This window comes from Novosphingobium sp. FG90 (assembly GCF_057808725.1).
The window spans coordinates 1-53537 of sequence record NZ_JBMDIO010000003.1; the positions used below are offsets into that span (position 1 = coordinate 1).

The 53537-nt window shown below is 65.4% G+C and carries 65 protein-coding genes and 1 pseudogene (1 of these 66 running past the window's edge); 44 read left to right on the forward strand and 22 right to left on the reverse strand.

Going from position 1 to position 53537, the window contains the following annotated elements:
* Nucleotides 1-199: 199 nt before the first annotated feature.
* The 3 genes from ACODRZ_RS03135 (at nt 200) to ACODRZ_RS03145 (ending at nt 2962) form a co-directional block, all read left to right on the forward strand.
* Entirely contained in the window at nt 200-1579 is a 1380-nt protein-coding gene (locus tag ACODRZ_RS03135) for a tyrosine-type recombinase/integrase (protein ID WP_488969406.1), read from the forward strand.
* Entirely contained in the window at nt 1503-2345 is an 843-nt protein-coding gene (locus tag ACODRZ_RS03140; protein WP_488969407.1) for a helix-turn-helix domain-containing protein, read from the forward strand. The genes ACODRZ_RS03135 and ACODRZ_RS03140 overlap by 77 nt, the downstream gene beginning before the upstream one ends.
* A 182-nt stretch (nt 2346-2527) precedes the next feature.
* A complete protein-coding gene (locus ACODRZ_RS03145; RefSeq protein WP_488969408.1) occupies nt 2528-2962 on the forward strand; it encodes a hypothetical protein in 435 nt (144 codons plus the stop codon).
* A gap of 351 nt (nt 2963-3313) precedes the next feature.
* On the opposite strand, the gene ACODRZ_RS03150 is transcribed toward ACODRZ_RS03145, so the two are convergent.
* From ACODRZ_RS03150 to ACODRZ_RS03165, 4 genes are all read right to left on the reverse strand, one after another.
* Entirely contained in the window at nt 3314-3514 is a 201-nt protein-coding gene (locus ACODRZ_RS03150; protein WP_488969409.1) for a hypothetical protein, read from the reverse strand.
* Nucleotides 3515-3562: 48 nt separating this feature from the next.
* Nucleotides 3563-4396: a DNA adenine methylase gene (locus ACODRZ_RS03155; RefSeq protein WP_488969410.1), complete on the reverse strand. Its 834-nt coding sequence runs from the start codon at nt 4394-4396 to the stop codon at nt 3563-3565.
* Nucleotides 4397-4543: 147 nt separating this feature from the next.
* The gene (locus ACODRZ_RS03160; protein WP_488969411.1) at nt 4544-5572 is read right to left on the reverse strand and encodes a phage portal protein; all 1029 of its coding nucleotides are present in this window, start codon (nt 5570-5572) and stop codon (nt 4544-4546) included.
* Nucleotides 5569-7425: a terminase large subunit domain-containing protein gene (locus ACODRZ_RS03165; protein WP_488969412.1), complete on the reverse strand. Its 1857-nt coding sequence runs from the start codon at nt 7423-7425 to the stop codon at nt 5569-5571. The genes ACODRZ_RS03160 and ACODRZ_RS03165 overlap by 4 nt, the downstream gene beginning before the upstream one ends.
* A gap of 178 nt (nt 7426-7603) precedes the next feature.
* Between ACODRZ_RS03165 and ACODRZ_RS03170 the strand changes: the two genes are divergently transcribed.
* The 11 genes from ACODRZ_RS03170 to ACODRZ_RS03220 all read left to right on the forward strand — a co-directional run bounded on the left by ACODRZ_RS03170 (nt 7604) and on the right by ACODRZ_RS03220 (nt 13802).
* Entirely contained in the window at nt 7604-8470 is an 867-nt protein-coding gene (locus ACODRZ_RS03170) for a GPO family capsid scaffolding protein (RefSeq protein ID WP_488969413.1), read from the forward strand.
* Between the two features lie 52 nt (nt 8471-8522).
* On the forward strand, nt 8523-9554 hold the full coding sequence (locus ACODRZ_RS03175; protein WP_488969414.1) for a phage major capsid protein, P2 family: 1032 nt from the start codon (nt 8523-8525) through the stop codon (nt 9552-9554).
* A gap of 112 nt (nt 9555-9666) precedes the next feature.
* A complete protein-coding gene (gene gpM / locus ACODRZ_RS03180) occupies nt 9667-10425 on the forward strand; it encodes a phage terminase small subunit (RefSeq protein WP_488969415.1) in 759 nt (252 codons plus the stop codon).
* Between the two features lie 101 nt (nt 10426-10526).
* Nucleotides 10527-11003 (forward strand): head completion/stabilization protein, encoded by a 477-nt coding sequence (locus tag ACODRZ_RS03185; RefSeq protein WP_488969416.1) that lies wholly within the window; start codon nt 10527-10529, stop codon nt 11001-11003.
* Nucleotides 11003-11227 carry a hypothetical protein gene (locus ACODRZ_RS03190; RefSeq protein ID WP_488969417.1) on the forward strand — a complete coding sequence of 75 codons (225 nt, stop codon included), beginning with the start codon at nt 11003-11005 and terminating at the stop codon, nt 11225-11227. Before ACODRZ_RS03185 ends, ACODRZ_RS03190 begins: the two co-directional genes overlap by 1 nt.
* Nucleotides 11224-11442, forward strand: a complete 219-nt coding sequence (locus ACODRZ_RS03195; protein ID WP_488969418.1) for a tail protein X — start codon at nt 11224-11226, stop codon at nt 11440-11442. The genes ACODRZ_RS03190 and ACODRZ_RS03195 overlap by 4 nt, the downstream gene beginning before the upstream one ends.
* Nucleotides 11443-11446: 4 nt before the next feature.
* Complete coding sequence (locus tag ACODRZ_RS03200) at nt 11447-11932, forward strand: phage tail protein (RefSeq protein WP_488969419.1); 486 nt, start codon at nt 11447-11449, stop codon at nt 11930-11932.
* The gene (locus ACODRZ_RS03205) at nt 11932-12399 is read left to right on the forward strand and encodes a phage virion morphogenesis protein (RefSeq protein ID WP_488969420.1); all 468 of its coding nucleotides are present in this window, start codon (nt 11932-11934) and stop codon (nt 12397-12399) included. The genes ACODRZ_RS03200 and ACODRZ_RS03205 overlap by 1 nt, the downstream gene beginning before the upstream one ends.
* A gap of 84 nt (nt 12400-12483) precedes the next feature.
* Nucleotides 12484-13116 carry a nucleotide-binding protein gene (locus ACODRZ_RS03210; protein WP_488969421.1) on the forward strand — a complete coding sequence of 211 codons (633 nt, stop codon included), beginning with the start codon at nt 12484-12486 and terminating at the stop codon, nt 13114-13116.
* Between the two features lies 1 nt (nt 13117).
* Nucleotides 13118-13432 carry a ribbon-helix-helix domain-containing protein gene (locus tag ACODRZ_RS03215; RefSeq protein ID WP_488969422.1) on the forward strand — a complete coding sequence of 105 codons (315 nt, stop codon included), beginning with the start codon at nt 13118-13120 and terminating at the stop codon, nt 13430-13432.
* A gap of 1 nt (nt 13433) precedes the next feature.
* Nucleotides 13434-13802: a thermonuclease family protein gene (locus ACODRZ_RS03220; RefSeq protein ID WP_488969423.1), complete on the forward strand. Its 369-nt coding sequence runs from the start codon at nt 13434-13436 to the stop codon at nt 13800-13802.
* Here the strand turns inward: ACODRZ_RS03220 and ACODRZ_RS03225 are convergent.
* Nucleotides 13771-14412, reverse strand: a complete 642-nt coding sequence (locus ACODRZ_RS03225; protein ID WP_488969424.1) for an SOS response-associated peptidase — start codon at nt 14410-14412, stop codon at nt 13771-13773. The two genes, ACODRZ_RS03220 and ACODRZ_RS03225, sit on opposite strands and share 32 nt — an antisense overlap.
* A gap of 424 nt (nt 14413-14836) precedes the next feature.
* Here ACODRZ_RS03225 and ACODRZ_RS03230 point away from each other — a divergent pair, with 424 nt between their 5' ends.
* Nucleotides 14837-15208 (forward strand): hypothetical protein, encoded by a 372-nt coding sequence (locus tag ACODRZ_RS03230; RefSeq protein ID WP_488969425.1) that lies wholly within the window; start codon nt 14837-14839, stop codon nt 15206-15208.
* Between the two features lie 58 nt (nt 15209-15266).
* On the opposite strand, the gene ACODRZ_RS03235 is transcribed toward ACODRZ_RS03230, so the two are convergent.
* The 8 genes from ACODRZ_RS03235 to ACODRZ_RS03270 are packed head-to-tail and all read right to left on the reverse strand — an operon-like array spanning nt 15267 to nt 21778.
* The gene (locus ACODRZ_RS03235; protein ID WP_488969426.1) at nt 15267-15842 is read right to left on the reverse strand and encodes a hypothetical protein; all 576 of its coding nucleotides are present in this window, start codon (nt 15840-15842) and stop codon (nt 15267-15269) included.
* On the reverse strand, nt 15842-16426 hold the full coding sequence (locus tag ACODRZ_RS03240; RefSeq protein ID WP_488969427.1) for a lysozyme: 585 nt from the start codon (nt 16424-16426) through the stop codon (nt 15842-15844). Before ACODRZ_RS03240 ends, ACODRZ_RS03235 begins: the two co-directional genes overlap by 1 nt.
* Nucleotides 16416-16658, reverse strand: a complete 243-nt coding sequence (locus ACODRZ_RS03245; protein ID WP_488969428.1) for a DUF7940 domain-containing protein — start codon at nt 16656-16658, stop codon at nt 16416-16418. The genes ACODRZ_RS03240 and ACODRZ_RS03245 overlap by 11 nt, the downstream gene beginning before the upstream one ends.
* Nucleotides 16627-16848, reverse strand: a complete 222-nt coding sequence (locus tag ACODRZ_RS03250; protein ID WP_488969429.1) for a hypothetical protein — start codon at nt 16846-16848, stop codon at nt 16627-16629. The genes ACODRZ_RS03245 and ACODRZ_RS03250 overlap by 32 nt, the downstream gene beginning before the upstream one ends.
* A complete protein-coding gene (locus ACODRZ_RS03255; RefSeq protein WP_488969430.1) occupies nt 16845-19280 on the reverse strand; it encodes a hypothetical protein in 2436 nt (811 codons plus the stop codon). Before ACODRZ_RS03255 ends, ACODRZ_RS03250 begins: the two co-directional genes overlap by 4 nt.
* Nucleotides 19281-19282: 2 nt before the next feature.
* On the reverse strand, nt 19283-20320 hold the full coding sequence (locus ACODRZ_RS03260) for a gp53-like domain-containing protein (protein WP_488969431.1): 1038 nt from the start codon (nt 20318-20320) through the stop codon (nt 19283-19285).
* Between the two features lies 1 nt (nt 20321).
* Nucleotides 20322-20951 (reverse strand): phage tail protein I, encoded by a 630-nt coding sequence (locus ACODRZ_RS03265; RefSeq protein WP_488969432.1) that lies wholly within the window; start codon nt 20949-20951, stop codon nt 20322-20324.
* On the reverse strand, nt 20948-21778 hold the full coding sequence (locus ACODRZ_RS03270) for a baseplate assembly protein (RefSeq protein ID WP_488969433.1): 831 nt from the start codon (nt 21776-21778) through the stop codon (nt 20948-20950). The genes ACODRZ_RS03265 and ACODRZ_RS03270 overlap by 4 nt, the downstream gene beginning before the upstream one ends.
* A gap of 175 nt (nt 21779-21953) precedes the next feature.
* On the opposite strand from ACODRZ_RS03270, the gene ACODRZ_RS03275 reads away from it, so the two are divergent.
* From ACODRZ_RS03275 to ACODRZ_RS03315, 9 genes are all read left to right on the forward strand, one after another.
* On the forward strand, nt 21954-22493 hold the full coding sequence (locus ACODRZ_RS03275) for a phage baseplate assembly protein V (RefSeq protein ID WP_488969434.1): 540 nt from the start codon (nt 21954-21956) through the stop codon (nt 22491-22493).
* Complete coding sequence (locus ACODRZ_RS03280) at nt 22490-22846, forward strand: GPW/gp25 family protein (protein WP_488969435.1); 357 nt, start codon at nt 22490-22492, stop codon at nt 22844-22846. Before ACODRZ_RS03275 ends, ACODRZ_RS03280 begins: the two co-directional genes overlap by 4 nt.
* A 12-nt stretch (nt 22847-22858) precedes the next feature.
* Nucleotides 22859-24016, forward strand: coding sequence for a phage tail sheath subtilisin-like domain-containing protein (locus tag ACODRZ_RS03285; RefSeq protein WP_488969436.1), 1158 nt, complete (start codon nt 22859-22861; stop codon nt 24014-24016).
* 38 nt (nt 24017-24054) lie between these two features.
* Nucleotides 24055-24564 (forward strand): phage major tail tube protein, encoded by a 510-nt coding sequence (locus ACODRZ_RS03290; RefSeq protein WP_488969437.1) that lies wholly within the window; start codon nt 24055-24057, stop codon nt 24562-24564.
* Nucleotides 24565-24683: 119 nt separating this feature from the next.
* Nucleotides 24684-25025, forward strand: a complete 342-nt coding sequence (locus ACODRZ_RS03295) for a phage tail assembly protein (protein ID WP_488969438.1) — start codon at nt 24684-24686, stop codon at nt 25023-25025.
* An 8-nt stretch (nt 25026-25033) separates the two neighbouring features.
* On the forward strand, nt 25034-25165 hold the full coding sequence (locus ACODRZ_RS03300) for a GpE family phage tail protein (RefSeq protein WP_488969439.1): 132 nt from the start codon (nt 25034-25036) through the stop codon (nt 25163-25165).
* A 1-nt stretch (nt 25166) separates the two neighbouring features.
* Nucleotides 25167-26954, forward strand: coding sequence for a hypothetical protein (locus ACODRZ_RS03305; RefSeq protein WP_488986165.1), 1788 nt, complete (start codon nt 25167-25169; stop codon nt 26952-26954).
* On the forward strand, nt 26954-27328 hold the full coding sequence (locus ACODRZ_RS03310) for a phage tail protein (protein ID WP_488969441.1): 375 nt from the start codon (nt 26954-26956) through the stop codon (nt 27326-27328). The genes ACODRZ_RS03305 and ACODRZ_RS03310 overlap by 1 nt, the downstream gene beginning before the upstream one ends.
* On the forward strand, nt 27328-28359 hold the full coding sequence (locus ACODRZ_RS03315) for a contractile injection system protein, VgrG/Pvc8 family (protein ID WP_488969442.1): 1032 nt from the start codon (nt 27328-27330) through the stop codon (nt 28357-28359). The genes ACODRZ_RS03310 and ACODRZ_RS03315 overlap by 1 nt, the downstream gene beginning before the upstream one ends.
* A gap of 3 nt (nt 28360-28362) precedes the next feature.
* On the opposite strand, the gene ACODRZ_RS03320 is transcribed toward ACODRZ_RS03315, so the two are convergent.
* Together ACODRZ_RS03320 and ACODRZ_RS03325 are read right to left on the reverse strand one after the other, a co-directional pair.
* Entirely contained in the window at nt 28363-29136 is a 774-nt protein-coding gene (locus ACODRZ_RS03320) for a WYL domain-containing protein (RefSeq protein WP_488969443.1), read from the reverse strand.
* A gap of 285 nt (nt 29137-29421) precedes the next feature.
* On the reverse strand, nt 29422-29877 hold the full coding sequence (locus tag ACODRZ_RS03325) for a hypothetical protein (protein WP_488969444.1): 456 nt from the start codon (nt 29875-29877) through the stop codon (nt 29422-29424).
* 171 nt (nt 29878-30048) lie between these two features.
* On the opposite strand from ACODRZ_RS03325, the gene ACODRZ_RS03330 reads away from it, so the two are divergent.
* From ACODRZ_RS03330 to ACODRZ_RS03405, 16 genes and pseudogenes are all read left to right on the forward strand, one after another.
* The gene (locus ACODRZ_RS03330; RefSeq protein WP_488986166.1) at nt 30049-30414 is read left to right on the forward strand and encodes a carph-isopro domain-containing protein; all 366 of its coding nucleotides are present in this window, start codon (nt 30049-30051) and stop codon (nt 30412-30414) included.
* Nucleotides 30411-30866 (forward strand): hypothetical protein, encoded by a 456-nt coding sequence (locus tag ACODRZ_RS03335; RefSeq protein WP_488969445.1) that lies wholly within the window; start codon nt 30411-30413, stop codon nt 30864-30866. The genes ACODRZ_RS03330 and ACODRZ_RS03335 overlap by 4 nt, the downstream gene beginning before the upstream one ends.
* Before the next feature lie 3 nt (nt 30867-30869).
* Nucleotides 30870-31241, forward strand: coding sequence for an Ogr/Delta-like zinc finger protein (locus ACODRZ_RS03340; RefSeq protein ID WP_488969446.1), 372 nt, complete (start codon nt 30870-30872; stop codon nt 31239-31241).
* Nucleotides 31242-31254: 13 nt separating this feature from the next.
* Complete coding sequence (locus tag ACODRZ_RS03345) at nt 31255-31434, forward strand: hypothetical protein (RefSeq protein WP_488969447.1); 180 nt, start codon at nt 31255-31257, stop codon at nt 31432-31434.
* Between the two features lie 23 nt (nt 31435-31457).
* The gene (locus ACODRZ_RS03350) at nt 31458-31745 is read left to right on the forward strand and encodes a hypothetical protein (protein ID WP_488969448.1); all 288 of its coding nucleotides are present in this window, start codon (nt 31458-31460) and stop codon (nt 31743-31745) included.
* Nucleotides 31742-31921 carry a hypothetical protein gene (locus ACODRZ_RS03355; protein ID WP_488969449.1) on the forward strand — a complete coding sequence of 60 codons (180 nt, stop codon included), beginning with the start codon at nt 31742-31744 and terminating at the stop codon, nt 31919-31921. The genes ACODRZ_RS03350 and ACODRZ_RS03355 overlap by 4 nt, the downstream gene beginning before the upstream one ends.
* A gap of 1 nt (nt 31922) precedes the next feature.
* Nucleotides 31923-32159, forward strand: coding sequence for a DUF2312 domain-containing protein (locus ACODRZ_RS03360; RefSeq protein ID WP_488969450.1), 237 nt, complete (start codon nt 31923-31925; stop codon nt 32157-32159).
* Between the two features lie 2 nt (nt 32160-32161).
* The gene (locus ACODRZ_RS03365; RefSeq protein ID WP_488969451.1) at nt 32162-32362 is read left to right on the forward strand and encodes a hypothetical protein; all 201 of its coding nucleotides are present in this window, start codon (nt 32162-32164) and stop codon (nt 32360-32362) included.
* Nucleotides 32359-32613 carry a hypothetical protein gene (locus tag ACODRZ_RS03370; RefSeq protein WP_488969452.1) on the forward strand — a complete coding sequence of 85 codons (255 nt, stop codon included), beginning with the start codon at nt 32359-32361 and terminating at the stop codon, nt 32611-32613. Before ACODRZ_RS03365 ends, ACODRZ_RS03370 begins: the two co-directional genes overlap by 4 nt.
* A 1-nt stretch (nt 32614) precedes the next feature.
* Entirely contained in the window at nt 32615-33205 is a 591-nt protein-coding gene (locus ACODRZ_RS03375) for a hypothetical protein (RefSeq protein ID WP_488969453.1), read from the forward strand.
* On the forward strand, nt 33202-33486 hold the full coding sequence (locus ACODRZ_RS03380) for a hypothetical protein (RefSeq protein ID WP_488969454.1): 285 nt from the start codon (nt 33202-33204) through the stop codon (nt 33484-33486). Before ACODRZ_RS03375 ends, ACODRZ_RS03380 begins: the two co-directional genes overlap by 4 nt.
* Nucleotides 33483-33944: a hypothetical protein gene (locus ACODRZ_RS03385; RefSeq protein WP_488969455.1), complete on the forward strand. Its 462-nt coding sequence runs from the start codon at nt 33483-33485 to the stop codon at nt 33942-33944. The genes ACODRZ_RS03380 and ACODRZ_RS03385 overlap by 4 nt, the downstream gene beginning before the upstream one ends.
* Nucleotides 33945-33951: 7 nt before the next feature.
* Nucleotides 33952-34647 (forward strand): hypothetical protein, encoded by a 696-nt coding sequence (locus ACODRZ_RS03390; protein WP_488969456.1) that lies wholly within the window; start codon nt 33952-33954, stop codon nt 34645-34647.
* Nucleotides 34644-35054, forward strand: coding sequence for a hypothetical protein (locus ACODRZ_RS03395; protein ID WP_488969457.1), 411 nt, complete (start codon nt 34644-34646; stop codon nt 35052-35054). Before ACODRZ_RS03390 ends, ACODRZ_RS03395 begins: the two co-directional genes overlap by 4 nt.
* A gap of 537 nt (nt 35055-35591) precedes the next feature.
* The gene (locus ACODRZ_RS03400) at nt 35592-35792 is read left to right on the forward strand and encodes a helix-turn-helix transcriptional regulator (RefSeq protein WP_488969458.1); all 201 of its coding nucleotides are present in this window, start codon (nt 35592-35594) and stop codon (nt 35790-35792) included.
* 220 nt (nt 35793-36012) lie between these two features.
* Nucleotides 36013-37281 (forward strand): annotated as a pseudogene (locus ACODRZ_RS03405) (MFS transporter); the annotation flags it as partial.
* 71 nt (nt 37282-37352) lie between these two features.
* Here the strand turns inward: ACODRZ_RS03405 and ACODRZ_RS03410 are convergent.
* The 3 genes from ACODRZ_RS03410 to ACODRZ_RS03420 form a co-directional block, all read right to left on the reverse strand.
* Entirely contained in the window at nt 37353-38336 is a 984-nt protein-coding gene (locus ACODRZ_RS03410; protein ID WP_488969459.1) for a phospholipase C/P1 nuclease family protein, read from the reverse strand.
* Nucleotides 38337-38537: 201 nt separating this feature from the next.
* Nucleotides 38538-39695: a YdcF family protein gene (locus ACODRZ_RS03415; protein WP_488969460.1), complete on the reverse strand. Its 1158-nt coding sequence runs from the start codon at nt 39693-39695 to the stop codon at nt 38538-38540.
* A gap of 31 nt (nt 39696-39726) precedes the next feature.
* On the reverse strand, nt 39727-42207 hold the full coding sequence (locus tag ACODRZ_RS03420; protein WP_488969461.1) for a TonB-dependent receptor: 2481 nt from the start codon (nt 42205-42207) through the stop codon (nt 39727-39729).
* Between the two features lie 119 nt (nt 42208-42326).
* On the opposite strand from ACODRZ_RS03420, the gene ACODRZ_RS03425 reads away from it, so the two are divergent.
* From ACODRZ_RS03425 to ACODRZ_RS03440, 4 genes are all read left to right on the forward strand, one after another.
* On the forward strand, nt 42327-43439 hold the full coding sequence (locus ACODRZ_RS03425) for an ROK family protein (RefSeq protein ID WP_488969462.1): 1113 nt from the start codon (nt 42327-42329) through the stop codon (nt 43437-43439).
* Nucleotides 43440-43509: 70 nt separating this feature from the next.
* Nucleotides 43510-44415 (forward strand): LysR family transcriptional regulator, encoded by a 906-nt coding sequence (locus ACODRZ_RS03430; protein ID WP_488969463.1) that lies wholly within the window; start codon nt 43510-43512, stop codon nt 44413-44415.
* 93 nt (nt 44416-44508) lie between these two features.
* Nucleotides 44509-46491 (forward strand): TonB-dependent receptor domain-containing protein, encoded by a 1983-nt coding sequence (locus ACODRZ_RS03435; protein WP_488969464.1) that lies wholly within the window; start codon nt 44509-44511, stop codon nt 46489-46491.
* A 121-nt stretch (nt 46492-46612) separates the two neighbouring features.
* Nucleotides 46613-47866, forward strand: coding sequence for an MFS transporter (locus ACODRZ_RS03440; RefSeq protein ID WP_488969465.1), 1254 nt, complete (start codon nt 46613-46615; stop codon nt 47864-47866).
* 41 nt (nt 47867-47907) lie between these two features.
* Here ACODRZ_RS03440 and ACODRZ_RS03445 read toward each other — a convergent pair whose 3' ends face one another.
* The 4 genes in view from ACODRZ_RS03445 to bcsA are tightly spaced (each overlapping or abutting the next) and all read right to left on the reverse strand, a layout consistent with a single transcriptional unit that may run on beyond the window.
* Nucleotides 47908-48939: a family 8 glycosyl hydrolase gene (locus tag ACODRZ_RS03445; protein WP_488969466.1), complete on the reverse strand. Its 1032-nt coding sequence runs from the start codon at nt 48937-48939 to the stop codon at nt 47908-47910.
* Nucleotides 48929-49390, reverse strand: coding sequence for a cellulose biosynthesis protein BcsD (bcsD, locus tag ACODRZ_RS03450; RefSeq protein ID WP_488969467.1), 462 nt, complete (start codon nt 49388-49390; stop codon nt 48929-48931). The genes ACODRZ_RS03445 and bcsD overlap by 11 nt, the downstream gene beginning before the upstream one ends.
* Entirely contained in the window at nt 49387-52881 is a 3495-nt protein-coding gene (locus ACODRZ_RS03455) for a cellulose biosynthesis protein BcsC (protein ID WP_488969468.1), read from the reverse strand. Before ACODRZ_RS03455 ends, bcsD begins: the two co-directional genes overlap by 4 nt.
* On the reverse strand, nt 52878-53537 hold the end of the coding sequence (gene bcsA / locus ACODRZ_RS03460) for a UDP-forming cellulose synthase catalytic subunit (RefSeq protein WP_488969469.1). It continues 3807 nt past the right edge of the window; 660 of the gene's 4467 nt are visible here — the last part of the coding sequence; the start codon falls outside the window, past its right edge — the gene reads right to left on this strand; the stop codon is at nt 52878-52880. Before bcsA ends, ACODRZ_RS03455 begins: the two co-directional genes overlap by 4 nt.

The window sequence follows — 53537 nt, forward strand, 5'->3', positions numbered from 1 at the left end:
GCCCGAAGACCCCTGCAATCAGCCCGATCTGCCTCCTCGCGGGGCATCCAATCTCCAAAATCATCCCGTCTCGCCGAAGCGCAAGCCCCTTGCTTTTGCGTCGGTTTTTCTGGCATTCGCGTCTCATGCCGTCTCACCCTGTCTCACCCAAGCGCACCCTTCGCGGGGGTACTCGTGGGGGTATCGGGGGTATCGGCGCTTGCTGACGGACGCAGCCTGCCGAAAGGCGGTGCCGGGCGAGAAGGATCGGAAGATTTCGGACGAGCGGGGGCTCTACCTTCTCGTCCGGCCGAACGGCTCCAAGCTCTGGCGCTTGAAGTATCGCTTCGCGCGGAAGGAGAAGGTGCTGGCCATCGGTCCGTATCCGGAGGTCTCCATCACACAAGCCCGTGCCGCGCGCGATCGGGCGCAGATGCAAGTCCGCGACGGTATCGACCCCTCGGCCGAGAAGCAGCAGCGCAAAGCGCAGGCGATCGCCGACGCCCTCGACAGCTTCGAGAAGGTGGCGCGTGCCTGGCACCAAGTGAAGCAGGGGTCACTCACTCCACGCTACGGTGCGGCTATCCTCAGCAGACTGGAGAAGCATGTCTTCCCGTCGCTCGGGTCGAAGGCCATCCGGAGTATCACCGCGCCGATGGTGCTCGAAATGATCCGCAAGATCGAGAAGCACGGCGCCCACGACATGGCGCACCGCGTGCGCAATCACGTCTCGGACGTGTTCGTGTGGGCAATCTCGTCAGGCGTGGCGGAAGCCGATCCGGCAGCGATCATCAAGAAGGCATTGGTCCCGACCGATTCACGTTTGCGCCCGGCTATGGTGCAGGTTGTCCAGGCGCAGAAGCTGCTCACGGAAATCGAGGCACTACCGGGGACGTACTGGTCAACCCTGCTTGCCTCGCGGCTGCTCGCGCTGACGGCAGCGCGGCCGGGCGTAGCGCGACTGGCAGAGCGAGACGAGTTCGAGGGGCTGGACGGTCCCGATCCCATCTGGCGTATCCCTGCGTCCAAGATGAAGCTCACGCGCAGGCAGAAGCGCGACATCACGTGGGAGTTCGTCATCCCGCTGTCGCAGCAAGCTGCCGCGACGGCGCGGGCTGCGATTTCGGAGAGCCCGGCCTGTCGTTCGAACGACGGGCCATTCTGGCTGTTCCCCGGCGTGGGAGGCTGGAAGAAGCCGATCAGCGACAGCACGCTGAGCAAGCTCTATCGGGAAGCGGGCTTCACCGGCATTCACGTGCCGCATGGCTGGCGATCGACCTTCTCGACGGTGATGAACGAACGTGCCGCGCTGGAGGATCAGGAGCGCGACCGCGCCATCATCGACCTCATGCTTGCGCACGCACAGCAAGGCGTCGAGCCGATCTACAACCGCGCCATGTATCGGCCCCGTCGGCGCGAGCTGGCGCAACAGTGGGCCGACTTGCTGATGGAAGGCACGGCCGAGCCACACTTGCTGTTGCCGGAACACCGGCCATGGCGCGCGAAGTCCGGGGAGACCGGACGTGAGCGCGTCGTCAATCGGCGCGCTGCTCGCGCAGGCTCAGGGCGGAAGCGAAGCGCGGGGGCCGTGGCGTCGTAGCTACGACATCGACGATGCGCGCGCGCAAGTGTCCAACGTCTGCTGGACCCCTAGCGAGAAGGACGCGCACTTCTTCAAGTTCAGCGAAGTCTACAGCGCAACCGTCCAGAAATACTCGCAACACACGCGCGAGGCTGGAAAAACTTTGCCCATTTCTTCAAATGCGGATCGCATCTTGCGCACCCTCCTCAGCCTGATGGACAAGAAAACTGCTCGGTGCGACCCCAGCCTCAACACCATCACAGACAAATGCGGCTTATCCAGGCGCACCGTTGTGCGTCAGTTGGAAGTCCTGCGTTCCCTTAAGATTATCGACTGGGTACGCCGTACGGTGAAGACGGGCAATGCGAAGGGCGAAGGCCCACAGCGACATCAGACGAGCAACTCTTATTTTATCAACCTTACAGAGCTTCCGATCGAGATGATTCGTACCCTCCGGCAGAAGCTAGGCAACAAGCTGCGCGAGGTCGGCAAGGTTCTGCAGGGATCAGGCCCGGTGCCCAACCGCATGGCCATCAAGGCGGAACGCATGTTGAAAGGCCTGACCAGCGCATGGAATGGCAGTGGCCGAGGCGAGCAGGCCGAGCGCCGCTCACTCGCTGGCGCATCGACCGCTGCCATTGCCTCTCACATGTACGGCGATGATGGCGATGCACGCCGGGAACACGCGGAAATGCTCGGTCTTTCTTCTGCACCTAGTGCGAGTGCCAACTTGGCATTGTACCCCGGCTCCAGAACTTTAAGAGAAAGGACTGAGGGCGCTTAGGGCGCCCTCAGGCGTCAAGTTTGTATTGCCCCCATGCCTAGAAGTTAGTTCCCCGCACTCAGCGAAGCGTCATCGGAGATGGCGCGCAAGGGCGGCTGCGCCGCCCAGGGTATCCGGGGGGGCAAGAGCAAAGGCCGTGCCAAACTTCCCATGGCGGTTTATGCGGAAATGTGGTCAGGGTATTGTCTGATTTCCTATTGAAATCCGAGGTTAAGATGTCGAGACAAGCAAGGCTAAAGAGCGGCGTTCCTATCGTGACGGTGAGTGAGCTTAAGTCTGCGCACGAAGTGCTTTTAAGCAAAATTGCCCAGCCCTCGGTGCGTCTTCCAGGCCTTGGCACCATTACGCGCGATGATTACGACTTCGCCGCCAGCTTCGGACCTATGGAACGAGCGTTGGTCGACGCATGTCATGAACTGCGGGATCAGGGTCACGACGAGGATCACGCCAGCGTTATGGGCGAGCGAGCGTTGGTGTTGCTTGAAACAGCGCGCAAAATGGGCGTCGAAGAGATTGGCGAGGCGATGTTTTCTGTCGCCGCATCCCAACCTCTCCCGTTCGGAAATCGGACCTTCCCTGCTGCCCAGTTCCTCAAAGCTTTGAAGCAAACGGCCTGACATCAATTAGGGCGCGCGACTGCATCAATCTGCCATTTCCAAACTGGCGCGTAACCGGAAGGCGCGTGCAAAAAAGCGCCAAGGCGACGCGAAGCGGCGTCCCCGGCCGAGGATCGGCCCACGAACCGGCTTTCCGGGGTGCGCAATGACGATCTCGCGTGCGAAAATCCGGCCCAAAGAGCGTGGAGGCGAGGCGTGGGGGCAAGCGCCGCGCGCGGGGTGACCGTAGGGGGATCGGCGTTGCTGCCGCGAGCAACATTCTTTCATTCGAGAGACATGCAAGCGGCACCCGCCGAGCATGAAAAAGGGGCCGGAGGTTGCCCCCCAGCCCCTGACATTGCTTGCCGCCAATCAGTTGAGGCGAACCGCCGCAACGGATGCGTTCAGCACTCTTGCCAATTCTTTTGCATCGCCGAGGTCGCTACCGTTAGGCAAATCCAGTGTGATCGACTTACCGTTAGGCAATCCGATATCGACGTGCGGCTCTAACAACAAAAAGCACGGCTCGCCCGCATCACGTTCCTTAACTGTGAATACAAAATTTCTGCTCATTTGGCCTCCTAGCTCTGATACAACGAAAGCATGAATGACGCGTGGTGTTTAGGCTACAACACTTTGCGCCGATCGGTTCGTGATGATGACCTCCCCGACCGACTTCGCCGCCCCAGCTCCCACCGAGTAAGTCAGCTTCTCATCCCGGAACTGGAACCCGGCGAAGATGCGGCGCACCTCGGGATGGTCATTCAGCGACAGGATGAAGCGGCCGCGCACGGCGCGCAGCTGCTCGGCCATGATCTCGAACTGCCCGCGATCGAACAGGTCGCGGCCATAGTCGCCCTCGCTGCCGTAGTACGGCGGATCGAGGTAGAACAGCGTCCCCGGCCGGTCATAGCGCGCGATGAAGTCCGACCACGGCAGGCGCTCGATCGTCACCCCGGCAAGGCGTTCGTGCACGGCCTCGATCATAGGCGCGACCTTCGTCACGTCGAACCGCGACGGCCGCTCGACACACACGCCGAAATTCTTGCCGCTGACCTTCCCGCCGAACGCAAGGCGCTGCAGGTAGAGGAACCGCGCCGCCCGGTGCATGTCGGTCAGCGAGCTGGGCTCCAGCGCGAGCAGCTTCTCGAACCCGGCGCGTCCGCCGATCTGGAACCGGATCATGTCGAGGAACGCCACATAGTGGTGCTGGATCACGCGGAAGAACGTCGCCACGTCCTCCGACCAATCGTTGATAACCTCGGCCTTCGGCTTGTGATCCCGGCGCAGGAAGACGCCGCCCATGCCGACAAACACCTCGGCATAGGTGGTGTGCTCGATCGAATTGATCAGCGCGACCAGGCGCTTGGCCAGCTGGCGCTTGCCGCCGATGTACGGCGCGAGCGGGCGAACGGGCTCCACCGCCTGGAGGGCGGAAATGGGGCTCGACAGCATTACATATGTTCCTTATTTGTTCCCGCGCCGAGTCGGTAGGCGGGATGGCCCCATGGCGGGACCGAGTGGGATCATGACGAGCAGGCATCGTCGGACATGGGCGCAGCAACGCCCCTGTCCCCCGCCTCAACCGGCAGGGAGAACTCTCTAGGCGGTCGGCGCGAGCGCCATGGCAGGCCGTTCAAAGCGGACGGCCTCGGTGCCCAGCCACGCATTCACCTCGCGCATGCGCTCCTGAATGGGCACGATCTCCATCTCGTAGAACATCGCAGCCGCGTCCTTCACGTTGCCGAACCCGGCCGTGTTCTTCGGCACCACGCCGATCAACTGGGGCGGCACGCGGTGGGCGCACAGCATATCCTCGGCCGTGACGTTCTTGATGTTCAGAAATTCGTCGTTGGCGCCGACCGTGGCGATGGGGTGGATTTTGACGCTGCCCTCCTTGCCCTTGGGCAGATGGAGGAAGAAGTTGCGGAAATTGCCCGGCCCCTTGCTGTCGCGCATCGCCTGCCGGATGGCCTTGCTGTCCTTGTCGGACAGACTCTCGTCGGTGATGCACAGGATGTAACCCGCGTGGGAGCCATTTTTGTAATACTTGCGCCGGAACAGCGTCGCGCTCTCGTTCAGCAGGCCGGATTGCAGCGCAGAAAGGTACTCCGGCATCCCATAAATTTCCTGCATCGGGTCCGGTTCGGACAGGTGGTGGATCGCCCCGGCCGGGTACTCCACCGCGCCCGACATCGCATAGGCACGGGGCACCCACCAGAACTGCCCCGGCTTGATCCCTACCCGCGTATACGCAGCGGGTGAGCACTGAACCCCGGCCGCGCGGCCGACGCGGTCGTTCACCCGCTCAAGATAAGCGTTGCCCATGACGAGCCAGTCCAGCGCCCACCGGGCGAACTCGGCCTTCGGAAACAGCGCGCTCGGCACGAAGCTGGCCACCAGCAGGTTGCGCTTGAGAACGATCGCCGACTGATGATGCGGAGCCATTCGATAGGTCCGGCCGAGACCCGCCAGCGAGATCGGCGGCTCGTACCACTTGCCGTTGTGCGCCACCTCGAAAAGGTCGAACACCTCGCGCCGGTCAATCACGCTCTCCGGCTCGCCGAATGTGAACGCCATGCCGGTTTCGGGCGCGTCGATAGTGGCGGGCAGGTTGGCCTGCTCGGTCATGGGAAAATCTCCAGGGTAGAGCCGCCTTCGTCGGTTTCGAGAATGTCGAGCGGTTCGAAGAAAAGGGCGTGCATCACGGCGAAGGCCAAGTCGGCATGGCCGACGCCCCCGGCGCGATGCGCAACGTAAGTGATGCCGTGCTTGGTCAGCTCGGGCCGGATCGCCATGAAAGCGGCCATCATGTCCAGCCACCCGGCCTCAAACTCGAGGCGACCGCTGCTGATGACGTTCTTCGCCTTCAGGACCATCGCCGTCTTCGTCGCCACGGAATATGTGATCGCCACCGCGTCGGGGAACCATTTACACACCAGCTGGTGCACCGCCCTGCCCGCGCCAGACACGTCGATTGCAATCTTGGTGACGTTGTACTTGCCAAACATCGCCTTGATGGCGGCGGCCTGCCCCGCGAAGTCGAGGCCCTTGAGGCGCTGCTTTTCGAGGATGCGGAACTTGCCCCCCGGCGTCGTCGGCGCGGCGATTGCGACCAAGGCGGCATCGTCTGCCGTCGCGCTCTCGCTGGCGTTGGGATCGTACCCCAGCCACACTTCGCCCTCGTAGGGCCGCAGGGCGTACGGTTGGAAGTCCTTCTCCCACTTGTCCCAGCTGTCGACCATGCAGCGCCGCATGAGCGCGAAGGGGAACATGGACTGGCTGTCATCAAGGAAGATGCAGCGGAAAAGGTTGTCGAACTCGTCCGGCGAGTAATCGAGCTGCAACTGCTCCAGCTTGACGAAACTGAAGCCGCCCTCGATCGCGTCATGCACCGTGACGATCTGGCGCCAGATGCCGTCCGCGCCCAGCTCACCGCGCTTCAGGGCCTCGTGGCTGACATCGATCTTGAAGCGGTCTGCTTTTGCTCGCTGCCGGTTGACGCGCTCTCCCGTCCACATGGGATAGGCTTCGTGGGCAAGCGTGCTTGGGGTCGAGAACAGCGTTCGGGTGAAGTGTTCGTGCGTCGCTATGGCCGACGCGACCTTGAACAGCTCCTCGAACCCGTAAATCCAGAAGCACTCGTCGATGATGACATCGCCGGTATACCCCTGCGCCGTGCGGTAGTTCGTGCCGAGGAAATAGAGCGTCACCGCCTCCAGCGGCTCGCCGTCTTCGTCCTCGCCACGCTGGATCACCATGGGATCGCCAGACAGGGCGATGCCGCAGACCTTCTGCACCCACTGCACGATGTAGTTGCGGAAGATGTTCGCCTGCGCCCGTGAGGCGGAAATGAAAATCTGGCTCTTGCCGGTCTCCAGCGCCACCAGCAGGCGTTCGCGCGCGAAGTACCACGTCGCGCCGATCTGCCGAGATTTGAGGATCATGCGCGTTCGCTGTGATGTCGTCTCCAGCCAGTCGCGCTGGTGGCCGAACAGCCCGCCTTCGAGATCCGCGCGCAGCTTGGCCAGCATGTCGCGCGTGAGGAGGTTTTTCGCCTTCTCTTTCTTGGCGTTGGTCGCCTTCGCACCGTTCGAGCGCCCCGGATTGAGGTCCGCCTCGTTGCCGCCGTCGGCGTAGCGCGCGACGCGCGCCAGACGCTCGAACTGGCGGCCGATCAGGTCAATTTCCTTGAAGTCGCCGCTGGTCTTGTTGTCCTTGGCCAGCAGCGTCAGGTAGCGCTCCAGCGTGCCTTCCTCGGCGCGCTGGATGGCGGGCGCGTCGTCCCACTTGTGCCGCACCTTCCACGAATAGACGGTGGCGTAGGGCAGCTCCATGTCGTCGGCGATCTGCTGGACAGTCCAGCCCCGCCAGAACAGCGAACGCGCCATCGTGCGCCGCGCGACGATCGCAGGCACGGCTCCGACCGCAGGCTTTTCACCCGCGTCCGCTTCGTCCTCGATCCGTGCCGTCTTGCTCGCCATGGGGCCATGCTACGGGCGAAATCGGCCGCGATCGAACGGGTGGGGTTGTGGAGCGCGGCGCCCACAACGCGCGCGCGTTGCGAAGAAGCCTCCAAACCTGTCCTTTGGCTTCAGTCAGTTAGGCCAGCCCAAGTTCCACCGGGCAGCGGCCGCGAACCCGAAGGACCGGAGCACACCGATGGCAGACCGCTTTTTCCGCGTGGCCGTAGAAGGCGACACGACCGATGGCCGCAAGATCACGCGGCAGGACATCCTCGACTGCGCGGAGACGTTCAACACCGCGCTCTACGGCGTGCGCATCAACATGGAGCACTTCCGCGGCATCGTGCCAGGTGGTCCGTTCGACATGCTGGGCGACGTTACCGCCGTGAAGGCCGAGGAAATCGACCTGCCGGTGGGCAACACCACGCAGAAAGTCATGGCACTCTTCGCCGCCGTCAAGCCGCTCCCCGCCTTCGTGGAGATCAACAAGAAGAAGCAGAAGCTCTACTCGTCGATCGAGATCGGGCAGAACTGCCGGGGCTCCGGCAAGGCGTACCTTGTCGGCATTGCCGCAACTGACAGCCCCGCGTCGTTCGGCACCGAGGCGCTGGAGTTCGCCGCGAAGACGCCCGGCTTCTATTCGAACCGCAAGCTCGCCGCCGACAACCTGCTGTGCCAGGCGCACGAAATCCCGCAGGAAATCTTCGCGACCGAGCAGACAGAGGCCAACCCCGATCCCACCGGCCTGTTCGCTTCGGCCAAGGCCTTCTTCGACCGCTTCACCACGAAGCCCGAGGAAGCCACGCAGCCCGTCACCCCGCCTGTGGCTCCCGCTGCGGACCCTGCCCCCATCCCCGGCGATGCGATGGCCGCATTCGGCGCGATGTTCGGCCAGATGACGGCGGCGATCAACAAGATCTCGACCGATAGCACCGCCGCGCTGTCGAAGATCACCGCCGACCTGACTGCCCTGACCGCGAAGGTCGATGCGACGCCCGAGCGCAATTTCACCCAGCGGACGCCCGCAACCGGTGGCTCTGCTGCCGTTCGCACCGACTGCTGATCCAGCCCCTCTCCCCGCGACGCCTGCCCCTCTCCGTCCAAGGACCACACCCATGAAGAATGAAACTGTCGCCCTGTTCAATGCGATGGTCGAGAACATCGCCTCGCTGAACGGCGTTACGGCGGAGACGGCACAGCGCCGCAAGTTCGCCGTCGCACCCTCCGTCCAGCAGAAGCTCCAGCAGCGCGTGCAGGAATCGAGCGCGTTCCTGACGCTCATCAACGTCAGCCCGGTTGACGAGATGAAGGGCGAACTCCTCGGCCTCGGCGTCGGCAGCCCGATCGCAAGCCGCACCAACACCGCTGGCGGCACCCGCCGCGCTGGCCGCGATCCGAGCGTGATGGATGATCGCGCCTACGAGTGCGTCCAGACCAACTTCGACGTGGCGATCCGCTACGGCAAGATCGACATGTGGGCCAAGTTCCCCGAGTTCGAAACGCTCTGGCGCGACAACAACGTCAAGCGCTTCGCCCTCGATCGTATCCTGATCGGCTTCAACGGCCTGACCGCCGTCGCCACCGCTACCACCAATCCGGAAACCACCCCGCTGCTGTCGGACGTCAATGTCGGTTGGCTGCAGAAGATGCGTCTGGAGAATGACGCTCGCGTGCTCGACGAAGGCGCCGTCGCGGGCAAGGTGACCTACGGCCCCGGCGGCGATTACCTGACGCTCGATGCGCTTGTGTGGGATGCCAAGGAAACCCTGCTTGCAAGCTGGGCCAAGGACGACACGGAACTTGTCGCCATTGTCGGCGGCGACCTGCTGCACGACAAGTACTTCCCGATGATCAACTCGGCTGATGCTCCGACCGAGCAGCTCGCACGCGATGTCATCATGTCGACCAAGCGCCTTGGGGGCCTGCCCGCCGCGCGCGTGCCGGGCTTCCCGAACGGCAAGGTGCTGATCACCCGCTTCGACAACCTCTCGATCTACTATCAGGAGGGCAAGCAGCGCCGGCTCATCAAGGACGAGCCCGAGCTGGATCAGGTGACCGACTACAACTCGTCGAACGAATCCTACGTGATCGAAGACCTCGATTACGCCTGCCTGGTCGAGAACATCGAACCGATGCCCGCCGAGTAACCCGACAAAAGGCGGCGGTCCCCGGTACGTTTCGCTGCCGCCTTCCCTGCCCCCGCCCGGCCCGTGTGATCCCACCGGGCGGGGCAGGTTTCCCCCATTCACGGAGCCCGCCATGCCTCCTCGCATTTCCCCCGCACAGGCCAGCTTCCAGCGCAAGCTGGCTGCCGCATCGCGTCCCGACGCCGCCCCCGCATCCGGCTCTGCTGCGCCGATGCCCGCCGAAGGCCCCGTCGCCACCGAATACCAGCTGCTGCTGGCCGCCCTCGGCATCGACCTCAACGCCCTGCGCAACATTCAGGGGACGGAACGGAAGATCGCCACCAAGCGCGAGATGATCGGCAAGTACCGCGCATGGGTCGAAGGCGCGGCCGACGCGGGCGCCGGTGCGCAAGACGAGATCGTGGCGACCATGATGGTGTGGGCCGTCGATATTCAGGATTGGCCGCTGGCGCTCAAGCTGGGGGAGTATGTCCTCCTCGCCGGGATCGAAATGCCCCAGCCCTACACCCGCACCCCCGCCACTCTCTTTGCGGAGCAGGTAGCCGAAGCGGGCATAGCTGAGCCCGGCACCGTCTCGCTGGAAGTCCTCCACGCAACGGCCGGTCTTGTGTCCGATGCCGACATCTTCGATCAGGTCCGCGCCAAGCTGGAAAAGGCCCTTGGCCTTGCCTTCAAGGCGCGCGCCGACGCCTTCGATCCAAACGCGGAGAGCGCCGTTGCAGGCGGAAAGCCCGCTCTCCTCGCCGCCGCCATCAAGCATCTGGAGCGCGCGATCGCACTCCACGCTGGCTGCGGCGCAAAGAAACTCAAGCAGGCGATAGAGGCCGAGCTGAAGAAGCTCGCTACCCCCGATTCCACACCGCCTGCGTAACCAGCTGCGCCACCCGCGCCGGGGGGCGGAACAGGAGCGGACGGCATCAGCCCAATCCGCCCCCTGCGCCTCACCCCCCACCCCTTTCTCCGAGGTAGACCATGTCGTCATTCATCGCCGTGCCGCGCAAACCAGCCAGTCCGGCCAACAGCGTAGTGGGCGGCGATGGCTGGTATCCGGACATCGACTGCAACGATATGCGCGATGCCTTACGTTTGGGCGAAATGGTCACCCACCCTCGCTTGCGCGGCGCGATCCATGGCGCGCAGGTCACCGTGGAAGGGGAACTCGCAGACTGGCGCGCCGGGTGGGAGCGCTCGGGCGCAGCCAATCTGCAGGCCATCGAGCCGGAACGGAAGATCGACGGCATCCACCGCCTGACGCTGATCTACACCCGCGCCGTGCGCTTCCACGCGGCGGCCGAACTGTCGGAAACGCACCGCGACTTGACCGCAACGCAGGACGGTCAGGCCCGCGCCGAAACCGAAGCCACCACGGCCGAGGAATACCTGCGCCGCGCCACCCACGCCGTGCGCGACATCCTCGGTGTCACCCGCACCGTAGTGGAGTTGATCTGATGTTCACCATGCGCATTTACCGCTGTGGCGTAACAGCGTTCGTGCTCGAACAGGTCTCGCACTGGACAGTCGAACAGGACGGCAACGAGGGGCCGGAATTCGTCGTATCAATGCGCAATGGTCACCGAATTCGGCTCGGCCGGGAAAACACTCCCGATGGGACTGATGGATACGCGGTTGAACGGGATTTCCTTGCCTTCATTGACAAGGTCGCCCGGCAGTGACCTCCACGGCCGCCGCGCTCCAGGGCGATACGCTCGAACGCATCTGCTGGCGTGTGCTCGGCACCACGGAAGGCGGCGTGGTCGAGCAGGCCTATGCGCTTAACCCCGGCCTTGCCGCCCTCGGCACCATCCTCCCCGAAGGCACTTTGGTCACGCTGCCCGATCCACCGCCCGCCGCCGCCGTGATGCTGCAGACGATCAACGCATGGGACTGACCCGATGAAGAAGCCAGCCCTCCTGCGCGAAGCGATCGTCGCGATGGCCCCGGAATATGCCGTCGATCCTGACCGCCTGGACATGTGGGTTGAGAAGGGCAGCGTGCGCGCCACCAATGGCCGCCAGCACGGCTTTGCGTGGGAATACGAACTCAGCATCTACGCGGAAAACTATACCGGCGAACCCGCCGTGCTGTTCTTCGCCATCACCGAATGGCTCCGCGACTTCCAGCCTTCATTGCTGGCGGCGAACGGACCCGGCTTCGCCTTCGAAGTCGTGGCGATCACGGCCAGTACGGTGGACCTGTCCATCACGCTGCCGCTGGTGGAGATCGTCACCGCCCGGCAGGCGGACGGCAACTGGCAACTCACCGTCGTGGACGAGGACGTTCCACTTCTGACCGATGACGTTCCTCTGCGCGCCAACGAGGGGCCGATCGCCTCGATCTGGGTAAATGGTGATGATGCGCCGTTTCAGGTCGCGCCCTGATGGCTGACGGGTTCACCAAGCTTGAAGGATACCTCGCCGACGAACTGGCGAAGCTGTCTCCAGCGCGCCGCCGCCGCATCGCGCGCAAGATCGGAATGGAGATTCGCAAGGCGAACGCGAAACGGATCGCCGACAACATCCAGCCTGATGGCACGGCGATGACACCGCGCAAGCCGCGCAGGTCATCCGCTGACAAGGGCGCCGCCAAGCGCGGCCGCATGTTCCGCAAGATGCGTCTGGCGCGGTCGTTCAAGGTCAATGCCACGCCCTCTAGCGTCTCGGTCGGTTTCGAGGGGCTGGTAGCGCGCACGGCACGCGCCCACCAGTACGGCCTCCACGATTTTGTGGGGAAGACCGAGGCTGGCAAGACGGTGCGCACGAAGTACGCCGAGCGCGTGCTGCTGGGGTTCGCCCCAGAGGATCACGACATGATCGCCGAAATCATCTTCGACATGCTCAGCGAATAGCGCCCACGCGCGAGCCCAAAGCCTTGGACAGTGAAATCCTATAGGTGTATAAGTGTATAGCACTATACACCTATAGGATTGCCCATGAAGGTTCTCGCAGTTCTTTCGCAAAAGGGCGGGGTCGGAAAGACGACGCTCGCAACCTGCCTCGCGGTCGCGGCCGAGCGCGACGGCAAGCGCGCAGCGATCATCGACATCGACCCGCAGGCCACGGCATCGTTCTGGCATGACGTGCGCGAGGGTGACACGCCCGCCGTGATATCCGTCCAGCCTGTCCGGATCGGCGCCATGATCAAGGCCTGCGCCGACGCCGGGACCGACCTCGTCATCATCGACGGTGCAGCGGTCGCCCGCGATGTCACGTTCGAAGCAACCCGGCATGCAGACTTCGTGATCGTCCCCACCCGCACCGCCGTATTCGACACGATGAGCATGACGCAGACGCTGGACGTGGTGCGCCAGCAGGCAAAGCCCCATGCCGTCGTGCTGACGTTCGTGCCTCCGCAGGGCCGTGAGACGGCCGACGCGATCGAGGCCATCACCGAACTAGGCGCGCCGGTCTGCCCGGTGACGATCGGCAACCGCAAGTCGTTCTTCCGCGCCCAGGCATCCGGCCGCGCGGTGCAGGAATTTGAGCCTGCCGGTGTGGCAGCAGATGAAATCGCAAAGCTATACGCCTATACAGCTATAGCCCTATACAATGAGCGGACTAACTGAGATGACCGGCAACTCCCTGCAAGCCATGCTGGACCGCGCGAAAGCGCAGGGCGAAGCCGCCCCGGCCGATACCCCGAAGCAGAAACCCGCTCGCGCCTCGCGCGCGCCGCGATCACAGGCCAAGGCCGAACCGAAGGCGAAGACAGCCCGTGGCACCACGCGCCTGATCGGGGGGCACTTCCCGCCCGAAGTCGCGTCGCAGCTGCGTATCCTCGCGGCCGAGGAAGGATCGACGATACAGGCACTGCTTGGAGAGGCGCTGGACGATCTGTTCGTGAAGAAGGGCAAGTCGCGCATCGCTCAGAGGCGAGGCTGACATGAGCCTGATACTGGCCGCTGCCGCCGCAGCCTGCATCGCCACCGTCCATGACGGCGACACCGTTCGTCTGTGCGATGGGGAGCGCGTGCGCCTGGTCGGGATTGACGCACCCGAGGTTACCGGATCGCCCCGGTGCTCCGCGAAGTCCCTGCGCCGCCTCGCAGCCTCGCGCAACCCGCCGTGGTGCGACTATCAGGCCGGTGATGACAGCCGCGCCACGCTTGACGCCTTCCTCGCTTCCGGCCGCGTCGCGATCGAGCGCACTGGCACCGATGATTACGGCCGCACGCTTGCTCGCCTGACCGTCAACGGACGGGATGCGGGCGAATACCTGATCAGACGAGGTGTGGCCCGCCGCTGGCGTTAAAGGCCGATCGCGCCTTGAACCACGGCTCGGGCGTGCGATCCACGGCCAGCGGCCCCGTCCACACCCGGCACAGCGCGAACGCTTCCTCGGGCGTCCCGTTGGTCCACTGTTCCCATTCGGACGCCTCAAGGATTGTCGGCATGCGGTCATGCACGTCGGCCATCTGCTCGCAACCATCGACCATGACCATCGAATAGGCATCGCCCCACTCCGCTGTCGGCCGCCACACGCCTGCCACGGCGAACAGCGGCTGATCGGGCTGGGAATACCATGTGCGCGTCATCTGCCCTTTCGCGCCCTCTGCTTCCGCCCAGGCGGTCACCGGGATCAGGCAACGGCGCTTTGTGAAGCTGTCCTTCCAGAACGCCGTGCCCAGCTTGTCTTCGCGCGCGTTGTTCACGGGTTTGGGCTTGAGCAGGGCGTTGGTCTTCTTGCTGCGCAGGGCGAGGGGAAAGCCCCAGCTCATCGCGCGCGCCTGCCCGCCCTCCACGACAAGGCCGGTGTATCCGGGATAGACCTCAGCCGCGAAGTTACCGCCCTGTGCCGCTGCGACGCGGAACAGGTTGGCGACTTCGGCACCGGAAGCGTTCATGCGGTACAGGTTGCACATCGCCCTATCATCTTCCGCTGCTCGGCTCTGTCAACCGCATCCGACTTGCGCCGATGTTCTCTTTATGTTCATGCTCGCAGGCATGCGAATCGGAACGACAGGACATGCGCTGGGGTAAGAATGGCCCGATCCCGACTGACATCTTTGAAGCCGCGCTCGGGCACTATGCCGTCAAGCCGGTCTGCCGTTGCGGGCATACGTCCACCTTCGATCCGCATGGCCTGTGGTGGCATTTCCGGCAGCGTCGGTGGGATGACACGTTCGCCGCAGCGCGGCGGCATTTCTGGTGCCGGATTTGCACGTCGCGCTCACGACGCCGCGTCCGCGCCGTCCGGATTGAATATGTGCCGTGGTCGGAGGCTGACTTCCAGCTTCCGCTACCCAGCGAGCACGAATGGAAGCGCGCCGTGCGAAGGGTGAGATCATGAGCGAGCATCGACAGAGCCTGGACGATCTGCGCCGCGAGGTCGGCCGGATCGCGGCCGGTGGCGGCTCATGGCAGGACATCACCAAGCCAACCGACTTCCGCGCCTTCACCCCCGCTCCCAAGGATAGCCGACTGCGCGAAATGGGCCGCGTGGAAAGCCCGGCCGAGCGCGGCACGTTCGGTCGATGGCTGGTACGTCAACCGCCTCATGGCCTGCTCGCCAAGCTGGTTAAGGCGGCGAAGGCGGACCCTGCCTTTCCGCTCGATGGCGATCCCGATGCGGTTCGCGCGCGGCTGAATGCCTGCGGCGCCGACGGCGACATGTTCGAGGCGGTGGAAGACGCGGAGCTGGACTGGCTCAGCTACTGACACGAAAAACCCCGCCACCCATCGGATGGCGGGGTATTCCCTATGCCGGTTGGCGCCGTCAACGATCGGGCGGCGCCGCCAGCCCTTTAGCAATCAGGCCGTGCGCCCACTCGTAGGCAGGGCGGGCGTAGCGGTAGAGCGCGTCGCAGGTAACGAGGTCGGCTTCGCTTGTCGCCACGACGGTGCCGGTGGTGGCTGCATCAGGAACGGCGGCACCGAGATCATCGGTGGCGACGGCGGCAGTGGCGGAATGGCTTTCGCCCCGCAGGCGGTTAGCAGCGATGAAGCGGCGCAGGCCAGCATTGTCGGCCGCCAGCGCATCGTGGGAATTTTGGGCATCGGTAGCGATCTCCTGTGATTTGCGTTCGGCCGCCTTGTTCGCGGCAACGGCATCGGCGACCTGTCGAGCCCAATCGGCTCGGTCGGCCTTGCGGCCGTCCTTTTCCTTGGCGAGCGAGGTGCGCGCGGCGTCACGCTGGGCAAGTGCTTCTGTTTTTTCGCTCCGGAGGCTCGAGACGAGGAATAGCAAGGCTATGCACGCCAGAGGCCACGGATGGTTCCAGATGAGCCTGAGGAGCCGTGACAGGCCGGTTTTGGCAACGCCAGCGATGAGGGTGACAAGTTTCCAGGCCATCACAGCCCCTTCATGCAGATGGCGCGCTCGCGGCCACGCCGTGCGGTCAGGCCAGCAACCGGCCGCAGCGTGCCGTTGACCCGCGCCTTGTTCCACATGCCGAAGGCGTCGCAACCGGCGCGCCACTGGCCCGCATTGAAGCGCCGCGCCACGGTGGAGCCGCAATAGCCGCCGACACCGATGTTGTAGGCCAGCAGGACGGCAGCGGTGCGCTGATAGTCGCGCCCGGTGCCCGACAGCGTCGGCGTGCAACGCATCACGCCCTCTGCATGCTTCACCAGCTCACGTTCCAGCAGCGCCGCGCACTGCGCCTCGGTATAGCGCTGGCCCATTTTCACCCCGGCGGTGATCCCATCGCAGGCCGTGGGGATGCCTGCGATGTCGAGGTATGGTTTCAGGTACTGGGGACCGGCGACGTGCCGCACGCTGGCCTGCCCGTCCTGCGCCACGGCGACGGTGACAGTGCGGCCGCTCTCTTCCTTCGGTGTCTCCACCAGCAGCATCGTGGCTGACAGCACGCCGACGATCGCGGCCAGCGTGCCGCCCTTTGCGGTGGGCGAAAGCCCCTTGGCATTACCGGACATCGGCGGCCTCCTTACGCTGGGTCAGGCGCAGGCCGATGGCCGTCGCGGCCAGTGCCACGCCAACCAGCGGGCGCGCCCAAGCGGGCAGCGCCAGCAGCATCTTGACCAGCCCGGCCGGATCGGATGCGGCCCAGCTCACCAGCGCACCGCCTACAACGGCGAAGCGCACGCTGGACCATTTCCACCAGTCCCTCGCGTCCTTAACCAGTCGCGTCTTCAGACGATCGAGCATTGGCAATCTCCTTGGTTTTCTGGCGGATCGTCAGCGCGGTCTCGTACATGCGCATGAGCGTCCAGATGACGGTGAGCAGGCCTGCGATGGAGGGAAGCATTGCGGTCAGGCTCCCCAGCAGGGCGGTGAAGGACGCGGCGTCGATCGACAGCTTGAGCCATTCCGGCAGGTGGTCGAGCGCGCTTCTCACGACGCCACCAGATCGCCAGTCACTTCGAGATCGAAGTTCCATTCCAATGGTGGGCCAAGCGATGCCGGGTTGGTCGCGGTTTGCCCGACGACGGCAACGCCGAGCGCGCCTGCAGAGTTGGGGCCGAACACGAAGGACGGATGGCTTTGGCCACCGCCGGTTGTGAGGCCGGTCGAGCGAAGCAATTGTACAGTCAGTGTTGCCGAGGCGGCGCTTTTGATGATGTCCAGTTCATAGACAGCCGTGTTGGTATTGACGCCCAGCGTCTGGCGCGCGGTGATGCGCACACGGCCGGAAAAGGTAGATTGCCCGCGCCCCGGATCGGCGTTGGTAAAAGTCACCAGCGTGGTCTTGTCCGCGTCCACCGTCCCGGCCGCTGCCACACTGGACAATCCCTTGCCCAGTTGCTGCTCCACCCGCCAGCGGCTTTTGAAGTCGATCCGATTGCGCTCGTTATTGAGGTTGCGACAGCCTTCCTGTCGCAGGATCGGACCGACTACAGCGCCGTTGCTATCCTTGGTGGCGAACGGGATCGTCGCCGGGACCTTCGCCGTGCAGCGCAGAGCCAGCGGCTGTCGGTTGACCTCGCTGTCCTGAGTGAAGGTGATGGCCGGGCCGGTCGCGACGGTGGAGCGCAGATGACATTCCTCCACGATCACGTCGCCATCGATATCAATGCCGATGCCCTTGAATTCGCGCGCCGTCACACCTCGGATCACACCTTCGCACGAAACCTGCAGGCCGAAGGCAGCACCGTTCTGCGCCTTGGGGCTGATGTCGCCACTGGCATTCTTGATGCTGTTGACCGTCCCCTTGCCCGCCCAGACTGCGCGGGAATTCTGCCCCACCAGTTCTGCACCATCGATCGTCCAGCCCTTTGCGCCGAAGATCGCGATGCCGATCGTCCCGCTGGTCGGGTTGCGCTCGATGATGTTGAGCCGCTCGATGCTGATGCCTTCGGTGTAACCGCCGGAGGTCGCGGTGATGATCACGCTGCCGGTACCCGAGCCGCCCGCGACCACGTCGCCGGTGTCGATATTGCTTGCCTTGACCGTGACGTTGCGCAGGACGCCGCACACGATGAAGGCATGCTTGTCCGTGGTATTGGTCGCCGAGCCGAACGCCATGGGCACGTTCGCAAGGGCCTGTTCCTTGCTGTCGGCGATACGGATGTGATCCTTGTCCACCGGCACGGCGAAGTAATAGTTCGACTTGGCCACCAGTCCGGAGAACGCGGTGGCGCCTTCGCGAGAGTAGATCAGCGGGTAGCCCAGCGGCAGGCCGTGATCCGGCCAATACAGCACGTCGGAAGCAACCGCCGAGGCTTCGAAGCGGTACTTGTCGAGCGCGTAGGGCTCCAGCCCAATCACCTCGCGATGGCACTTCTTGCCGCTGACCAGTTCCATCGTGCCGGTGCTGACGTTGCCGAACTGGAGCGCGAAGTTGCCGCCGTATTCGACCTGCACTTTCACGAAACATTTCTGGGAAGGGCGGTTCTCCGGATAGAAGGCGGAAATACCGCATGCACCGCCGATCGCGCCTTCATCGCCGTGAACGCGGATGTCGATGTGACACCCGTTCATGTTGTCGAGCAGGAGGCCGTGTTCCTTGTGGAGGGTGCGGGTATCCCCGTCAGGCAGCCGCCCACCGCGATACAGGGTAATGCCCCAGATCTGGATGTCCTTAAGGAGCGTCGGATCCTCAGGGTTGGACGCGATGATGCGGTGGCCCGATTCGGTGAAGATGCCATAGATCGTCGGGGTGTACGCTTCGTCGCCCAACAGGCGCATGCCGGACCACGCCCAAATGTCGCGGGTGACCTTGATCCTGGAGTTCGGCGCAAACTCGATGGCGACCGGAATGTTCAGCGCCTGCGAGATCAGCAAGGCATTGTCGAACGCCTGCGAATCGTCATGACCCTCGCCGGTTTCGGGATCGTAATCGGCCTTGCCGCCAAGTTCGACGAAGGGGATAACATTTCGGCGGTCGAGCAGCTGCTGCAACGTCAGCGGCGTGCCATTGAGCCCGCGCCCGCCGATCGCGCCTGCCCCGGACAGCGAGCGCAGCAGTTCGCCCGTCGTCTCGGTGTACAACATCGTGGAGCCGTTCAGCCCCCGCTTGCGCACAGCGGCGAACCCCGATGCGGTATCCACCAGCTTGAACGTGGTATCGACCGCGACCGCCGCTTCAGCGTCGGCAAGAGCCACGTCTACGAAGATGTTCTCCGGCCGGACGAGATCGGCGACCTGATCCTTCGCCAGCTTGGCGGCCAGAGCCTCGTTGGCAGCCGCATCGACGAACGGCTGCGCGGCCGGGGCAACCACCTGCGCGACGGGGGCGCCCATCGTCCGCCCCTGCCAGACGACGGGAAGCAGTTCGTTGCCGGTAGTCTGGCCATCGGGAATGCGCTGGAGCGCTGCAATTCGAGCCATGTTCAGTACCCCACAGCGATGTAACAGGTGGCATCGGCCTCATCGTCGGCGTTGAAGACGGAGAAGCCGGTGCGGGTGATGGTCGAGACGAGGACGGCTGGGGTGTTGTCCTGCGATCCCGTCCCGGTGTTGGTCACGCCGCTGACCACAGCGGAAAAGCAGGCAGTCGGGAACGCCTGGACGAAATCGACGGCCGTGGTGGCGTTCGCTGCCGCTGAGAACCGACCCCATGCCAGTTGGAAACCGAAGAACCGGAGATAGCCGTTCTGCGCGAGCGTCATCGAGATCGGCCCGAGGCGGCGCGGCGTGATGACCTTGTCCGTCGCCGTACCAGCGGTGACTTCGGCCGCGCTTGCTTCCGACACGGTCAGCACCCGATTGGCTGAAAGGTCGCCGCCACCGCTCACCAGTCCGCCGCCGGTGATTTGCAGGGCGCGCAAACTGTTAACGCCCGCCTGCGCGGTGCCCGCCGCAGTGCTTACAACATTGATCGCCGTCATCAGCGTCGTGTACAGAGCGTTCATCAGCGTCTTGAGCCTGCTCGGCGTCACGATCTTCTGATCGTCCAACCCGGCGTCGACCTCGGCTTGCGTCGCCAGCTGCGCGATGCCCCGGCGTTCTTCCGTGGCGGGCGGCCAGACGAACTCCGCGTCGCCGAAGGTGATGAGCGCGGCAAGGTCGGCATTGATCGCGATGTCGAACGCCATAAGGGCGAACGCCAGACCGGCCTTGCTAAGCACTGTCTCGTTTGAGCCGTAGGAGCCGAACAGGGTGCCATCTTCAAGATACAGCCCGAACCCGTTCGCGCTCCACACCTCGGCCGACGTGTCATAGGCCGTGACGTGCACGACATTCGGGGCTGCGGCGGTCCCGGACAGGATTTCGAGCCGCTTGAACTCACCGGGAAGCGCGGTCAGCGTGGGCGCAGCAACGAAGGGCTGGGACGTGAGGCCAAGTTCGGCGATGACAGTCTGCGCCGTCCCCGCTGCGGCGGTAACCGCAGCCAGGCCAGCGTTCGTCAGCTGAAGGACAAGGGCCATATCAGTTGGTCTCCAGAAAGCTGTCGGTGTCCCCGTCGAAGATCGGCTCGCCGTCCTCGGTCATCAGCAGCGCGGACCAGTCGCGGGACTGATCGAGCCCGGCGCGGTAATCAGCGCGTCCGACGCTGCCTGCCGTGCCCCCGGCAGCGAGGAACATGCCGGACGTGAGGTCGAGGTTTTGAACGAAGTCGAAGTGCGTGCTGAGCGGCTTTGCCGCAGCCACATCAGCGATAATCGCCTCGGCTGTTTCCGTGGTCAGGAAGCTTGCGGGAATTTCGTTGGCGGGCGCGCGCACCTCGAACGTCTTGGGCGTGCGCACCGGGTTCGCCTCGAACCACTCGGTCACCGACAGCGCCGAGTGAAAGCGGCCAAGCACCTGCTCCACCGCCGCGCGCGTGCCCTTGATCTTGTGGAACGCGGTCGCGTCGGCCACCGCCTGGCGCTTTTCCGCCTCGGTCCACTCCGGGTTCCAGTGGCTGATGTCCAGTTCAGAGGCGAGGTGCGGCACAACGTCGGCGGGGCAGGTCCAAGGATCGCGCAGCGTGCCCACCGCGCCGATGTCGATGCGGGAAAGCATCGCGTCTTCCAGCGCCCGTTCGGACTTTCTGGCGTTGCGAGGCAGCAGGCTCACAGTTCGGTCCCCCCCACGCGCAGGGTGATGGAGGTGGCGTCGGCGAACTGCGCCGGGCTGATCACGATGTCTTCGGCCGGGGAGATCAGCCGCACGCGCTGCACGTTGCCGACATGCAACGCGGCGATGTGGGCCGAACAGGCAACATCCCGGCCCAGCTTGCGCACCTTGGCGCGATAGGCGTCCAGGCTGTCCCGTGCGGTCGCAAGGATCAGCTCCTGATCAGGCCCGGCGAAGGGGAAGATTTCCGCCTCAATCGCGTAGGTCACGCGCTGCGCGGCCTGCACCGTCACGCGGTCGGTCATCGGGCGCACCGGCCCCTGCAGCACGGCGTCCACCGCCGCGACCACATCGGCCGAAGGAACCCCGTCACCGCTGGCAGACATCACCGTCACCACGACATCGGCGGGCGACGGCGAAACGGCGGTGGCGTCGGCAACATCGCCGTGGGCGCCGCGTGCGTGAGAGACGTAGGCCAGTTCTGGCCCGGCCACGGAGAAGCTGTGCCGCGCAAGCTGGATGCGCTGGCGGAATGCCGCGTCGCTCTCCAGCACGGCGTCGGTGGTCTCGGTGGCTGGCACCACGACCAGGCGGGCCACATCGTTCAGCGCGCCCAGATGGTCAAGGTTGCTGCCGGTGGCGTAGGCCAGCAGAAGGCCCTGCGCCGCGTCGTTGAACGCCTGCGCCAGTACCAGCTCATCGTAGCTGTCCGCCTCGATCAGCTTCATCGCCGGATCGCTTTCGACCAGCGCGGAATATTCGGCATACAGCTCGATTAGCCGTGCCAGCTTGGCCGCCTTGCGCGTCGCGTGATCGGGCTGTGCCACCAGCTCGGGTGCTGGCACGCTAGACAGATCGACGGCGGGGGATGATGCGATGGAACCTACCATGTCCCCAGCTATCGGCAGGCCGGGGCATCACTTCCACCCGCGCGCGTTGTAGGGCGCGGGGCTCACAACCCCACGGTGTGGCGCGGTTTTTCAGGGTTGCCATTGTGGCGTCATGAGAACGCCAGAGGACACCCCGACCGACCCCGATGCGCTGGCGCGCTATGGCGTCGTCGCGTCCGTCGATCACGCAACCGGGCATTGCACGGTGGAACTTGATGACGGCGTGATCTCTCCCCCGCTGCCGTGGCTCGCGCCGCGCATGGGCGAAACGATGGTCTGGCTCCCGCCCAGCGTAGGCGAACAGGTGAAGGTCACTTGCCCCGGTGGAGAGATCGGCGCGGGTTCCGTTTCCGGTGGCCTGCCGTGCGATGCCTATCCGGCCCCGTCATCCACCGCGACACCGCTGATCCGGTTCAAGGACGGCGCGGTCATCTCCTACGATCCCGAAGCGTCCGAGCTGCTGATCCAGCTTCCCTCCGGCGCCACCACCGTGCTCGCGTCGGATGGCGGCGTGGACATCGTTGGTGACGTGAACGTGATGGGCAAGCTGACCGCCAGCGATGACGTGCTGGCAGGCAGCGTCAGCCTGAAGAACCACAAGCACAGCGGTGTGCAGGCGGGCGGCGCACAGTCAGGCGCCCCGGTGCCATGACCTCGCTGACAGGCATGGACGTGGCAACCGGCAAGGCGCTTTCCGGCGACGATCACCTTGTCCAGTCGATCGGTGACATCGTTTCCACCGCCTTCGGCGAACGGACGATGCTGGGCGATTACGGCTGCCTGCTGTTCGATCTGCTCGATCGCCCGGCAACGCGCGCCAACCTGCTGCTCGCCGCGATGGCCGTCACCATGGCCCTCGCCCGCTGGGAACCGCGCATCGCCGTAACGCAGGTCACGTTCGAGGGCGACTTCACCACCGGGCAAGCCGTGATGAACGTCACCGGCAACCGCACTGACGTGCAGGGCAACGCCCTCACCCGCCTGACCATCCCCCTTTCCCGATAAGGAGCCCGCCGCATGCACGGCATCAAGACCAACGTCCTACTCACCGGAACCCGCAGCATCGCCGCACTCGCCACCGGCGTGATCGGCCTCATTGCCACCGCCTCGGCTACCGCCGGTGCAGAGGCCGCCGCGCTCGAAGCGGCGTTCCCGATCGGCAAGGCCACGCTTGTCACCGACGTGCGCAGCGCCATCGGCAAGGCCGGGTCGGGCGGCACCCTGCTCCCCGCGCTTGAGGCGATCTATGATCAGGTCAGCCCTGTCGTGATCGTCGTGCGCGTGCCGATCGATGCGGAGGATCAGGACACCGCCACCATCGGCAGCGCCGGGGACTATTCCGGAATCTACGCCCTGCTCGCGGCCGAGGCGCAGACCGGCTATCGCCCACGCAACCTCGGCGCGCCGGGGCTGGACAGCCAGGCCGTCACCACGGCCCTCGCCGCAGTGGCGAAGAAGCTCCGCGCCCGCGTCTATGCGGCGGCAGAGGGCGATACCATCGCCGAAGTCGTCACCTATCGCGAAAATTTCGCGGAGCGCGAACTGTCGCTCATCTGGCCGAACTGGAACAACGCCTTCGCCGGGGACGCCGTTGCCCGCGCCCTCGGCCTGCGCGCCTACATCGACGAAACGCAGGGATGGCACAAATCGCTCAGCAACGTCGCCGTCAGCGGCGTAACCGGTATCTCGGAAACTCTGTTCTTCGACATTCAGGACGAGACGACGGATGTATCCGCCCTCAACAACGCAAACATCGTCACCCTGATCCGCTCGCCGTCAGGCGGGTTCGTCTACTGGGGCAACCATACCTGTTCGGACGAACCGCTGTTCAAGTTCGAGCCCGCCGTGCGCACGTCGCAGATACTGCAGGACGAGATCGCCATTGGCCTCGTCTGGGCCTCGGACAAGCCGCTGACGCGCGGACTGATCAAGGACATGCTCGAAACGATCAACGCGAAATTCCGCAGCCTGACCGTGCAGGATCGCATCATCGGCGCCAGCGCCTGGTTCGACGGCTCGCTGAACCCGGAGGGCAACCTCGCGGCCGGGCAACTGGTCATCGACTACGATTTCACACCGGCCGCACCGCTGGAAGGGCTGACGCTCAACCAGCGCATCACTGACCGCTACTACGCCAACCTCGCCGACAGCCTCGCCGCCATGCTGGCCGCCTGATCGCGCGCGCACCAACGAAACACGACAGGAGAACGATGATGGGTTTCCCTTCGAAACTCGTGGACATGAACCTTTACGGCGACGGCGACAGCTGGAAGGGCCAGATTGCCGAAATGACCATCCCCAAGCTGGTGGTCAAAATGGAAGACTGGCGCGGCGGCGGCATGCTCGGCCCGGTGCCGGTGGACATGGGGCTGGACAAGGTCGAGTTCGAATTCAAGGCAGGCGGCCTGTTCCTTGAACCGCTGCGCCACTTCGGCGCGACCACGATCGATGCCGCCCAGCTGCGCTTTGCCGGAGCCTACCGCAACCAGCAGTCCGGCACCGTGGACTTCATGGAGGTGGTCTCGCGCGGCCGATATTCCGAGGTGGATTTCGGCACGCAGAAGCCGGGTGACGATACCGAGACCACGTACAAGGCCGGGTGTGCCTACTACAAGCTGTCGCGCAACAACTCGAAGCTGATCGAGATCGACATGCTCGCGGGCATCTTCTTCGTCTTCGGCGTCGATCGCTATGCCGAAATCCGCGAGGCGCTCGGTTCCTAACCCTTTCCGGGTCGCCCCCTCTCCCAACGGCGACCCACCCCCACCCCCTTCCGGCGATTTCTGGCGGGCGCGCCGGAAGGGGGAACCTCAACGCCCGTCACCACATAAGGAAGCCCGCCATGGCCGATGCCGTCGTACCCACTGCCCAGCAGCCGCAGACCGTCAGGATCACCCTCACCACGCCGATCGTGCGCGGCGAGGATACCATCAAGGACATCATGCTGCGCAAGCCCAAGGCGGGCGAACTGCGCTCGCTCAAGGTGGAAGACCTGTTCACCACCGACGTGAACACGCTGTTCGTCCTGCTCCCGCGCATCTCCATGCCGACCCTTCTGGAGACCGACATCAACAACCTCGACACCGAAGACCTGCTGGAGATCGCAGGAGCGGTGAAGGGTTTTTTCATGCCCGCCGCGATGAAGGCGGCGGTGGCGAAGATGGCGGGCGCGAAGGCGGACTGATCTGCAACATGATCGCCAATGTGGCAGCGGTCTTTCACTGGCCGCTGTCCGAAATGCTGGAGATGGACGTGGAAGAACTCGCCATGTGGGCGGGCCTCGCCATCGACCGCTTCAAGACGATGAACCGGGTGGAAACGTAGGATGAGCGGCAACAACAAGCTGAACCTGCTGGTGCAGTTCACCGGCGTGGACAAGCTGTCTCAGAACATCCGGAACATCGTCGGCGCGGCCGGTAAGGGCAGCGAGGCGATCGACGACATGCGCCGCGATGTCCGCCTCATGGAAAAGGATCTCGCCAAGGTTCATCGCACGCTGGCGAAGGGCAGCTCGCAGAACGGCGGCCTGATCATGGCCGAGCGCGAACTGAGCGAGGCCATCGCCCGTACCAACCATGAGATTGACCGCCAGCAAAGGCGGCTCGACCGGGTCGCCAGCTTCAAAACCAAGGCGAGCAATGCTGGAAGTGCGATGGGTAAGGCTGGGGCTTTCGCACTGGCGTCGATCACCGCGCCCGCCGCAGTCGTGCTCAACTCGATCGACAACGTCGCCGAACGTGCTCTCGGCCTGAAGAATGCCGCGAACGTTGCGGGCATGATGTATGTCCCGTTCCAGCGGAACGCCTACGCGGCGCGCAGCGTGGGCATCGAGTACGACAAGTACGGCGATATTCTGAAGGACACCCAGGACAAGATGGGTGAATTCATTAACACCGGGGGCGGTGAGATGAAGGACTTCTTCGAAAAGATCGGGCCGAAGGCCAAGGTCACCGCGAAGGACTTCAAGAACCTGTCCGGAGCCGATGCGCTTCAGCTTTATCATGACTCGCTGGTCAAAGCGGGCCTGAGCCAGAAAGAGATGGTCTTCTACATGGAGGCTATCGGCGACGAATCCAGCGCTCTGTTGCCCTTGCTGGCCAACAATGGCGCCAAGATGAAGGAGATGGGCGCGAACGCAGCGATCATCTCACCCGAAGATGCAGAAGAGCTTAAGCGGTACACAGATGCGCAGAAGCGTCTCGGTGACGCGACGCTGAACCTTCAGCTTGCCATATCTCGGGCAGGCCTGGTCGACCTGATGATCTGGATCACCGACAAGGGCTCGGCGGCGGCGCAGTGGTTCGGAACGTTCTCGCCTGCGGTGCAGAAAGCGGCCGTGGTTTTCGGGATGATCGCGGCGATCGCTGGTCCGGTGCTGATCTTCTTTGGTGCCGTTGCCTCTGCCGTGGGGACGCTCGCGCCCGTTTTCGTCACGGTGGGGACCGGCATCGGCGCAATCGTGGGCGGTATTGGCACGGTATTCAGCGCGCTTACCCCTGCGATCGCGGCAGTCGTCGGCGTCGTCGGAGCCGTGCCCCTTCTTATTGCCGCTGCCGTCGCGGCTGTCGGCGTTGCCGCCTACATGATCTACACCCACTGGGATCAGGTGAAATCCGCCCTCAGCGGCGGGATCGCATGGCTCAAGGGCGCTTTCAATGCCCTGCCGGGATGGATGCGCAATGTCGGCGCAATGATGATGCAGGGCCTCATCATGGCACTCAATCCAGCGTTGCTGGTCACCCGCCTCATCAGCGTGGCCAAGACCGGCGTTACCGCCTTCAAGAATTACTTCGGCATCAAGAGCCCGTCGCGGCTGTTCATGGAAATGGGCGGCCACATCAACGATGGCCTCGGGATCGGGCTGGAGAAGGGACAGGGACGCCCTGTGCGCGCCGTCGGGCGCATGGCGGGGGCCGTGGCTGGAGCAAGCGCCCTTGCGCTGTCTCCGGGCGCCCGCGCCGCTCCTTCGGCACCGAAGAGCGGAGACGAGTACCACTTCCACATCACTCAGCAGCCGGGAGAGGACAGTGAGGCATTCGCGCGTCGTACTGCCGACCTTCTGCGCGACGACAGCGAAGGCAAGCGGCGTCGCGGTTTTGAGGACGATTTCTGATGCTGTTCGCCCTTGGCATGTTCGTTTTCAACGGCAGCACCGTGCTGCCCGATGCCCTCTCGCGCCGTCGCGACTGGCGGCACGAACGCACCGACCGCTTCGGTGCGCGCGCGGCCAGCCAGTTCACCGGCCCGGGTGAGGACAAGATCACCCTGACCGGCACCCACATCCCGGAAGTGTCCGGAGAGTACTCGTCCCTCGAACGCCTCGCCGAACTGGCGGACGAGGGCGAGGCGCTGCCCTTGCTCGACGGCGGGCACAACAACATCGGCACGTTCACGATTGACGCCATCGACGAGGAAAAGCGCGTGCTGATCGATGACGGCCGCGCGCGCCGGATCGACTTCACAATCTCTCTTTCGCGGGTGGCGTAATGGCCGGCAGTCCTGTCCTTTCGGGTCAACCCTACGTCCAGCCCCGCGCCGCCTGGAACGTAACGCTGGACGGCAAGAGCCTGACGGCCACTTATGCACCGCGGTTGATCTCGCTGCGGCTGTCCGAACGCCGGGGCGAGGAAGCGGATGAGCTGGAGATCGTCGTCGATGATGGCGACGGCCTGTTCCAGCCTCCGCCGCAGGGCTCGATCCTGCACGTCTCGCTGGGCTGGCTGCGCGGTAGCGGCGTCACCCCCGGCCTGGTCGACAAGGGCAGCTTCATAGTTGACGAAGTCTCGTGGGACAGCTCGCCTGATCGCACTTCGATCCGCGCGCGCAGCGCGGACTTCAAGGCCAGCTTCCGGACCCGCCGCAACAAGGTCTGGAACGATACCACACTCGGCGCGATCGTTGGCGAGGTTGCCGGTTCGCATGGGCTAACCTCGCGCTGCCACCCGGACCTTGCTGCCCAGGCGGTGGGCGCGGCCGAGCAGGGCAACAAGTCTGACATGCAGTTCATGCGCGATCTTGCGCGGCGCTACGATGCCACCTGTACCGTGAAGGCCGGACACCTGATCTTCGCACCGATCGGCGCGACCACCACGGCGACGGGTGCACCGGTCCCCACTGCCGTCATCACCCGTACCAAGGGGAGCCGGGCATCTTGGAAGCGTTGTGCGCGCGACAAGGCACAGGACGGCGCAGAGGCGCAGTGGCATGACCGCAAGAGCGGCAAGCGGAAGACGAAGGGGACGGGCGGCGATAACCCGAAGCGCCTCAAGCGCGTCTATTCCAGCGAGGCCGATGCCGACGCAGCCAGCAAGGCCGAACATCGCCGCCTGCAGCGCGCCAGCGCTACGCTGGATATCGACCTCGCCCTTGGCGATCCGCTGCTATCACCGGGGATGCGCGTCTCGGTGTCAGGCTACAAGCCGCACATCGACGCCGGGAAATGGCTGATCGCCAGCGTGGATCACGCCATGGACGCGCGCGGCCTCGCTACCCGTGTGAAAATGGAAGTGGCGGCCTGACATTTAGCCTGCAAGCCAACCGGCGATACGGTCCTGCCGAAACGTCCGCTCTTCCTTCCGCGACCTGTCATAGCCGACGATATAGATGCCCCTGCGTTCCCAGTTCGCAATGGTCCGCTTGGACTGGCTACCGTCCGATCCGGTGTATTCGAACCTCGCCCACTTTCCGCGCTCGGGAAACCGATCATCGACCTGCGGCTTCGTGCGCTGCTCCTCGATCCACTCCAGACGCCAGCGGCATTCGTCCGCTTCCTCCTCAAGCAACTCCAGTTGCTCTGCGAAGTCCACCTGATCCATGTTGCCGCGTCGTGCGTGCAGCAGTTCGATCGAGGCGGTAACCGCATCGCAGGCTGCCAAAACCCGATCGCGATACTCATTGATATCGATCTCGCCCGCGCGATAGCGTGCGAACTCACGCTCCAACTGCACGCTCGCAGCTTCCTCATCATCGTCCAGATCATCACGGATAGCGGCGATGATCTCTGGAGACAGTTTCACTCTCGGCGGCGGCGCCCCCTTTGCTCCGCGCTGGACGCAGAACCCGACGATGAACAGCCATACGAAAACATTGATGGCGCCGAATACGCGCGTCGTGGTCGGGTGCCCGGTGGCCGGATCGGGAAACAGCAATTGCGCTACGCCAACCGCAACCAAGATGGCAGAAATCCAAGGCACTGCCTGCCATCTACTTTTCGCGCGGATTATTGAGGGTTTGAACAGGCCGATGATGCCCGCCATCAGACAGGCAAAGCCGATAAGCAGAATGAAGCTGGACACGAAACCCCCGAGATTGCTGGCAGGCTGGTAGGTCTAGGGGCAATCCAATGTCTACATTGAATCTGCGTGGATCGAGTGACAGGATTTTAATCCACTTACCGCAAATGCTGTGTGCGATCCCCTAACCACAAGGAAAATTTCACACCCTCGCGTTTACCACTTTCCTACAAGGGGCGTTCCGTTCATCTAGAGAACGTAACGAGAACACGGCGGGAATTTTCGGGGTGAAATCTAGCGTTTATCGGCTGACACCGGGCTGCGAATCGGCATGCCTGCGATGTTCTGTCAGCTGTGCGAGCGCCACGGCTGCTCGGGACGCAGTGTGGCGTGAGTTGGAAGAAGCGAGGCGTGCTCAGGCGCTTCGTCCGACACTTCTTCAAGCACGGCAGGTCCGATTGCTGCGAAGCCATCTGGAAGCCGCCGAGCGAGCATGCGCGCAGCTTCAGCCAAAGTCGCCTCGGGTGGGATCATTGCCAGCAGCGGCTCAAGCATCGCAGCGAGGGCGGCTTCACTAGGCAGGAGGACCTGCGCGGTGAAGTATCGAGCCACCGGCGGCGCGGCTTCAATGCTTCTGCCTTCCGGTGCTGCCTCGTCGTCGGACAGTCCTGCCAGCTTCATGACCTCAGCAGGATCAACGCCATACTGCGACATGACCCCTGCAATCCGCCGCGTCAGGTCAAGCGGCAGATTGGGCTTTTTGTATGAGGCGGCCTCGTAGAACGAGTACGTGCCAAGCGGCATGTCCAGCGCTGCCGCTAGGGCTCGCACTGTCAGGCGAGGCTTAGCAGATTTCCTCAATTCCCGAAGTCGGACGTTCACTTTTTCCATCGGCCCAACTTGCGAAAATTTCGTACAAGGTATCCTTGAATTTTCCGCTTGCTTTTTGTTCGGAATTTTCGGACATGATGCGCCATGCAACGGCCCACCTCTCTTTTCGCACTGTTCGGCGGCATCAGGCCGATGGCTCGGGAACTCGATGAGCACCCCTCCAACGTCTACACGTGGCAGCGGGTCGATCGCGTCCCGTCCGAGAAGCAACCCTATGTTCTCGAGCGTGGCATCGCCCTCGGCCTGCCGATCACGCCCGAGTTGGTCATCTACCCCTCGGGCAATGTTCCCGAAGCTGTCATCGTTGCCGCTCGCGCTCATCGCCCCCGCATCACTCCGCGCACCACTGCCGGTGCTGCCGATGTCCATTCTCTAAAAGCCGGGCCGGATCGGAAATACGGAAATCGCAGAGGGGTTTTGCCCACTACTGAACATTCGGTGGCGGCATGACCAAGGTTCGCAAGCCCCTCACACAGCACAGTGCCATGGTGAAGGTCGCCGACCTCCTCGGGTGGGATACCTGCGCCGACATCATCGACATGTCGGAAAGCATGACGCGCAAGCTGGGCGATCCGGCCACCGGCCGCGAACTCAAGTATCGCGATGCGATCCGCCTGGACCTGGCCTACCGCGAAGCGGGCGGCAACTCCTCGCCCTTCCTCGAATGCTTCGCCGCACGCGTCGGCTTTGACGGCGACGGCATCGACCCGCAGGATGCCTGCATCATCAAATCGTCCAGCGAGGCCGCGCGCGAAACCGGAGAAGCACTGTCCGCCGCGCTCAAGGCACTCGCATCCTGTGACCCGACCTTGCTATCCGCTGCCATCACAGAGACGGAACAGGGCGTGCAGGCCATGTTCGAACTGCTCCACAACCTCAAACTCAAGCTGCCGGGGGCCTGATCGATGGTGGGGGGCAACAGGCAGCTTACAGCCGCAGAAATCCCGAACGATGCCGGGGTGGATGACGCCATCGGCCGTTTCGCGCCGATGTATTGCCCGCACTGCAATATGCGGGCGCGGGCACGCACCAGCAAGCAGGTCACCGGCCAGCATCGGGAAATCTACTACCAGTGCGTCCACCTCTTCTGCGGGCACACCTTCAAGGCGTCGCTCGCCTACGAATACGGCATCGTCCCCAGCAACATCCCCAACCCCAAGGTGGACCTGCCGCTCCGCGTCGTGAACCGACAGGACGTGCTTGAGGCCACCCGCCCGCGCGACACCTCACAACCCGACATGTTCGACCTCGGCCCGCCACCCGCCGAAGCCGCCTGAAAGGCCCCACATAATGTGCAAGTCTGAACTGCACTCGCTTGAGTGCACCTGTGGCGCGTGCGCGTCTTCCACGCACCGCCGCGCCAAGTCGGACGCCCTGCGCCTCGGCGTGGCTGTCTGCACCCTCGCTTCCATCGTCCTGCTCGCCGTGGCCGCGCGCCTGCAGCTGGACGCCCTCTTCGCCTGGCACTGACCCTTCGCCTGAAAGGCAACCCAATGCGCCTCGTCCACGATTTCGCGCCCGCGCGGCGCCTGCCCCCGCCGATCACTTTCATCTGCCACGGCTGCGAATGCGTCGAACACCGCCGCACCCCCGCGCTGCCGAAGGGCTGGACCACGAAGCAGGTCTGCGCCGATGTGCACGCCTACTGCGCCGACTGCAGTGACGGCATCCCCGTCGAAGTCTTCGCCGCCCAGCTGCGCCGCGATAACATCGTCATCGCCTCGACCCTGCCCATGCTGCTCCTCTGCGGCATCACCGTCTGGACGATGCTGCCGTCATGATCCGGATCGCCGCCCTGATCCGCGAAGGCCGCGACGCCATCATTGCCGAGCAACTGCTCGGCACCGGCCCGGCCACCAATCCCTATGCCCCCACGTCGAAGCGCGGAATCTGGTGGCAGCGCGGCGCCGAACAGGCCCGCCCCGCGATCGACACCCTCATGAAGATAGGAGCCTGAAATGGCCGAAACCACCGACGATCGCCTGCGCCTTCTGCTCGAACGGGTTGAGCGCCTGGAGGAAGAGAAGAAGGGCATCAGCGACGATATCCGCGATGTCTACAACGAGGCCAAGGCGGTCGGCTACGATGTGAAGATCATGCGCGCCATCTACCGCCTGCGGAAGATGAAGCCCGACGATCGCCGCGAAATGGAAATGCTGATCGACACCTACAAGTCGAACCTCGGCATCGACTGACGATGGCCGGTTGCCTGTTCTGCTCTCAGCCTGCCGCCACCGAAGCCGCCCGCACCCTCGGGCAGCGCGGTGTCCAGGCAAGGGCGGAACGGGCCGCGCGTGACCGCAAGAAGGTCCGCGAAATGACCAACCGCCTCCGCGCGGACATGCGCGCCAAGGGGCTCTCCAACCTCCCCGAAATTGACTGGAGCAAGTTCACATGATCGGCACCCCTGCCGCGCTGTTCGAAGCGCACGATCCCGACATGGCCCATCTGCAGGCCGCTCTTCGCATGATCCGCGTCGCACCGAAGTTCGACGCCCCCCGCCTCGCCGCCGCCCACCGCGCGACCGCCCGCTCGGTGACGATGCGCATCCCCACCGAACGCGCCCTCTCGGCCGCCCCCTGCCGCTGCTGCGGCGCACGCGGCGACGTGGGCTGCCGCCACTTCCTCCCCTACCGAAAGGACGCCTGAGATGGTTGTCCAGCGAGATGCGGCGGAGGCCTCAGCAAAAATCGCCGAGGCCTTCATTATCGGCAACGAGCGTGACGAACGCGACAACGCGCGCAACGCGACGGCCAAGCTAATTGCTGCGGCCATCCGCGCCGCATCTTCTACCTCGCACGAGGAGGCAGATGCTGCCAAGTTGGCTAACCTCCTCACGAAAGCGATTGGAGACATTGCCGCCGCCCTGATCTTGGCTGGAAAGGCGGATAAGATCGCGCGCTGGTCAAAACCCTACGTCGAGGCGCTCAACGATTACGATACCAACAGTGAAGTGCCCGTCCCCTTCGATCAGGAGGGGCTGGTGGGCTGGCAGCCGATTGAATCGGCACCAAAGGATGGTTGGCACACACCAATCCTGACATGTCGCGCAGGCGATCCCGTTGAGTGGTTCGGCAACGAGCCAGTCGCTGGCTACGCTGAGCCGCCATCGACGGCGTACTGGAATGACCACGCCGATTGCTGGACCCCGTGCCAGCGTCCGCATGACGTTTGGGAGCCAACGCACTGGATGCCGCTTCACGCTGCCCCCGGTGAAGCGGCTGCGGGGGCGCGGTCATGAGCGCCGAAGAACGCCTCGCTGACTGGCACCCCGCCCGCTTTATCGAACTGGTCGCGCGCTACTCAGAAGAGATCGCGTGGCAGGCCGGTGTCGGCGGCTGCGAAACAGCCGGAGCGCTGATCTCCTACTTGGCCGAGCATCCCGAGGACATCGAGCCCTTCATCAACGGCGGCTTCCGCGAAGTGCCCCTTGCAGACCTCACAAAGCTCGGCCGCCTGTCCTGGCACGCCATCAACGGCACCATTCAACACCCCCCGCGCAAGGAGGCGCAACTGTCATGATCCTGAAAAAGTCCCTGATTGCGGCCGCTGCCGTGCTCACCCTTTCCGCCTGCGGCGATGACAAGTGCGCCACGGCCGAGAACCCGGCCGAGTGCCGCCAGTGGGTCGGCGCAGGCGGCGACGTGAATGATTACCTCGTCGGCGGCATGGCAGGATACCTGATCGGCCGGCACATGGCCGGTGGCCAGCAGCAGCCCTACATCTACCGCGATCCGGGCTATCACGGCTCCTACCGCCCGATGCGCAGCCCCATCGGCTCACGCGATCAGGAGGTACGCCGCCTCGAACGCAAGGTGCAGGCCCAGCGCGCCGAACTGAAACGCCAGCAGGCCGCGAACGCGGACAAGAAGCGCGAGATCAAGGCCCTGCGCCGCAGCTCGTCGTCCTCGTCGACGTGGTCCCGCCTGAAGCCGAGCCGCCCTTCGTGGTCGCGCTCCTACACCCGCCGCCGTCGCTGAGGCGAACGTGGGCCGCGTCCTCATCGGTTGCGAGCGATCCGGCGTTGTCCGGCGTGCCTTTCTGGCCGCCGGACATGATGCCTGGTCCTGCGACACGCAAGCTGCCGACGATGGCAGCAATCGCCATATCCGGGGCGACGTGCGCGACCATCTGGACGACGGCTGGGACTTGCTCGCTGTCATGCACCCGCCCTGCACCGTGCTGTGCAACTCGGGCGCGAAATGGCTCTACATCGGCGGCAAGCGCATCAACGGTCCTGACCCGCAGCGCTGGGCCGAACTGGAACAGGCCGCCGCCTTCTACCGCACCCTGCGCGACGCCACCCAAATCCCGCGCCGCGCGATCGAGAACCCCATCATGCACAATCACGCCATCCGCCTCACCGGGCGCGGCCCGGTGCAGTTCTTCCAGCCGTGGCAGTTTGGAGATCCTTTCTTCAAGGCCACCGGCCTCGAACTGATCAACCTGCCCCGCCTGCGCGACACGAACCGCCTCACGCCCCCCAAGCCCGGCACGGCCGAGCACAAGGCATGGAGCGCCATCCACCGCGCCTCTGGCTGGGGCAAGCACGGCGAAGACCGCGCCCGCCTGCGCAGCCAAACCTTCCCCGGCCCCGCCCTCGCCATGGCGTCCCAGTGGGGCGCCCTCCTCCCCGGCCACGTCGAACCGGAGCAGTTGAACATGTTCGAGCAAGCAGCATGAATAAATCAGGGAAACGGTGCATCGTCTGCGGACGGCCGATCCGTCGTATCGTCACGCATTGGGAAGTCCGAGAGCCGTATCCCGGCCATGCCGCGCTCGATGGAGCCGTCAAGAGCAGAGCGGTCGAGCCTAAGCCGGAAGGGCTGATCGAGCGTGATCGTTGGGTGAAGGCTATCTACACTGTCGCCACGGCTATCGCGCGAAGCGATCTGCAACGGTGGACGAATGAGCAGGTGATCCACCATCGCAAGGGATCGGACGGCTCGATCCGGACCTTCTCAACGTGGGACGGCGAGAGCTACACCAACGACTATTTTTGCCGTGATGCCTGCGCGATCGCGCAGGGATATGCAGCGGCGCACCATGGCCATCGCTTCGTCTGGGCCAACAAGGCCGGACAGGAATGAGCAACGCCGTACCGGTAGCGAAATGCCACATCTGCTGGGACACCGGCTTCTGGGATTACGCCTCGTTCCGCATCGATCCGTGCCCTTGCCGATCGTCGGCGAACGCGATGCCGATGCACGTTGATCGTCGCCCGGTTGTGAACCGGCATCGCCACAACCTCATCACCATTCACAAGTCCAAAAAGGCCTTAAGGCTCATGCCCTTGACTTCCACCAGACTGACGCCGAAGGTGCGCTCAGTCGTTACGAAAAAGGTAGCGATGCGGATTAGCAGCCGCTATGAAAGTAGCCGTCCGGCGCGCCCCGTTCTGCGGAGCGCGTTTTTCTATGGTCGGGCGCACTGGGAGGCTTTCGGGCCTGCCGGGAATGGCTTCTTTCACCGGTCTGCTAACCCGGTGTTGCCCGACCTCCAGAATAGCAGCTGGTCGAAGGGCGTTCTCGCAAGGACGAAGCCCCTTGACCCGATTGCCTTTCTCTCTGGCCCCGCGCCGACTTCACACCAGCAGACCCGCCTCGCGCCCCTTCGGGGAGACGCGCGTGTCTAACGTGATCGTCGGCCGCTACATGAGCATTGGCGACGTTGTCGCCGAAACCTCCCTGTCGCGCGCAACTGTGTACCGGCTCATCAAGAAGGGCCGGTTCCCGAACCGTGTCCAGCTCAGCGAAAACCGCGTCGCGTGGTGCGGTGATGCCGTCCAGGCATGGAAATCCCAGCGCATCGCCAGCCCCCCGATCTAGACCGGGGTGGGGGTATCCGTGGGGGTATCAATCAATTCAAGTTTCAGAATTAGCGATGTAATATAGAGGGTTAGCTGTGGGTTCCTTCTCCTCGCGGGGCATCCAATCTCTCCCACATCGCCGGCATCTCTCCGTATTGTTACGGGTCGAATGTGCATTGTCGCATGGCGGTCATGATCCGTCGCTAGCGGCCGGTCCCATGCTCAACCAAGGCCGCACCATGGCCGTGATCGCGCGCGAGGCGCGGCTGTTCGCCTATTCCTCCGGGAATTTCGGCAAGGCGCTCGTCTTCGCCGGGGCGGACATGACCATCCTGTTCCTGCTGACGGACCTCCTGGGGCTTTCCGCCACGGCGGCGGGGTCGCTGATGCTGGTGGCGCTGGCGGGCGACCTGGTGTTCGATCTCGTCGCGGCGGCGCTGGTCATCCGGTTGCGACGCAAGGGACGCGGCTATCGCTGGCTGGTCGCCACCGGGGCCGTGCCTTGCGGCATGGCCTTCGCGATGCTCTATGCCATGCCCGCCTCGGGCCTGCGCGAAGGCTGGCTGCTGGCGGCAGCGATGCTGGTGTTTCGCGGCGCCTATGCTGTGATCGACGTTCCCCACAACGCCCTCATGGCGCAGATGACCAGCGACAGCCGCGCGCGCGGGCGAGTGTCCGGCTATCGCCTGCTGTTCAGCACCGCGAGCGCGCTGTGCGTGGCCATGGTCCTCACCCCGCTGGTCCAGCGGGCAGCGCACGGCGGCGCCTTCGGCGCGCTGGCGGTAACCGGTGCAGCCGCCGCGGGGCTCTTCGCGCTGACCATGATCCTCTGCGTCGCGACATCGGGGCGACAGGCGGGGAACTCGATGGATGCGTCGGTGCATTCCGGGCAGGACGGCATTCGCGTGCCGCTGCACGATCCGCTGGTGGTGGGCATGGGCCTGCTGGCGCTCGTCACCGGGTTCGCGATGCCCACATTCGGACGGATGATCATTTATACCGGGACTTACGTGGTCGAGCGGCCGGCCATGGTCGGCACGCTGCTGCTGGCGATGACCTGCGGCCAGTTCGCCGGAGTGCTGTTCTGGACCACCCTGACCGGGCGGTTCGAACAGGCGCGGCTGCTGGCCATGGGCCATGGCGTCAGTGCTCTGGGAATCGTCCTGTTCGGGCTCAACCTCGGCCGGCCCGAAGCCCTGCTGCCTTGCGCGGCAGTGATCGGCTTCGGCCTTGCCTCGGTCTTCATGCTGCCCTGGGGGCTGCTGGCCAACGCCGTCGACTTCGTGGCCCTGCGTCATGGGCGGCGCCTGGAAACGGGACTTTTCGCCTTCTACCTCGTTGCGGTGAAAGCGAGCGGAGCGGCGGCGACCGCGCTGATCGGGTGGTCGCTGGGCTGGCTCGGCTACGTCCCCGGCCGACATCAGGCGCCGGGGGTGGAAGCCGGCATGATGGCGCTGGGGCTGGGCCTGCCGCTGGCGGGCTCGCTCTGTGCGATCATGCTGCTCCGACGCTTCGAGATCGGCCACGCGCGGCACGCAAGGGTGCGCGCCGCGCTGGATCGCCGCGCCCGGTCGTGGGTTCAGTCCGGCGCCGAGCCGGTTTCCGGATTGAACTTCGGGTTGGCGAAGTCGATCGGCGAGGGATCGACCGTGGCAGGCGGCGTGGCGCTTTCGGCCCAGGCGCGGCAGAGCATGTCGCGCAGCATGGCGGCGCCCGCCGCCGTGCGTTCATAGACCATCTCCCGCACGTCCTTGTCGGCGAAGTTGGCGAAACGATCGCGCTGCTCCAGCGCGAAGACCTCCCCCACCTTGTCCCCCGAGTGGTCGAGATAGGCGAGCACCGCGTCGAACATGTCGCCCTGCGTGTGTCCGGGCTTGCCGATGCGCGGGGCGATGTCGGCGACGGTCAGCTTCATGCCGTCGACGAACTGGCTCTCGAAGCGGCCGTGAACGGTGCGGTCGGTGGTGTAGCCATGCGGGTTCGGGCCGCGCCAGCCGTCGCTGCTGACGGAATCGTGCATCGGATTGGCGCCGTCGCCGATGTAGTGGCCGAGGCGGATGACGTCGAATGCGCAGTTCTGTTCGGCCACCAAGGCGTCCTTGCCTTCGGCGTTGGCGGCGCGGATGCGGCGCATGCACACGACGATGCGATCGTAGGCCTCGATCGCGGCATAGGGCAAGGTGCCGGTCCAGCGCACGTTGGTGCGCGCGGCGGTAGCGGGATCGCTGTCCTTGATCTTCTCGTACTGCTTGTAGAGCGCGATCACGAATTCGTAGCGCGAGCGGGGAATGGGCTTCAGGAACGTGAACTGTTCGCGGAACCAGCCGTGGTTGGGGTCTTCCTCGATCTTGGAGAAGTTCTCCGAGTTACCGCGCCAGCTGTCAGGCAGGAGCGAGGAGGCGCCGATATAGTCTTCGTACTTGCGCAGGAACACCGGGCCGTCCTCTGGGATGGCCTCGATCGCGGCGCGGTCGATGACGGTGTGGGCAGTGCCGCCCCAGGCCAGCGCGGCAGTGGGACTGAGGCTCAGCGCGGCGATGGTGGCAAGGAGGATGTGGCGCATGGGGGCTCCAGTTCTGGCGCAAGTAACTTGTTAGGTCCCTTCGTCACCCTGAACTTGTTTCAGGGTCCATCTGGCTGAGAGCGCAGTGCTTTAAACAGCCGACCGCAAGTGCAGTTGGCGACACTACGGTCCCGATCAAACCGAGGGATGGATCCTGAAACAAGTTCAGGATGACGGGGGAATGACGAGAGGTCTCCCCTCTCACGGATCCAGCGGATCGCGCGGATCGACCCGCGCCGAGAGGGCGGACGGGCGGAATTCCAGCTCGGTCGGCGAAACGCGCGCGCCGATCTCGCCGGGCTGGTAGCCCAGTTCGCGGTTGTTGCGCGCCGCAAATTCGGGGTTCTCGATCATCGCGCTCTGGTCCGGGTTGCAGACGATCAGCGTATCCTTGTCGAGCGGGGCGCCCATGGCCATCAGCAGGCGCGAGGCATTGCGCAAGTTGGTGGTGGTGTGGCGCGCATGCGGTTCGATGACGATGGCCTCGGCGGGGACGCCGTAGCGCTCGATCAGGGCGCGGCGCATTTCCTCGGCTTCGGCGAAGGCGGTGGCGCGCGGGTGGGCATGGCCACCGGTGAGGATCAGGAACGGCGCGTCGCCTGCCGCGAAGCGCTGGGCGGCAAGGCGCACGTGGTACTTGCCGTAAGGGCTGAGCGGCATGCCATCGACCTCAGGCCCGACGCCGGTGACGATCAATGCGCTGTAGCGGTAGCGCTTCCAGTCGAGGCCCTTGGCGCGCCTGAAGGCCGGGGCATTGAGGCCGCCGGTGAGCGGCTCGTAGCTGATGGCATCGCCGCGGTCGGCGGCGTCGAGCAGCGCCAGCGCATAGTCCAGGCTGGGATCGAGCGCCTGCACCGAATTCGCGCGCACCGTCTGCGACAGCCATGTCGCCGCCTGCAGGCGCGAGCGCGCTTCCTGCGGGTCGAGCATGCCAGCGCCATCGATGCCGGGATAGGAGGGAACCTGCCCCAGCCCATACGTGCGCACGATCGTGTTGATGCCCGCGATCTCGCGCGCGGCCTGCGCGGCGGGGCCATCGTCGGCAGCCTTACCCGAGGCGGCCGAGGCGAGGACTTTGGCCTCTCCGTCAGTCCAGACCATCGCCTGCGCCACGCAGCCGAGGTCGGTGCCGCAGGCCGCGCGCCGGTCGAACCGGGCGCGCAGCATGGCAGCGACTTCGGGGCGAGCCTGCAGCGCGTTGAGCGCCGCAGGATCGCGGCCCAGCGCGTCGAACAACGGGAACAACCGCTGCGACAGGCTCTCCGCCACCGTGTCCCTGACGGCCTGCGCCCTAGCACCTTGTGCAGATGCGCAGACCGTCGTGAGCGAGAGTGCCGCAGCAACGGCAACCGCTGCCATGCGCGCCGGACCTTTCCGCATTACCCCGCCCTTACCAGGACTTGCCGATGACGAGGCGGAAGTTGCGGCCGAAGATCGGACGCCCGTAGATCGCCTCGGCGCTGCCTTGCCCTGCCAGCGAGTCGGTGCGGGTGTTGCCTTCGGTCAGGCCGTGGGCGTTGAACAGGTTGTCGCCGACGACCTGCAGCTGCCACGTGCCGTGCTTCACCGTCACGCCCGCGCCCACGGTGCCGTAAGCGGGCAGCGCGGTGTTGTTGTAGAGGTCGACGAAGCGCTTGCCCATGTAAGTGTAGCGGCCATAGATCGACACGTCGGTATCGCCGGTGGTGAAGTCGAAGCTCGGACGGATGTTGCCGTAGACCTTCGGCTGGCGGACGATCTGGTTGCCCTCGGCCTGCTCCGGGTCGGCGCCGGTGCTGCTCTGGAAGTTCTTGTACTTCGGATCGCTGACCGTCAGCGCGCCGTTGAGGGTGAACCACGGGGTCACGCTCCAGGCGCCGTCGAACTCGACGCCCTTGACCTGCGCCTCGCCGATGAAGGGCACGTTCACGTCGTTGCGGCCGGTGGTCGGATCGTAGGCGAGGAACGAGGCGTTGAGCGGGTCGAAGTTGGTGTAGAAGCCCGTTACGTAGAGGTACGAGCGGCCCATCGACAGCTTCAGGCCCGCCTCGAACTGGTCGGCGACGGTGGTGATGATCGTCGGGTTGATGCTCATCACGGTCTGGACGTTGGGCGGCGTCTCGAGGTGCGAGGCGCGGCCGTAGACGCCGATGTGGCTGGAGAAGTCGTAGTTCGCGCCGATCGTCCAGTTGGTGACGTTGGGCTTGAGCTTCTGGTTCAGGATCACGCCGGTGAAGGCGCGGGTGCTGTCGTCGGCCAGCGTGGTGGCATCGCCCAGGTTGGCGGCTTCGGTCAGCGCGGCCCAGCCCTTGTAACTGTAGCGTTCGTGGCGGATGCCGCCGTCGATGCGCAGGCCGGGGACGATTTCCCAGGTGTCGTTGGCGTAGAGCGCAAACATCTTGGCGTCGGAGTCGCCCTGGTTGAGCGTCGCGGCATAGTTCAGCACGCCGTTGTCGGTGACGCGGCCGATCTCGGTGCCCGCTGCGTTGTAGGCGACGAGGTCGAGCGTGCGGGGCTTGCCCGAAACCTCGATCAGGTAGTTCTGGTAGAGCGTGCGGCTGTCCTCGCCATAGAGGCTGCCGTAAACGCCCAGCTTGATGTCGTGGGTGCCGAAGCCGGTCTCGAACTTCTTGGCGACCGAGAGGTTGGCCTGGCCCGAGTAGAACTTCGAGTGGATGTCGCGGTACTGGCCCTGCATCACGAGGCCCGAGGCCGCATAAGGATCATAGACGGTGTTGGTCCCCGCCAGCGTGTAGCCGAAGTGGTCGACCGCGCCGAACGTTGTGGTGGCGCGGGCGAGGTAGCCTGCCGCGAAGGCGTTGCCGTCGGCCGGGTTGGTGGTCGAGTAGAACGCGGTGAAGTCGTTCTTGCCCTGCGTGTACCCCGCAGCAGCAGTGACCAGCCAGCCGTCGAAGTCGCCTTCGTAATGCGCGCCGAAGTTCACCATCTGCATGTGGCGACCGTCCGACAGGTCCGAATTGCGGCTCTGCACGACCCCGTTGCCGTCACGGTACTTCAGGTTGACGTTGCGGAAGGCGGGCGAGTTCATCGTGCCGTCGAAGTAGTCGATGTACTGGTTCAGCGACGCGCCGGTCAGCGGATTGTTGGTCGGGATCGGCAGATAGAACGTGTTGTGATCATTGACGTAGTTGAAGTTCAGCTTGATGAACCCGTTGTCGGTCACATGCTTGATGTTGGCGCGGATCTGGCCGCCCTTGTCGTTGGGGAAGCCGTTGTCGCGGTAGCCGTCGTGATAGCGCATGAAGCCGCCGACCGCGTAGTAGGTGTCCTTGGCCAGCTTGCCCGCCTGATAGGCGTCGAGGCGGTAGAGGCCGGTATCGCCCAGCGTCACTTGCGCCTTGCCGCGCGCTTCCTCGCTGCCGGTCACGGTGATCGCGTTGATGATCGCGCCCGAATAGCTGGCGTAGACCGGGGCCGGACCGCCGCGCACGACTTCGACGTGGTCGGTCATCAGGTCCTGCTTGAGGATCGCGTCGCCGCGGAAGAACACGCCGTCGTTCTCGTGGAACAGCGGCAGGCCGTCCTGCTGGAAGCTCACGAAGCCGCCATCGTTGGGCAGGCCGCGGATGCGGTAGATGTTCTGCACTTCACCGCCGGTGATCTCGGTCTGGAAGCCGGGAAGCTGGCCGATGAGGTCCGCGAAGTTGACCGGCGCGATCTTCTCGAAATCTTCCTGCGAGATCGTGTTGACCGCGTAGGACACGTCGAAGCGGCGCTCGGCGCGGGTCGAGCCGGTGACGATGATGTCGTCGCCGGTCGATTCGTTCGAAGCGGCGGACGCGGCAGCGGGCGCCTCGTCGGCGTAGGCGGGCGTGAAGGCGGTGGCGAGCGCGGCAAACGCCGCGCCGGTGGCGAGAACGGACTTGAGCATGACGGCCCCTCATGAATCTGGGTCGCCGGGGAGGCGGCGACGGGGGCGCTCTGGACGCGGTGTGTGACGTTTTTAATTATTGTTGTGAAAATAAATAAAACACCATACGACGCCCTGCCATGGCCACTCCCGCATTCGACAAGGACCAGCGGCGCATCATCCATGAGCTGCGCAAGGCCGGCGCACTGTCGCGCTCGGCGCTGGCGGAGAGGCTGGAGATCAGCCACACCGCCCTCACCCGCATCTCGCGCGAACTGTTGACACTCGGCGTCGTCGAGGAAGTGACCGAGGGCGGCGCGCAGGGACGCGGACGCCCGGCGATCCCGCTGCGGCTGGCGTCGAAGGGCGGCTATGCGGTGGGCGCCACGGCGCACAAGGGGCTGCTCGACATCGCCATCGTCGATTTCGCGGGCCAGACCATCGCCACGCACCGCGAGGACAGCAAGCCGATCGACCCCCGCCAGTTCGCCCAGCGCGTCCGCCGCGTGACGCACGACCTTGTCGACCGGCACGGACTGCTCGGCCAGCGCATGCTCGGCATCGGCGTGGCGGTGCCCGGCCCGGCTCTGTCTCTGGAGGGCGAACGGTGGAGCGTGGTCGAGGACATGCCCGGCTGGCGCGGCGCCCCCTTGCGAGAGATCCTGAGCGCCGAACTCGGCTGGCCGCTGTGGCTGGAGAACGACGCCAACGTCGCCGCCATCGCCGAATTCTACATGGGCGGCCTGCTGCGCGAATTCTCGACCGTGGTGGTGCTGCTGCTTGGCTATGGGATCGGCGCCGGGGTCATCGTCGACGGACGGCTGGTGCGCGGCCAGTTCGGCGTGGCCGGGGAAGTCGGCTGCCTGTTTCCCGGCGACCGCCCGCGTCCCAGCCCGCTCGACCTGCTCTCCACCTTGCGCGGCAGCGGCTGCGATCTCACGTCCGTAAGCGAGATCGACCTGGCCTCCGACGCCCAGCGTCCGGCGATCGAGCAATGGATGGACCGGGCAGCGCGGCAGTTGGAGGTTGTCGCCGACACCGCCTTCGCGTGGCTCGACCCCGGCGCGATCGTGCTGGCGGGCGCGGTTCCCGGTGACGTGCTGGAAGGCCTTGTCTCCCGCCTGCGCGCCGCTTCACTGGTGACGACGGTGGATGGCCGCGGTCCACCGGTGCGCGTCTCGGACCTTCGTGGTTCGCCGGTCACGCTGGGCGCCGCCCTGCTGCCCATCCATGCGATCTCCGCCCAGAGCTGAACGGCAACGTTTTGTAAGAATAGGATCGTGGCGCAAATCGCGTATTTTCGCTAATGCGACGCTCTCGCACATGATCACGTCCCTCTCGCCCAACCTCCTGCTCGTCCTGGCGATGCTGCTGAAGACCAAGAGCGTCGGCAACACGGCGGTGATGCTCGGCATCAGCCAGCCAAGCGTCAGCCGATCCCTTGCCAAGCTGCGCGATGCGCTGGGCGATCCGCTGCTCGTGCGGTCGGGTGCCGGGATGATCCGCACCCGGCGCGGCGACGAACTGGTCGGCCGGCTGACCGACTGGGTCGCCGAAACCTCCAGCCTCCTCGTCGAGAACCGCTTCGAGCCGGAGAGCGTGGAGCGCCGCTTCCGCATCGCATCGACCGATTTCGGCGTGCTGGCAGTCGTGCTCCCCGCCCTTCCCCGCCTGCGCGCGATCGCGCCCGGGATCGCTATCGACGTGCTGCCGCTGGGTCATGCCACGCACCGTTCGCTGGCGCAGGGCGACATCGACCTTGCCATTTCGGGGCTTGAGCACGACCCTTCGCAACTTCACCGCCTGCATCTGTTCAGCGACCGCTTCCTATGCGTGACCCGGCCCGACCATCCGCTAGCGGGCGAGGGGGAAGTGCCGATCGAGGAATTCCTCGACCACGATCACCTTGGCCTGACGGTCAGCGATGCGGAGCTGGATCGGGTAACGACGCTGCTGGGCACCGGATCGCGCAAGGTCGTCGCCAGCGTCCCTTACTTCAGCCTCGCACCCGACCTGCTGCTCGCGGGGGACCTCGTCATGGCCGTGCCCTCACGGCTCATGCGCGGCTGCACGCACGACCTTGCCGCCCGTCCGGCCCCCGGCGCGATCGGTGAACTGGACTACTGGCTGCTGTGGCACGAGCGTAGCCAACGTGACCCGGCCGCCGTGTGGCTGCGCGACCGGCTGCTCGAAAGTTGCCGTGAGTATGGGGCAGCTGCTCCCGAATGATCGCTATCCGATATTGAGTGTTGGCCCGCCGGGCGCTCCCCGCCAATGGCGCTAATGCAATAAATTCGCATTAGCATACGTCTAGGGGGTATCGTGATCTACAAGTCCAGGCTGCGCAGCGGCGCGGCAGCGCTGACGCTCGCCACCGCACTTTACACCGTCCCGGCGCTCGCTGCCGATGACGCGGACGGTGCCACTGCCGCCTCCACCATCGTCGTCACCGCCACCAGCCGCGAGCAGGAGGTGAAGGACGCCCCCGCTTCTATCAGCGTCATCACCCGCGAGGATCTGGAACGCCTGCCCTACCGCGAGGTGACCGACGCACTGATGGAGATTCCCGGCGTCACCGTCACTCCCGGCGAGGGCAACAGCCGCGACATCTCGATCCGCGGCATGTCGCCGCAGTACACGCTGATCCTCGTCGACGGAAAGCGGCTGAGCAGCCGCGAGACGCGCACCAACGGCGGCAATACCTCGGAAGGCGGCCTGCTGCCTCCGCTGGAATCGATCGAGCGCATCGAAGTCGTGCGCGGCCCGATGTCCTCGCTTTACGGTTCCGACGCGATGGGCGGCGTGGTCAACGTTATCACCCGTCGCATCGCCTCCAGCTGGCGTGGCAGCGTGCGCATGAACGGCACGATGCAGCTCGGCGACGACTACGGCAATTTCTACGACGCCAACTTCTACCTTTCCGGCCCGATCACCAGGGGCATCGGCCTTCAGGTGCAGGGATCGCTGAACCGCCGCAACGAGGACCACGTCGTCGGCGGCACCCCAGAGCGCAAGGACGAGAGCCTGGCCGGCAAGATCGGCTTCTCCGCCGGACCGAACCACGACTTCATCGTCGAGGGCGGCTTCTACAGCCAGAAAGTGACCGCAACCGCAGGCAAGACCGTGGAAGTGACCGCCACGGTCCCCGAAGGCACGCTCGATACGCAGACCCAGGAGCGCTATGTCGCCGCCCTGACGCACTCGGGCCGCTGGGGCTTCGCGAACTCGGAAAGCTACGTGCAGTACGAGGACGCCAAGAACCTCGAGACGACCAAGCGGATCAAGAATACCGTCGCCCAGTCGATCTGGTCGGTGCCGCTGCCGTCGAACATGCTCAGCATCGGCGGCTTCTTCCGCAACGAGGATCTCATCGACACCGTCGGCAACCTGCTGAACGGATCGACCCGCACCGGCGCCAGCCGCACCAACTGGGCGCTGTTCGCCGAGAACGAACTGTCGATCCTGGATACCCTGCGCCTGACCGGCGGCATCCGCATGGACAACGACGAGCAGTACGGCGTCCACTGGACACCCCGCGCCTACCTGGTGTGGAACACGACCGATCGCCTGACGCTGAAGGGCGGCTATTCCAAGGGCTTCCGCGCTCCGAACCTGCGCCAGACCCTGTCCGACTGGGGCCAGTCCAGTCGTGGCGGCACGATCTACGGCAACCCCGACCTCGAAGCCGAGACCTCCCGCACGATCGAGGCCGTGGCGATGTATGAAGGCAAGGGCTTCCAGGCCAGCCTGACCGCCTATGATACCCGCTTCAACGACAAGATCACCCGCGTCACCTGCGAATCCGCCGGCGCATGGTGCATCGATGAGCCGCTCAGCTCGATCGGCCGCCCCCCGACGACTTACGTGAACGTCGACAAGGCGAAGGTGCGCGGCATCGAGGCGACGATCGACCTCAACCTAACCCGCACGCTACGCTTCAATGCGACCGGCACCCTGACGGACTCCGAGCAGCTGACCGGCACCAGCGCGGGCATGGCCCTGAACGACACGCCCAAGCAGCAGGCGAGCGCCTCGCTCAACTGGAAGCCCGACAATCGCCTCTCGCTCTACGCCCGCGCCGTCTATCGCGGCGAGGAGGCAGTGACCGAGGCGCAGATCAGCGGCAACAACCTCGTGGTCGAATCCTATACCACGGTCGATCTGGGCGGATCGTACAAGCTCTCGCGCGGGTTCATCTTCAATGCCGGCGTGCAGAACCTGTTCGACAAGCGCCTGAATTATGACGAGGCCGGCTACATGATCGACCCGGCCCGCATCTGGATGGGCGTGACCGCACGGTTCTGAGCTTGTTCGTGTGGGAGCGCGCCCGCCAGCGCCTCCCACGCGGGCATCCCATGCAAGCCTCTCGTCATCGGCGCTTACTCCCGCTAGGGGATACCGCCGAGCGAGGGGAGCACCACGAAGCATGAACGTCTACCGCCAGAACGCCCGCGTGCTGACCGCGAGCCTCGTGGGCACCGCCGTCGAGTTCTACGACTTCTATATCTACGCGACCGCCGCCGCGCTCGTCTTCGGGCCGCTGTTCTTCCCGGCCGAGTCCGCGACCGTCCAGCACCTTGCCGCTTATGCCAGCTTCGCCATCGCCTTCATCGCAAGGCCGGTGGGCGCGACGCTGTTCGGGCACTTCGGCGACCGGGTGGGCCGCAAGTCCACCCTCGTCGCCTCGCTGCTCTTGATGGGCGGCGCGACGGTGCTGATCGGCGTGCTGCCGACATACGAGAGCGCAGGCTGGATCGCGCCTGCCCTGCTGTGCCTTATGCGCTTCTGCCAGGGCCTCGGCCTTGGCGGCGAGTGGGGCGGCGCCGCGCTGCTGGCGGTGGAAAGCGCGCCCAAGGGCTACGAGGCACGCTTCGGCATGTTCCCGCAGCTGGGCGCGCCGGTCGGCTTCTTCGCGGCGAACGGGCTGTTCCTCGTGATCAGCACCGTGCTGAGCGACGCGCAGTTCGCCGCCTGGGGCTGGCGCATCCCGTTCCTGCTGAGCGCGGTCCTCGTCGGCCTTGGCCTGTGGATCCGCTTCCGTCTTGCCGAGAGCCCGGTCTTCGCCAGGGAGGACGACCAGCACCGCGCCATCCCCGTGGTCGAACTTTTCCGCACCCACATGCGCGAGACGGTGGCGGGCACTTTCGCGGTGATCGCCTGCTTCGCGCTCTATTACCTCGCGACCACCTTCGCGCTGGGTTACGGCACTGCAACGCTGGGCTTCGGTCGCCAGCAGTTCCTCGGCGTGCAGCTGTTCGCGATCCTGTTCATGGCGGTGGGCATCGTCGTCGCGGGCTATGCGGCCGATCGGCGCTCCTCCCGCTCGGTGCTGATGTTCGGGTGCTTCTGCGCGGTGGTGCTGGGCACGGTGATGGGGCTGATGTTCTCGACCGGATCGCTGTTCGTGATCGGCCTGTTCCTGTGCGTCGCACTGTTCACCATGGGCCTCGTCTACGGGCCGATCGCCGAGCTGCTGCCCCGTTTGTTCAAGGCACGGGTGCGCTACACCGGCGCCTCGATCGCCTTCAACGTCGGCGGCATCGTCGGCGGCGGCTTCGCGCCTGCCGTGGCGCAGGGGCTGGCCGACAGCGGCGGCGTGCTGTTCGTCGGGCTCTACATTTCCGGCGCGGCGCTGCTCAGCCTGTTCGGGTTGATGGCGGTACGGGCCGAGCAGGTTTGAGCCGATAATTCCTCCCCGAGCTTGCTCGGGGAGGAATGAAGTTACAGCCGCGCCAGCATCTGCAGCGACGCGCTGAAGTAATCGCTGTCCAGCACCGGCGGCGTGGTCGAACCGATCAGCCGCGCCGCGATCGCCGCGCCGCCGCTGGAGAGCGCATAGTTCGCCTCCTCGCCGGTCACCACATCGACCCACGCGGGTATCGAGCGGTGCTGCGCGATCCGCGAGCGCCACCAGTCCGCCACCGGCTGCACCAGACTCGAACGCCCGCCGACCGCCGCGTAAAGCGGAATGCGGATCGCGTCGTAGCCGAAGCGCGGCGGCTTGCCGACCGCAGGGGCCACCGCGTTGTAGCCACTCACCGCCACCCAGTCGCTCGGCAGCGCATGCATGCCGAAGCGCGAGAGCGTGGTGATCGCCTCGCAGTCGCGGATCACGCCGCCCCATGTCGAAGCACCGTCCGCCTTGGCGAACTGGTCGAGCGCGGGCCACACGAAGTACGAGGGGTTGAGCGTCACTTGCGCGTTCTCGGCGAACCCGACGATGCCCGGCAGCAGCAGTTCGCGCCCGAACCGCGAAATCACGCAATGCTCGCGGATCGCCTTGCGGACTTCGCGCGCACGGTCGCTCCAATCGGAGCGCTTCCACCGCTGCCCTGCAAGCGCCAGCGCCCAGGCGATGACGAGGTCACCGTCCGTCGCGTTGTTGGGATCGGAGACGGGCACCGCCGCCGTGGGATCGTACTTCCAAGAATGGAGCGCCATGTCCTCGCGCCCCAGCGTGTCCTGCGTCCACTTCGCGATGCGCTCGAAAGCCTCGCGATCCCCGGCGCGCAGGGCGAGGATCATGCCGTAGCTCTGGCCCTCGGAGTGGCTGATGCGGCCGTTGCCGGTGTCCACGACGCGGCCCTCGGGCGCGACGAAGCGGTCGCGCCACTGGGTCCAGAACGGGTCGTTGACCTGCTGGGCGCGGCCCTGGCTAGGCGCGGTATTGCAAGCGGCGGTGAAGGCCATCAGTGCCCCCAGCGAAAACGTGCGACGATCGACCTTCGGCCGGAATAGGGAATCAGCGGCCATGACGGAGCTCGAGCGTGTCCCCTTTCCATTCCGCGGTTGTGCGTAGCGCCGGTCCGCTGCCGAGGACGCGGAACCAGCTGTCGTAGGCGCCTTCCAGCACGCCCAGCAGCATGCGCGCCCAGTGGCCCGCGCGGTCGGGGGCGATTTCGGTCGGCAGGTCGCGGTGACGCACGACGATGGCGTCACGGCCGACCGCCAGCTCGATCTCGCCCCAGTCGAGCGCCTGCCAGAACGTGTTGATCCGGGCGCAGAGCACCGAGGCGTCGTTCACCCCGTCGAGCGGCTCCAGCGCGGCCATGCGGCGGCCGATCGCGAGGAAGAAGCCGTGCGCCTGCTCCTCCGGAATGCCCTCGGACACTTCCGAGGCGGTGGCGATCGCCAGCAGCGCGAGGCCGCCGACGGCATTGTCCGAAGGCCCGCTGCGGGGCTGGGGAAAGGCCTGCATCTTCATTTACCGGTGCTCCCGAAGCTCTGCCGCACCCCGAGGATGGAGCGGAACTCGTCATAACTGCCGAAAGTGTTGTACCCCAGTTCGCCGCCGATGCGGGTAGTGGGCGTGATCTTGTAATAGAGCGAGCCCTGCGCCGAAAGCGCGAAGCCGGTCTTGCTCAGGCTGTCGAAGTAGGAACGCACGTCCGAATTCTCGGCCTTGAGCGCGTCCAGTTCGGCCTGCGCGGCGGGGTCGGTCGGGTAGAGGACGCTCTGGTCCTCCTTGTAGCTCTGGAAGCCGGGCGTGAACGAGGCGGCCACGTCCCAGCGCTCGTCGTTCATGGTGTAGTTCACCGGGAAGCCGACCGAGATAAAGTTCTGCGGGCTGAAGTAGCCGCCGTTGCCGAACGTGAAGTAGTTCTGGCTCTTGTCGTAGGCCTGATAGTTCACGTTGAGGCCGACGGTAACGCGCGAGTTGCGGCCCTTGTACGCTTCCAGATAGCCGCCGACGTTGGCCTCGATGCCGTCGTTGTTCGCCACATTCTCGCCGCGCAGGCGGTAGTAACGCGCCTCGGCATAGACGCCCGAGCCGTTCTCGTCGTAGCTCAGGCCTAGGCCGCCCGCCGTGCGCATCACCTGTCCCCAGCGCTCGCCGGTGACGGGGTCGCGAGTGCCCGCGTAGGAGACGATGGAGTCGGTCACCGGCTTCTGCTCGACGAAGGCGGTGGCGCGCACGTTCTGGCCCAGCTTGGGGGTAACGGCGGCGCGGCCCGCGAACTTGGTCTTGCCCATGCCGATGGGTGTGGTTCCGCCCTCCAGCTGGACCCAGTCGTTCTCGTAGCCCGCCGAAAGCGCGACGCCCGAACCATTCTGGGTATCGGCGTTGACGAGCGCGGACGGCTCCGCCGCGACGATGCCTTGTGCTTCGGGCGTGGCATTGCGGCCGAAGCGGGCGAGGCCCGAGCCGGTCGGGCGTCCAGCGTCGATCACTACGGCCTCGGCCTTGGCGAAGACGCGGCCACCGGCGACGCCGGTCGAGAACTTGGCCGAGCCCTTGATCTCGTCGAGCTTGGACAGGCCCGTCTCGCCCGAGCGGCCGCGATAGCCGGTCTGAACGTCGACACGAGGGCCTGTGTCCTGCGCCAGCTGGTCGATCTGCGACTGGATCTGCGTCATCACCGGGTCGCCTGCGTAGGCGACCGGAACTTGCGGACCGTCATAGCCGGGCGCGCTGGCCGGAGCGGCCCATGCCGCTGCCGGAGCGGTGCTGCCGGTGGGCGAGGCGTAGCGATCCGGGGCGGAGTAATTCGCCTGCGGAGCCTGAGCCCCGGCGAAACCGCCGAAGCCACTCTGGCCGGTGCCCATGCCGACGGGGGCTGCACCGAATGCACTCGCCTGCTGGGGCGCGGCGTAGCCGAACCCGCTTTGCGGGGCCTGCTGCGGGTAGGCGGCCGGAAGGCGCGTCCCGCCGCCGAGTGCGAAGGGATTCACCTGCTGCGGCGCGGCCTGCATCTGGTTGCGGAAGGGGTTCGCACCGCCTGCGGTGCTCATGCCCGCGAACGGATTGCCGCCCATCGCCACGCCGCCGCTCTGGCGCGCGTAGAGGGCGCGCGCGTCCTTGAGCATCGCCACGGCAGCGCGGTCGTTGCCTCGCGCGCGCTCCACGTTGGCGAGCGCCATGCGAACCTGATAGTCCTGCCCGTAGAGGCGCAGCACCTGCTTCTGTGCCTGTTCCGACAGATCGCGATCCCCCGCGCCCTGCGCGGTGTCGGCGAGGCCGAGCAGCGCGTCCTTGTCGTTGGGCTTGCGCGCCAACACCAGCTGATAGGTCTGCGCCGCCTTCGCGGGCATGCCGCCGGTCTGGTAGAGCCGGGCGAGGCCGGACATGATCTCGGTATTGTCCGGCGCGGCGCCATAGGCCTGCTGGAGAATATCGAAGCTCTCAGCGTAGCGACCGCCCATGCGGGCTTCGTCGGCCTGCCCGACCATCATGCCCGCACTGATGCGCGCATAAGCCTTCTGTCCCTCGGCGCTGGAACCCGCCAGCTGCGAGGCGCGTGCGAGCGCCTGCTGGGCAAGGTCGCTGCGGCCGGTGCGAGTGAGGACACCGATCAGGCCCTCGTAGTCGGCGATGTTGTCGATGCGGCCGGTCGCGGCGTTGGCGGCGACTTCGGCCGCGCCCTGCGTGTCGCCGAGGTCGAACAGCGCATTGGCGACGGCGGCCTGCTTGCCCGCCGGGATCGAGGCCATCGCGCCGAGCTGGCGCAGCCCCGCCACGGCCTGCGCGCCCTGCCCGCTGGCCGCCATGGCCTTGGCGCGGGCGATCGCGGCGTCGGTCTTCACGCTGAGCGCAAGATTGCGCATCGGCGCGGTACGCTGCGTCTCGGGGATCATCGAGATCAGACGGTCCGCCTCGGTCGAGCGGCCGAGGTCGTTGTTGAGCAGCGCGGCGGCATAGAGAGAGTCCGCATTGCCGCTGGTCGCCAGCGAGCGGATCAGCGATTCCGCTTCGGGCACCCGGCCGCGCTCGATCTGGAACTGGGCGAATTCGTAGCGGATCCACGGATCGCTGGGGTCGATGACCAGGCCCTGCTGGAATTCGCGCACGGCGCCGAAGTCGTCACCACGCTCTGCAGCGGCGAGCGCACGGCCACGCGCGGCACGCAGCTGCAGGCGCTTGTCGTCGGCAGCGGTGCCGCCCTGCGCGGCCTGACGGTAGAGGTCGGCGGCGTCGGCATAGCGGCCCTGCCGCTCGTAGATGTCGGCCAGCAGTTCGAGCGCCGGGCCGGGCTCCTTGTAGCCCGAGCGCGCCAGTTGCTCGGCGCGGCCCTGCGCTTCGGCAAGGCGGTTCTGGGCGATCAGGCCCTTGGTCTCGTCCACGCCCGCGAAGAAGCGTGCAGCGGACAGGCCCTCGGCCCACTGGCTCGCCTTGCCGTTGGCGGAGGCCTGTTCGAGCAGGCTGGCCGCTTCGGCGAACTGCCCTTCGCGCAGCCGCACGAGGCCGAGACCGCCAAGCGCATCCGGGTCACGGCGATTGACGGACAATGCGCGCTGGAACTGCGAGGCGGCCGAGGCGAGGTTCCCGTCGTTCAGCGCATCGAAGCCCGAGACACGGGCACGACCGGCGCGGTCCGCTGCCGAGACCGGAGCGGGCGTCGGGGTCGGCGCAGGCGTCGGCTTGGGTGCAGCGGCGCGGGCGGGCGCCGGGGCTGCCTTGGGCGCGGATGCAGGCTTCGCAGCAGCAGGCTTGGCCACCAGCTTCGGCGCGGGCTTGGGAGCGGCGGGCTTGGGCGCCTGCGCCGAAGCCTTGAGCGCCGGGTTGTTCGGATCGAGCGCGCGGGCACGCTTCAGCGCCTGCTGGGCCAGATCCTCGCGCCCCTTCGAGCGCCAGTACTGGGCCTGTTTCACCAGAGCCTCGACGCCCGCGCTCTGCGCCTCGGCCACTGCGGGCAATGCCACAGCGGTAGAGAGCAGCAGGGCTACGCCCAGCTTGGAAGTACGCGAAATCGTCATGCGTGATCGTCCTGGCGCGCGAGGCGCTTCTGGGCCTGTCGGCGGAAGAAGATGTAGGCAGGTCCGGCAAGGGCCAGCGCCAGCAGCAGCGTGAACACGCCGAGCATCATCGGGCGCTGGCTGACGTAGTAGGCCAGCTTCATCCAGATCGGCAGCGAGCCGACCCAGTAGCGGTTCGACAGCGCGAAGCTGGTCATGCCGTCACCGCGCGTCACCGCAAGGTCACCCTGGATCGCGGCGTTGATCTTCACGTCGGCCATGCCATCCACCAGTGCGGGCAGCGCGGCGCCATCGTCCGACAGCAGTGCGACGACGGTGCGGTCCGAGGCGTAGGGCGACTGGAAGCTGACGATGCCGGAGAACCCCTGCGCATTGTAGACCACCGGCGCGGCGGCCATCGGGTCGTTCTCCTGCGAGCCGCCGAACAGCGCGGTCACGTACTGCAGCGGCGAACGCTCGGACACGCGCAGGCGGCCGTTCTCGTAGCGCACCGGCGCATCGGCGAACATGTCCGCCTCGGCCAGAGCGGTGCCGCCGATGACCAGCACGTCCTGGCTGGCCAGCGCGTCCCCGTCGATGGTCGAGGTCACCGTCACCGCCGTCACCGGAACGCCGGTCGAATCGCCGAAGCGGCCCATCAGCGTCAGGAACGCCTG

What these genes read in the sequence shown, in the direction of transcription:
- ACODRZ_RS03325 (WP_488969444.1), bottom strand. Translation starts at nt 29,877, where the DNA reads ATGCCGCTTGGCACGTACTCGTTCTACGAGGCCGCCTCATACAAAAAG.
- ACODRZ_RS03300 (WP_488969439.1), top strand. Translation starts at nt 25,034, where the DNA reads ATGATCGCCAATGTGGCAGCGGTCTTTCACTGGCCGCTGTCCGAAATG.
- ACODRZ_RS03235 (WP_488969426.1), bottom strand. Translation starts at nt 15,842, where the DNA reads ATGGCCTGGAAACTTGTCACCCTCATCGCTGGCGTTGCCAAAACCGGC.
- ACODRZ_RS03230 (WP_488969425.1), top strand. Translation starts at nt 14,837, where the DNA reads ATGAGCGAGCATCGACAGAGCCTGGACGATCTGCGCCGCGAGGTCGGC.
- ACODRZ_RS03185 (WP_488969416.1), top strand. Translation starts at nt 10,527, where the DNA reads ATGTCGTCATTCATCGCCGTGCCGCGCAAACCAGCCAGTCCGGCCAAC.
- ACODRZ_RS03150 (WP_488969409.1), bottom strand. Translation starts at nt 3,514, where the DNA reads ATGAGCAGAAATTTTGTATTCACAGTTAAGGAACGTGATGCGGGCGAG.
- ACODRZ_RS03210 (WP_488969421.1), top strand. Translation starts at nt 12,484, where the DNA reads ATGAAGGTTCTCGCAGTTCTTTCGCAAAAGGGCGGGGTCGGAAAGACG.
- ACODRZ_RS03310 (WP_488969441.1), top strand. Translation starts at nt 26,954, where the DNA reads ATGCTGTTCGCCCTTGGCATGTTCGTTTTCAACGGCAGCACCGTGCTG.
- ACODRZ_RS03290 (WP_488969437.1), top strand. Translation starts at nt 24,055, where the DNA reads ATGGGTTTCCCTTCGAAACTCGTGGACATGAACCTTTACGGCGACGGC.
- ACODRZ_RS03160 (WP_488969411.1), bottom strand. Translation starts at nt 5,572, where the DNA reads ATGACCGAGCAGGCCAACCTGCCCGCCACTATCGACGCGCCCGAAACC.
- ACODRZ_RS03375 (WP_488969453.1), top strand. Translation starts at nt 32,615, where the DNA reads ATGGTTGTCCAGCGAGATGCGGCGGAGGCCTCAGCAAAAATCGCCGAG.
- bcsD (WP_488969467.1), bottom strand. Translation starts at nt 49,390, where the DNA reads ATGAAGATGCAGGCCTTTCCCCAGCCCCGCAGCGGGCCTTCGGACAAT.
- ACODRZ_RS03285 (WP_488969436.1), top strand. Translation starts at nt 22,859, where the DNA reads ATGCACGGCATCAAGACCAACGTCCTACTCACCGGAACCCGCAGCATC.
- ACODRZ_RS03215 (WP_488969422.1), top strand. Translation starts at nt 13,118, where the DNA reads ATGACCGGCAACTCCCTGCAAGCCATGCTGGACCGCGCGAAAGCGCAG.
- ACODRZ_RS03425 (WP_488969462.1), top strand. Translation starts at nt 42,327, where the DNA reads ATGGCCACTCCCGCATTCGACAAGGACCAGCGGCGCATCATCCATGAG.
- ACODRZ_RS03345 (WP_488969447.1), top strand. Translation starts at nt 31,255, where the DNA reads ATGTGCAAGTCTGAACTGCACTCGCTTGAGTGCACCTGTGGCGCGTGC.
- ACODRZ_RS03370 (WP_488969452.1), top strand. Translation starts at nt 32,359, where the DNA reads ATGATCGGCACCCCTGCCGCGCTGTTCGAAGCGCACGATCCCGACATG.
- ACODRZ_RS03360 (WP_488969450.1), top strand. Translation starts at nt 31,923, where the DNA reads ATGGCCGAAACCACCGACGATCGCCTGCGCCTTCTGCTCGAACGGGTT.
- ACODRZ_RS03350 (WP_488969448.1), top strand. Translation starts at nt 31,458, where the DNA reads ATGCGCCTCGTCCACGATTTCGCGCCCGCGCGGCGCCTGCCCCCGCCG.
- ACODRZ_RS03280 (WP_488969435.1), top strand. Translation starts at nt 22,490, where the DNA reads ATGACCTCGCTGACAGGCATGGACGTGGCAACCGGCAAGGCGCTTTCC.
- ACODRZ_RS03330 (WP_488986166.1), top strand. Translation starts at nt 30,049, where the DNA reads ATGCAACGGCCCACCTCTCTTTTCGCACTGTTCGGCGGCATCAGGCCG.
- ACODRZ_RS03385 (WP_488969455.1), top strand. Translation starts at nt 33,483, where the DNA reads ATGATCCTGAAAAAGTCCCTGATTGCGGCCGCTGCCGTGCTCACCCTT.
- ACODRZ_RS03295 (WP_488969438.1), top strand. Translation starts at nt 24,684, where the DNA reads ATGGCCGATGCCGTCGTACCCACTGCCCAGCAGCCGCAGACCGTCAGG.
- ACODRZ_RS03355 (WP_488969449.1), top strand. Translation starts at nt 31,742, where the DNA reads ATGATCCGGATCGCCGCCCTGATCCGCGAAGGCCGCGACGCCATCATT.
- ACODRZ_RS03430 (WP_488969463.1), top strand. Translation starts at nt 43,510, where the DNA reads ATGATCACGTCCCTCTCGCCCAACCTCCTGCTCGTCCTGGCGATGCTG.
- gpM (WP_488969415.1), top strand. Translation starts at nt 9,667, where the DNA reads ATGCCTCCTCGCATTTCCCCCGCACAGGCCAGCTTCCAGCGCAAGCTG.
- ACODRZ_RS03420 (WP_488969461.1), bottom strand. Translation starts at nt 42,207, where the DNA reads ATGCTCAAGTCCGTTCTCGCCACCGGCGCGGCGTTTGCCGCGCTCGCC.
- ACODRZ_RS03205 (WP_488969420.1), top strand. Translation starts at nt 11,932, where the DNA reads ATGGCTGACGGGTTCACCAAGCTTGAAGGATACCTCGCCGACGAACTG.
- ACODRZ_RS03395 (WP_488969457.1), top strand. Translation starts at nt 34,644, where the DNA reads ATGAATAAATCAGGGAAACGGTGCATCGTCTGCGGACGGCCGATCCGT.
- ACODRZ_RS03275 (WP_488969434.1), top strand. Translation starts at nt 21,954, where the DNA reads ATGAGAACGCCAGAGGACACCCCGACCGACCCCGATGCGCTGGCGCGC.
- ACODRZ_RS03335 (WP_488969445.1), top strand. Translation starts at nt 30,411, where the DNA reads ATGACCAAGGTTCGCAAGCCCCTCACACAGCACAGTGCCATGGTGAAG.
- ACODRZ_RS03255 (WP_488969430.1), bottom strand. Translation starts at nt 19,280, where the DNA reads ATGGCTCGAATTGCAGCGCTCCAGCGCATTCCCGATGGCCAGACTACC.
- ACODRZ_RS03200 (WP_488969419.1), top strand. Translation starts at nt 11,447, where the DNA reads ATGAAGAAGCCAGCCCTCCTGCGCGAAGCGATCGTCGCGATGGCCCCG.
- ACODRZ_RS03445 (WP_488969466.1), bottom strand. Translation starts at nt 48,939, where the DNA reads ATGGCCGCTGATTCCCTATTCCGGCCGAAGGTCGATCGTCGCACGTTT.
- ACODRZ_RS03380 (WP_488969454.1), top strand. Translation starts at nt 33,202, where the DNA reads ATGAGCGCCGAAGAACGCCTCGCTGACTGGCACCCCGCCCGCTTTATC.
- ACODRZ_RS03240 (WP_488969427.1), bottom strand. Translation starts at nt 16,426, where the DNA reads ATGTCCGGTAATGCCAAGGGGCTTTCGCCCACCGCAAAGGGCGGCACG.
- ACODRZ_RS03260 (WP_488969431.1), bottom strand. Translation starts at nt 20,320, where the DNA reads ATGGCCCTTGTCCTTCAGCTGACGAACGCTGGCCTGGCTGCGGTTACC.
- ACODRZ_RS03455 (WP_488969468.1), bottom strand. Translation starts at nt 52,881, where the DNA reads ATGACGATTTCGCGTACTTCCAAGCTGGGCGTAGCCCTGCTGCTCTCT.
- ACODRZ_RS03220 (WP_488969423.1), top strand. Translation starts at nt 13,434, where the DNA reads ATGAGCCTGATACTGGCCGCTGCCGCCGCAGCCTGCATCGCCACCGTC.
- ACODRZ_RS03315 (WP_488969442.1), top strand. Translation starts at nt 27,328, where the DNA reads ATGGCCGGCAGTCCTGTCCTTTCGGGTCAACCCTACGTCCAGCCCCGC.
- ACODRZ_RS03245 (WP_488969428.1), bottom strand. Translation starts at nt 16,658, where the DNA reads ATGCTCGATCGTCTGAAGACGCGACTGGTTAAGGACGCGAGGGACTGG.
- ACODRZ_RS03155 (WP_488969410.1), bottom strand. Translation starts at nt 4,396, where the DNA reads ATGCTGTCGAGCCCCATTTCCGCCCTCCAGGCGGTGGAGCCCGTTCGC.
- ACODRZ_RS03190 (WP_488969417.1), top strand. Translation starts at nt 11,003, where the DNA reads ATGTTCACCATGCGCATTTACCGCTGTGGCGTAACAGCGTTCGTGCTC.
- ACODRZ_RS03225 (WP_488969424.1), bottom strand. Translation starts at nt 14,412, where the DNA reads ATGTGCAACCTGTACCGCATGAACGCTTCCGGTGCCGAAGTCGCCAAC.
- ACODRZ_RS03305 (WP_488986165.1), top strand. Translation starts at nt 25,167, where the DNA reads ATGAGCGGCAACAACAAGCTGAACCTGCTGGTGCAGTTCACCGGCGTG.
- ACODRZ_RS03340 (WP_488969446.1), top strand. Translation starts at nt 30,870, where the DNA reads ATGGTGGGGGGCAACAGGCAGCTTACAGCCGCAGAAATCCCGAACGAT.
- ACODRZ_RS03175 (WP_488969414.1), top strand. Translation starts at nt 8,523, where the DNA reads ATGAAGAATGAAACTGTCGCCCTGTTCAATGCGATGGTCGAGAACATC.
- ACODRZ_RS03440 (WP_488969465.1), top strand. Translation starts at nt 46,613, where the DNA reads ATGAACGTCTACCGCCAGAACGCCCGCGTGCTGACCGCGAGCCTCGTG.
- ACODRZ_RS03415 (WP_488969460.1), bottom strand. Translation starts at nt 39,695, where the DNA reads ATGGCAGCGGTTGCCGTTGCTGCGGCACTCTCGCTCACGACGGTCTGC.
- ACODRZ_RS03170 (WP_488969413.1), top strand. Translation starts at nt 7,604, where the DNA reads ATGGCAGACCGCTTTTTCCGCGTGGCCGTAGAAGGCGACACGACCGAT.
- ACODRZ_RS03165 (WP_488969412.1), bottom strand. Translation starts at nt 7,425, where the DNA reads ATGGCGAGCAAGACGGCACGGATCGAGGACGAAGCGGACGCGGGTGAA.
- ACODRZ_RS03410 (WP_488969459.1), bottom strand. Translation starts at nt 38,336, where the DNA reads ATGCGCCACATCCTCCTTGCCACCATCGCCGCGCTGAGCCTCAGTCCC.
- ACODRZ_RS03365 (WP_488969451.1), top strand. Translation starts at nt 32,162, where the DNA reads ATGGCCGGTTGCCTGTTCTGCTCTCAGCCTGCCGCCACCGAAGCCGCC.